52 protein-coding genes and 1 pseudogene (1 of these 53 running past the window's edge) are annotated in these 55244 nt (G+C 74.0%); 26 read left to right on the top strand and 27 right to left on the bottom strand.

Translation table 11 applies throughout. The annotated features are described in order from the left end of the window. The 5 genes from ACFYVL_RS34210 to ACFYVL_RS34190 form a co-directional block, all read left to right on the top strand. Positions 1-355, top strand: partial view of an ABC transporter permease gene (locus ACFYVL_RS34210; protein WP_389251933.1) — the final stretch only. It extends 593 nt beyond the left edge of the window; 355 of the gene's 948 nt are visible here — the last part of the coding sequence; the start codon falls outside the window, past its left edge; its stop codon occupies positions 353-355. Next, on the top strand, positions 352-1206 hold the full coding sequence (locus ACFYVL_RS34205) for an ABC transporter permease (RefSeq protein ID WP_389251931.1): 855 nt from the start codon (positions 352-354) through the stop codon (positions 1204-1206). The genes ACFYVL_RS34210 and ACFYVL_RS34205 overlap by 4 nt, the downstream gene beginning before the upstream one ends. Positions 1207-1210: 4 nt before the next feature. Further along, complete coding sequence (locus tag ACFYVL_RS34200; RefSeq protein WP_389251929.1) at positions 1211-2266, top strand: ABC transporter ATP-binding protein; 1056 nt, start codon at positions 1211-1213, stop codon at positions 2264-2266. Then, positions 2263-3105, top strand: a complete 843-nt coding sequence (locus ACFYVL_RS34195) for an ABC transporter ATP-binding protein (RefSeq protein WP_389251927.1) — start codon at positions 2263-2265, stop codon at positions 3103-3105. Before ACFYVL_RS34200 ends, ACFYVL_RS34195 begins: the two co-directional genes overlap by 4 nt. 241 nt (positions 3106-3346) lie before the next feature. After that, the gene (locus ACFYVL_RS34190; protein ID WP_389251925.1) at positions 3347-3643 is read left to right on the top strand and encodes a hypothetical protein; all 297 of its coding nucleotides are present in this window, start codon (positions 3347-3349) and stop codon (positions 3641-3643) included. 91 nt (positions 3644-3734) lie between these two features. Here ACFYVL_RS34190 and ACFYVL_RS34185 read toward each other — a convergent pair whose 3' ends face one another. Then, entirely contained in the window at positions 3735-4166 is a 432-nt protein-coding gene (locus ACFYVL_RS34185) for a hypothetical protein (RefSeq protein WP_389251923.1), read from the bottom strand. Between the two features lie 182 nt (positions 4167-4348). On the opposite strand from ACFYVL_RS34185, the gene ACFYVL_RS34180 reads away from it, so the two are divergent. The 3 genes from ACFYVL_RS34180 (at position 4349) to ACFYVL_RS34170 (ending at position 8055) form a co-directional block, all read left to right on the top strand. Next, on the top strand, positions 4349-5650 hold the full coding sequence (locus ACFYVL_RS34180) for a TetR/AcrR family transcriptional regulator (protein WP_389251921.1): 1302 nt from the start codon (positions 4349-4351) through the stop codon (positions 5648-5650). Next, complete coding sequence (locus tag ACFYVL_RS34175) at positions 5647-6279, top strand: transcriptional regulator (protein WP_389251919.1); 633 nt, start codon at positions 5647-5649, stop codon at positions 6277-6279. Before ACFYVL_RS34180 ends, ACFYVL_RS34175 begins: the two co-directional genes overlap by 4 nt. A 114-nt stretch (positions 6280-6393) precedes the next feature. Continuing rightward, positions 6394-8055 (top strand): pyruvate, phosphate dikinase, encoded by a 1662-nt coding sequence (locus ACFYVL_RS34170; RefSeq protein WP_389251917.1) that lies wholly within the window; start codon positions 6394-6396, stop codon positions 8053-8055. Positions 8056-8153: 98 nt separating this feature from the next. On the opposite strand, the gene ACFYVL_RS34165 is transcribed toward ACFYVL_RS34170, so the two are convergent. Next, on the bottom strand, positions 8154-9074 hold the full coding sequence (locus tag ACFYVL_RS34165) for an ornithine cyclodeaminase family protein (RefSeq protein ID WP_389251914.1): 921 nt from the start codon (positions 9072-9074) through the stop codon (positions 8154-8156). A 140-nt stretch (positions 9075-9214) separates the two neighbouring features. On the opposite strand from ACFYVL_RS34165, the gene ACFYVL_RS34160 reads away from it, so the two are divergent. The 3 genes from ACFYVL_RS34160 (at position 9215) to ACFYVL_RS34150 (ending at position 13025) form a co-directional block, all read left to right on the top strand. Next, entirely contained in the window at positions 9215-9913 is a 699-nt protein-coding gene (locus tag ACFYVL_RS34160; RefSeq protein ID WP_389251912.1) for a GntR family transcriptional regulator, read from the top strand. 256 nt (positions 9914-10169) lie between these two features. Further along, a complete protein-coding gene (locus tag ACFYVL_RS34155; protein WP_389251910.1) occupies positions 10170-11198 on the top strand; it encodes a proline racemase family protein in 1029 nt (342 codons plus the stop codon). A 117-nt stretch (positions 11199-11315) separates the two neighbouring features. Further along, positions 11316-13025, top strand: a complete 1710-nt coding sequence (locus ACFYVL_RS34150; protein WP_389251908.1) for a GAF domain-containing sensor histidine kinase — start codon at positions 11316-11318, stop codon at positions 13023-13025. 32 nt (positions 13026-13057) lie between these two features. Here ACFYVL_RS34150 and ACFYVL_RS34145 read toward each other — a convergent pair whose 3' ends face one another. From ACFYVL_RS34145 to ACFYVL_RS34070, 16 genes are all read right to left on the bottom strand, one after another. Then, positions 13058-13747: a response regulator gene (locus ACFYVL_RS34145; protein WP_389251906.1), complete on the bottom strand. Its 690-nt coding sequence runs from the start codon at positions 13745-13747 to the stop codon at positions 13058-13060. A gap of 125 nt (positions 13748-13872) precedes the next feature. Continuing rightward, entirely contained in the window at positions 13873-14925 is a 1053-nt protein-coding gene (hypE, locus tag ACFYVL_RS34140; protein ID WP_389251904.1) for a hydrogenase expression/formation protein HypE, read from the bottom strand. Further along, positions 14922-16028: a hydrogenase formation protein HypD gene (gene hypD, locus ACFYVL_RS34135; RefSeq protein ID WP_389251902.1), complete on the bottom strand. Its 1107-nt coding sequence runs from the start codon at positions 16026-16028 to the stop codon at positions 14922-14924. The genes hypE and hypD overlap by 4 nt, the downstream gene beginning before the upstream one ends. Then, a complete protein-coding gene (locus ACFYVL_RS34130; protein WP_389251899.1) occupies positions 16025-16738 on the bottom strand; it encodes a CBS domain-containing protein in 714 nt (237 codons plus the stop codon). Before ACFYVL_RS34130 ends, hypD begins: the two co-directional genes overlap by 4 nt. Then, positions 16714-18159, bottom strand: a complete 1446-nt coding sequence (locus ACFYVL_RS34125; RefSeq protein ID WP_389251897.1) for a Ni/Fe hydrogenase subunit alpha — start codon at positions 18157-18159, stop codon at positions 16714-16716. The genes ACFYVL_RS34130 and ACFYVL_RS34125 overlap by 25 nt, the downstream gene beginning before the upstream one ends. Beyond that, positions 18156-18959, bottom strand: a complete 804-nt coding sequence (locus ACFYVL_RS34120; RefSeq protein ID WP_389251895.1) for an oxidoreductase — start codon at positions 18957-18959, stop codon at positions 18156-18158. Before ACFYVL_RS34120 ends, ACFYVL_RS34125 begins: the two co-directional genes overlap by 4 nt. 30 nt (positions 18960-18989) lie before the next feature. Next, positions 18990-19796 (bottom strand): FAD/NAD(P)-binding protein, encoded by an 807-nt coding sequence (locus tag ACFYVL_RS34115; RefSeq protein ID WP_389251893.1) that lies wholly within the window; start codon positions 19794-19796, stop codon positions 18990-18992. Then, complete coding sequence (locus ACFYVL_RS34110) at positions 19793-20257, bottom strand: Crp/Fnr family transcriptional regulator (protein WP_389251891.1); 465 nt, start codon at positions 20255-20257, stop codon at positions 19793-19795. The genes ACFYVL_RS34115 and ACFYVL_RS34110 overlap by 4 nt, the downstream gene beginning before the upstream one ends. Next, positions 20254-21486 carry a 4Fe-4S dicluster domain-containing protein gene (locus tag ACFYVL_RS34105; RefSeq protein WP_389251889.1) on the bottom strand — a complete coding sequence of 411 codons (1233 nt, stop codon included), beginning with the start codon at positions 21484-21486 and terminating at the stop codon, positions 20254-20256. Before ACFYVL_RS34105 ends, ACFYVL_RS34110 begins: the two co-directional genes overlap by 4 nt. A 310-nt stretch (positions 21487-21796) precedes the next feature. Next, entirely contained in the window at positions 21797-22393 is a 597-nt protein-coding gene (locus ACFYVL_RS34100; protein WP_389251886.1) for a hypothetical protein, read from the bottom strand. Beyond that, positions 22390-22917 (bottom strand): flavodoxin domain-containing protein, encoded by a 528-nt coding sequence (locus ACFYVL_RS34095; protein ID WP_389251884.1) that lies wholly within the window; start codon positions 22915-22917, stop codon positions 22390-22392. Before ACFYVL_RS34095 ends, ACFYVL_RS34100 begins: the two co-directional genes overlap by 4 nt. A 16-nt stretch (positions 22918-22933) precedes the next feature. Continuing rightward, a complete protein-coding gene (locus ACFYVL_RS34090) occupies positions 22934-23665 on the bottom strand; it encodes a CBS domain-containing protein (protein WP_389251882.1) in 732 nt (243 codons plus the stop codon). Between the two features lie 186 nt (positions 23666-23851). Beyond that, positions 23852-26542: a GNAT family N-acetyltransferase gene (locus tag ACFYVL_RS34085; RefSeq protein ID WP_389251880.1), complete on the bottom strand. Its 2691-nt coding sequence runs from the start codon at positions 26540-26542 to the stop codon at positions 23852-23854. Then, positions 26539-26910, bottom strand: coding sequence for a HypC/HybG/HupF family hydrogenase formation chaperone (locus ACFYVL_RS34080; RefSeq protein WP_389251878.1), 372 nt, complete (start codon positions 26908-26910; stop codon positions 26539-26541). Before ACFYVL_RS34080 ends, ACFYVL_RS34085 begins: the two co-directional genes overlap by 4 nt. 5 nt (positions 26911-26915) lie before the next feature. Next, entirely contained in the window at positions 26916-29639 is a 2724-nt protein-coding gene (gene hypF, locus ACFYVL_RS34075) for a carbamoyltransferase HypF (protein WP_389251875.1), read from the bottom strand. Beyond that, entirely contained in the window at positions 29636-30271 is a 636-nt protein-coding gene (locus ACFYVL_RS34070; RefSeq protein WP_389251873.1) for a hydrogenase maturation protease, read from the bottom strand. Before ACFYVL_RS34070 ends, hypF begins: the two co-directional genes overlap by 4 nt. A 172-nt stretch (positions 30272-30443) precedes the next feature. On the opposite strand from ACFYVL_RS34070, the gene ACFYVL_RS34065 reads away from it, so the two are divergent. The 4 genes from ACFYVL_RS34065 (at position 30444) to ACFYVL_RS34050 (ending at position 33964) form a co-directional block, all read left to right on the top strand. Beyond that, positions 30444-31322, top strand: a complete 879-nt coding sequence (locus ACFYVL_RS34065) for a universal stress protein (protein WP_389251871.1) — start codon at positions 30444-30446, stop codon at positions 31320-31322. A gap of 100 nt (positions 31323-31422) precedes the next feature. After that, complete coding sequence (locus ACFYVL_RS34060) at positions 31423-32430, top strand: universal stress protein (RefSeq protein ID WP_389251869.1); 1008 nt, start codon at positions 31423-31425, stop codon at positions 32428-32430. 101 nt (positions 32431-32531) lie between these two features. Next, positions 32532-33377 carry a polyphosphate kinase 2 gene (ppk2, locus tag ACFYVL_RS34055; protein ID WP_389251867.1) on the top strand — a complete coding sequence of 282 codons (846 nt, stop codon included), beginning with the start codon at positions 32532-32534 and terminating at the stop codon, positions 33375-33377. Positions 33378-33523: 146 nt separating this feature from the next. Then, positions 33524-33964 carry a hypothetical protein gene (locus ACFYVL_RS34050; RefSeq protein ID WP_389251865.1) on the top strand — a complete coding sequence of 147 codons (441 nt, stop codon included), beginning with the start codon at positions 33524-33526 and terminating at the stop codon, positions 33962-33964. Positions 33965-33991: 27 nt separating this feature from the next. Here the strand turns inward: ACFYVL_RS34050 and ACFYVL_RS34045 are convergent, their stop codons facing one another. After that, positions 33992-34801, bottom strand: coding sequence for a DUF2637 domain-containing protein (locus ACFYVL_RS34045; RefSeq protein ID WP_389251863.1), 810 nt, complete (start codon positions 34799-34801; stop codon positions 33992-33994). A 436-nt stretch (positions 34802-35237) separates the two neighbouring features. After that, a complete protein-coding gene (locus tag ACFYVL_RS34040) occupies positions 35238-35714 on the bottom strand; it encodes an RDD family protein (protein ID WP_389251861.1) in 477 nt (158 codons plus the stop codon). 522 nt (positions 35715-36236) lie between these two features. Between ACFYVL_RS34040 and ACFYVL_RS34035 the strand changes: the two genes are divergently transcribed. Together ACFYVL_RS34035 and ACFYVL_RS34030 are read left to right on the top strand one after the other, a co-directional pair. Further along, positions 36237-37202 (top strand): choice-of-anchor P family protein, encoded by a 966-nt coding sequence (locus tag ACFYVL_RS34035; RefSeq protein ID WP_389251860.1) that lies wholly within the window; start codon positions 36237-36239, stop codon positions 37200-37202. 221 nt (positions 37203-37423) lie between these two features. Then, the gene (locus ACFYVL_RS34030; RefSeq protein WP_389251858.1) at positions 37424-38275 is read left to right on the top strand and encodes a GAF domain-containing protein; all 852 of its coding nucleotides are present in this window, start codon (positions 37424-37426) and stop codon (positions 38273-38275) included. Between the two features lie 127 nt (positions 38276-38402). On the opposite strand, the gene ACFYVL_RS34025 is transcribed toward ACFYVL_RS34030, so the two are convergent. Continuing rightward, complete coding sequence (locus ACFYVL_RS34025; RefSeq protein ID WP_389251856.1) at positions 38403-38690, bottom strand: hypothetical protein; 288 nt, start codon at positions 38688-38690, stop codon at positions 38403-38405. A 319-nt stretch (positions 38691-39009) separates the two neighbouring features. Here ACFYVL_RS34025 and ACFYVL_RS34020 point away from each other — a divergent pair, with 319 nt between their 5' ends. Then, on the top strand, positions 39010-41772 hold the full coding sequence (locus tag ACFYVL_RS34020) for a glycosyl hydrolase (protein WP_389251854.1): 2763 nt from the start codon (positions 39010-39012) through the stop codon (positions 41770-41772). Positions 41773-41830: 58 nt separating this feature from the next. Here the strand turns inward: ACFYVL_RS34020 and ACFYVL_RS34015 are convergent, their stop codons facing one another. Continuing rightward, entirely contained in the window at positions 41831-42871 is a 1041-nt protein-coding gene (locus ACFYVL_RS34015) for a LacI family DNA-binding transcriptional regulator (RefSeq protein ID WP_389251852.1), read from the bottom strand. Between the two features lie 198 nt (positions 42872-43069). Continuing rightward, positions 43070-43315 carry a WhiB family transcriptional regulator gene (locus tag ACFYVL_RS34010; RefSeq protein ID WP_389251850.1) on the bottom strand — a complete coding sequence of 82 codons (246 nt, stop codon included), beginning with the start codon at positions 43313-43315 and terminating at the stop codon, positions 43070-43072. A gap of 323 nt (positions 43316-43638) precedes the next feature. On the opposite strand from ACFYVL_RS34010, the gene ACFYVL_RS34005 reads away from it, so the two are divergent. After that, on the top strand, positions 43639-45183 hold the full coding sequence (locus ACFYVL_RS34005) for a glycosyl hydrolase family 18 protein (RefSeq protein WP_389251848.1): 1545 nt from the start codon (positions 43639-43641) through the stop codon (positions 45181-45183). Between the two features lie 131 nt (positions 45184-45314). Here the strand turns inward: ACFYVL_RS34005 and ACFYVL_RS34000 are convergent, their stop codons facing one another. Further along, positions 45315-46250 (bottom strand): LysR family transcriptional regulator, encoded by a 936-nt coding sequence (locus ACFYVL_RS34000; protein ID WP_389251846.1) that lies wholly within the window; start codon positions 46248-46250, stop codon positions 45315-45317. A gap of 114 nt (positions 46251-46364) precedes the next feature. Between ACFYVL_RS34000 and ACFYVL_RS33995 the strand changes: the two genes are divergently transcribed. Beyond that, the gene (locus ACFYVL_RS33995; protein ID WP_389251844.1) at positions 46365-47282 is read left to right on the top strand and encodes an NAD(P)H-binding protein; all 918 of its coding nucleotides are present in this window, start codon (positions 46365-46367) and stop codon (positions 47280-47282) included. 175 nt (positions 47283-47457) lie between these two features. Further along, positions 47458-47805, top strand: a pseudogene (locus ACFYVL_RS33990) (darcynin family protein); the annotation flags it as partial. 18 nt (positions 47806-47823) lie between these two features. Here ACFYVL_RS33990 and ACFYVL_RS33985 read toward each other — a convergent pair. Further along, complete coding sequence (locus ACFYVL_RS33985) at positions 47824-48984, bottom strand: FAD-dependent oxidoreductase (protein ID WP_389251842.1); 1161 nt, start codon at positions 48982-48984, stop codon at positions 47824-47826. 332 nt (positions 48985-49316) lie between these two features. Further along, positions 49317-50210 (bottom strand): NADP-dependent oxidoreductase, encoded by an 894-nt coding sequence (locus ACFYVL_RS33980; protein WP_389251840.1) that lies wholly within the window; start codon positions 50208-50210, stop codon positions 49317-49319. Positions 50211-50279: 69 nt separating this feature from the next. On the opposite strand from ACFYVL_RS33980, the gene ACFYVL_RS33975 reads away from it, so the two are divergent. From ACFYVL_RS33975 to ACFYVL_RS33960, 4 genes are all read left to right on the top strand, one after another. Further along, positions 50280-50879: a TetR/AcrR family transcriptional regulator gene (locus tag ACFYVL_RS33975; RefSeq protein WP_389251838.1), complete on the top strand. Its 600-nt coding sequence runs from the start codon at positions 50280-50282 to the stop codon at positions 50877-50879. Between the two features lie 260 nt (positions 50880-51139). Next, positions 51140-51877 (top strand): hypothetical protein, encoded by a 738-nt coding sequence (locus tag ACFYVL_RS33970; RefSeq protein ID WP_389251836.1) that lies wholly within the window; start codon positions 51140-51142, stop codon positions 51875-51877. Positions 51878-51942: 65 nt separating this feature from the next. Then, positions 51943-52656, top strand: a complete 714-nt coding sequence (locus ACFYVL_RS33965; protein WP_389251834.1) for a hypothetical protein — start codon at positions 51943-51945, stop codon at positions 52654-52656. 379 nt (positions 52657-53035) lie between these two features. Further along, complete coding sequence (locus ACFYVL_RS33960; RefSeq protein WP_389251832.1) at positions 53036-53905, top strand: dimethylarginine dimethylaminohydrolase family protein; 870 nt, start codon at positions 53036-53038, stop codon at positions 53903-53905. Positions 53906-53985: 80 nt separating this feature from the next. On the opposite strand, the gene ACFYVL_RS33955 is transcribed toward ACFYVL_RS33960, so the two are convergent. Beyond that, positions 53986-54603: a CAP family protein gene (locus ACFYVL_RS33955; RefSeq protein WP_389251830.1), complete on the bottom strand. Its 618-nt coding sequence runs from the start codon at positions 54601-54603 to the stop codon at positions 53986-53988. 259 nt (positions 54604-54862) lie between these two features. On the opposite strand from ACFYVL_RS33955, the gene ACFYVL_RS33950 reads away from it, so the two are divergent. Continuing rightward, complete coding sequence (locus ACFYVL_RS33950; protein WP_389251828.1) at positions 54863-55099, top strand: hypothetical protein; 237 nt, start codon at positions 54863-54865, stop codon at positions 55097-55099. The last annotated feature ends 145 nt before the right edge of the window (positions 55100-55244 follow it).

Below are 55244 nucleotides of genomic sequence, written 5' to 3'. Positions count from 1 at the left end.
GACCCGGCAGGCCATGGCGGACGCGGGCGCCGCCGACCACGTGGAGGCGGCCCGCGCCTCCGGCATCCCCGAACGCAGCATCGTGGTGCGCCACGTCCTGCGCAACGCGCTGGGGCCGATCGTCACCATGTGCGGACTGGTCATGGCGGGGATGCTCGCCGGCACCGTCGTCGTGGAGACGGCCTTCGGGATCAGCGGCGTCGGCTCGCTGCTCGTCGGCGCGATCAACACCCACGACTTCCCCGTCGCCCAGGCCGTGCTCCTGCTGATGGTCACCGGCTACATCGTGGTCACGACGCTCGTCGACCTGCTCCACCCGCTGCTCGACCCGCGCGTGAAGGAGGCCGCCGCATGAGCGTGAGCGCCCCGGCCCTCGCCCCGAGCCGCCCCGGCTCCTCCTCGCGCAGGCCGCCGAGCGTCATGATCGCCGGGGCCCTGCTCGCCCTGGTGGTGCTCGCCGCCGTGCTGGCCCCGCTGATCGCCCCGTACGCCCCCGACGACATCGACCTCTCGGCGTCACTCGTCGGCACCGGCGGCGAGCACCTCCTCGGCACCGACTCCTCGGGCCAGGACCTGCTCTCCCGGGTGCTGTACGGGGCCCGCACCAGTCTGATCGCGCCGGTCCTGCTGCTCGCCATCGCCGCCCTCCTCGGGGTCGCGCTCGGTACCCTCGCCGCCTGGCGGGGCGGCTGGGCCGACACCGTGGTCTCCCGGCTCACCGACGTCATGTACGCCTTCCCCGGGCTGCTGTTCACCGTTCTGATCATCGCGGTCTTCGGTGCCGGGATGACGACGTCGGTGCTCGCGCTCGGCCTCGCGTACACGCCGACGGTCGCCAAGTACACGCGCTCGGTGGCGCTCGCCGAACGCCGCAAGCCCTATGTCGACGCGTACCGCGTCCAGGGCATGGGCGGGGTGCGGATCTGCGCCCGGCACCTCGTGCCGAACCTGGGCCGCTCGGTCCTCGGCTATCTGGTCGTGCTGTTCGGCGAGGCCCTGATGTCGCTGGCCACGCTCTCCTACCTGGGTTTCGGCGCCCAGCCGCCCAGTTCGGACTGGGGACTGATGGTGCAGGAGGGCCAGGCGGCCGTCGTGCAGGGCGCGCTGCTGCCTGCCATGGTGCCCGGTGTCGCCATCGCACTCGTCGTGGTGTCCTTCAACGTCGTCGGGGTCTGGGCCGCCGACCGACTCGACAGCGGGAGGTAGCCGCATGCTCCTCGACATCGACAACCTCACCCTCGAACTGCCCGGCACCGCCCGCCCCGTGCTCACCGACGTCACCCTGCGGGTGGCGGCCGGCGAGGTGGTCGGCCTGGTCGGCGAGTCCGGTTCCGGCAAGTCGACGACGGCCAGGGCGGCGCTGCGCACCCTGCCCCCGGGCACCGCCGTCTCTGGGTCGGTACGCGTCGACGGCACCGACGTGCTCGCCCTGGGCGGCGAGGACCTGCGCGCCCACCGGGCCCGCACCGTCGCCATGGTCCACCAGGACCCGCGCGCCGCACTCAACCCGGTGCGCCGCATCGGCGACTTCCTCGTCGAACGGCTCGCGGGCACCGGCTCCGGCAGAACCGACAGGAGGGCGGCCCGCGCCCGCGCCGTCGAACTCCTCGCCGCCGTCGGCCTGTCCGACCCCGAGCAGCGGGTGCGCCAGCGCCCGCACGAACTGTCCGGCGGCATGCTCCAGCGCGTCGTCATCGCGGGCGCGCTGGCCGCCGAACCGCGGCTGCTGCTCGCCGACGAGGCGACCAGCGCCCTGGACGTCACCACGCAGGCGGAGATCCTCGCGCTGCTGCGCACCCTGCGGACCGAACGGAGCCTCGGGCTGCTGTTCATCACGCACGACCTGCATCTGGCCGCCGCCTACTGCGACCGCGTGTACGTCATGTACGCGGGCCGGGTCGTCGAGGAGCAGCCCGCCGCGGCCCTCTTCGAGAGGCCCAGGCACCCGTACACCCGCGGGCTGCTCGACTGTTCGCCGACGCTGGGCGAGACGGGGCGGGAGATCCGCCCGATCCCGGGACGCCCGCCGTCGCTGGCCGACGCCTTCGGCGGCTGCGAGTTCGCCGACCGCTGCCCGGACGCCGAACCGGAGTGCGCCACCTGGCGGCCGGAACCGGTGCCGCTGCCGGGCGGCGGCACCGCGGCCTGCCGCCGGCTGCCGGTCCTGACGGGCGTGGGCGCGCGGGCAGCCACCGCCGCGAAAAGCACGGAGAGCACGGAGAGCACGGAGCACGCCGACAGCACGGAGAAGGGGACGCCCCGATGACCGATCCGACCGCCGGATCCGCGCCGCTGCTGGCCGTGGCGGGCCTGCGCAAGACGTACCGGCTGCCCGGCCGTGCCCCGCTCACCGCCGCCGACGCCGTCTCCTTCACCGTGCCGGCCGGCGGTTCGCTGGGGATCGTCGGCGAGTCGGGCTCGGGCAAGACGACGGTGGCCCGGATGCTCGTGGGGCTCGTACGTCCCGACGCGGGCACCGTGTCCGTCGAGGGCCGCGCCCGTGCCCCGCGCACACCGCGCGGCCGGACCGCGCGACTGGCCAGGGCGCGGGAGATCCAGATGGTGTTCCAGGACCCGTACGTCTCGCTGGATCCCCGGCTCACCGCCCGCCGTTGCCTGACGACGGCCCTGCGGCTGCACGGACGGCCGGAGAGTCTGGCGGACGGACTGCTCGACCGGGTGGGGCTCGGTGCCCGCGAGGCACAGGCGCTGCCGCAGGGTCTCTCCGGCGGCCAGCGCCAACGGCTGGCCATCGCGCGGGCGCTGGCCGTCGACCCCAGGGTGCTGGTGCTGGACGAGGCCGTGGCCGCGCTGGACGTCTCGATCCAGGCGCAGATCCTCACCCTGCTCGGCGAGATCCGCCGGGACACCGGGGTGGCCCTGGTGTTCGTCAGCCACGATCTGGCGGTCGTCCAGCACATCACCGACGAGGTGCTGGTGATGCGCCGGGGCACCGTGGTGGAGCAGGGGCCCACGGCAGAAGTGCTGGCCGACCCGCGCGACCCGTACACCCGGCTGCTGCTGGCCTCGGTGCCGCGGGCGGGCTGGGACCCGGCGGACGCGGTCACGGCGCGGGCGGCGATGACGTCCCCGGGCGCCGCCTGAGCCGCGTACGGAGTCGGAGGGGAGGCCGGGGCGGAAGTCCGGAGTACCGGAGTACTGGAGTACCGGACTTGCCGGGCGACAGGACGGAGCGGGCGGTGTCCGGCGCGATGCCGGGACGCCGCCCGCCCCCTTCAATTCGGGTGCGTGCCGTGCCGCGGAGCGCCGTCGCGGAGGCGCGCGCACGGATTTGCGGAACGTACTTCACCGACACGTGGGGCCGTACGGCGTCGTTGGACTTGGTATGCCGCCAGAAGAAACGTTCCCCCGCCCTGCTCTGCCGCCCGTCTGGACCCGCGTACCGCTGCCGCCACGTGCCGCCGACAGCGGTACGCCGATCTACGACGCCCTCGCCCGCAGCTGGCGGGAACAGGGCCGCGAGCTGCCCCGCCCCACCGGCGGCATCACCGCCCGGGGCTACCCCGAACTGCCGCACCCCCGGGCCGGCGTCCGCCCCCAGGCCCCCATCTGGCGCACGGACACCGACGTCCACGAGAGCGGCTGGGGCACCGGCCCGGGGACCGGCGAACCCTTCGCCTGACCACCGGCCCCACCCACCGGCCAGTGGTGCCGGAGGCGGCAAGTAGTGCCGGAGGCGCCAGTAGTGCTGGTGGTTCCGGTGGTGTCGGAGGTCAGGACGAGGGCTTGGCGGTGCAGACCGCGGGGAGGCCCGGGGCGGACGACTTGCCCGTGGCGAGCACCTTCCTGCCGTCGAGCAGAATGCGGCAGGTGGCTCGCTCGCCCTTCTCCGGCGTGACGGTGACCCTGGCCTCCCTGCCGTCGAGGACGACCGTCTCCTTGGACCACGCCGTACCCACCGCGGCGACGTCGTGCTCCTTCACGGAACGGTCCTGCCCCGGGTATCGCCCCTCGGTGTCCTGGTACTTCACGGCCAACGGCTTGTCCCCGGGGGAGCCCGCCTCGTATGTGACGGCCCAGTTCCTGCCGAACAGATTCACCTTGTCGCCGACGGCGATCTTCGCCGCCACCACGATCACCACGAGCCCGACGACGACGCCGATCGTCTTGCCGACCGCTCCGAAACACCCACCTGTACAACTCATGGGAAAAGCACATCACGCGAATATCGGCTGACATGTCGCCTTTAGGTACCGTCCGGCCTACCTCTCAGGTCGCACACGCCCCGAGGCGCCCTCGCAGCGACCGGACGGCCGCTTTTCAGATGTTCCCGTCACTCGGATGTTGTGGGTATCCTCCTCGGGACGGGAACAGGAAGAGGTGCAGCATGGTCCGGCTGTCCAGGGCGCAGCAGCAGGAGCACACCCGCGCGGCCGTGCTCGCCGCCGCGCGTGCGGAGTTCGCCGAGCGCGGGTACGCCGCCACGAAGGTCGACCGGATCGCCGAGCGGGCCGAACTGACCCGTGGCGCGGTGTACTCGAACTTCCCGAGCAAGCGCGCTCTCTATCTGGCCGTGCTGGTCGACCTGGTCGAGCACGGCGCCACGGACGGGGCACCGGCCACGGTTCCGGCCGCCGCACCCGACACTCCCCCGGCCCTTGCCTCTCCCGCGTCCCTGGGCGAGTCGCTCGGCGCGTTCGCCCGCGCCTGGCTGGAGCGGCTGCCGCTCACCGGCGAGGAGCCCGCACTCGGTCAGGTACAGCTGCGGTCTCTCACCGAACTGCTCGACGACGAAGCGTTCCGGGCCGCCTTCGGCCAGGTGACCCGGCTGGAGGCGCTGCTGCTTGCGCTCGCCCTGGAGGCGCGGGAGGCGGCCGGGGCTCCGGCCGGGCCGGGTGCCGGGACGGGGACCGTACGGCAGGTGCGGCGGGCGGAGCTGGTGCTGCGGCTGCTGGACGGGCCCGGCGCCTCGGTCGATCCGGCGCTCGCGTTCGGCGATCCCTTCGACGTCGTCCAGGCCTGCGCGCATCTGGGCGGCCTCCCCCTCGCCGACACGTGGGCCCCGCCGCACCTGCCGTACGTCGCCCCGGCGCGGGTGTGCCGGGATCCGTGGGCGCCACCGGGGGAAGTGCGGGACCTGATCACCGGCCGGCCGGTCGACTGCGCGCAGGACGGTGTGTTCGTGCTGCTCGGCAGCCGCCGGCTGGCCGCCGCCGAGGAGGCCGTCCGCGCCGCGCGGCCGGGTGACCGGGTGACCGTGGCTCTGGCGACGGCGGACCCGGCCGAGACCGGTCGTCTCGTACGGCTGAGGATCGAGGACTTCACCCGCTGTCTGCGAGGCGTTTTCGCGCCGGAGGCGGGGCCGTCGTTCCGCCTCGTCCTCGACGAGCACGGTCTGCTGGCGTCCGCACTCGGCGTTCCGGACGCCGACGACTCCACCGAGCACGCGGTGCGCGTCCGGGACGGCGTGGTCGTCGCCCGTGCGCACGGCCGGGGAGCAGGACACGCGGCGGGGACGGCGGGCGGCCCCGGCCCGGACACTTCCCGGACCGCACCCCCGGGCACCTCCCGGACCGCTGCGGGCACCTCGCGGACCACCCCGGACGCCTCCCGGACCGCCCCGGGCACCTCCCGGACCGCAGCCGCCCCCCGGACCGCTGCGGACACCTCCCGTGGAGCCGCGTCGTGAACCCCGGTGCCACGGCCCGTCCGACCGGCACCGATCTCCTGGTGCTGCACGCCCTTCGCTGCGCGGGGTTCTCGGGGATTCCCGCGCTCGCGGGGGTGACCGGGCTCGCCGAGTCCGACGTGGAGTCGGAGCTGATCGACCTCGCCGTGGCGGGGCTCGTCACCCACACCCCGGGCGACTTCGGCGGCTGGGGTCTCACGGAGGCAGGCCGGGCCGCCGACGCCGAGCGGATCGCCGCCGAGCTGGACACGGCCGGTGCGCGGGCCGGTACGGGCGCGGCGTTCGAGCGGTTCCTCGTGCTCAACCCCGAACTGCTCGACCTCTGCACGGCCTGGCAACTGCGCGCCGCCGACGGCGCCATGACGATGAACGACCACAGCGACCCCGACTACGACGCACGGGTCCTGCACCGGTTCGCGGACTTCCACCGGCGTGCCGAGCCCGTCCTCGCGGAACTGGCCGCGCTGTTGCTCAGGTTCCACCGCTACCCGGTGCGGCTGGCCGACGCGCTCGGTCGCGCGCGGGCGGGCGAGCGGGAGTACGTGGCGGAGAACACCTCCTCGTACCACTCCGTCTGGTTCCAGCTGCACGAGGACCTGCTGACCACGCTCGGCATTCCGCGCCACTGAATAGCGGTGCACGCGAGCAGCGACGCGGAAGTCCAAGGACGTCCGCGGGCCGCTGCGAAATCGGCGGAAGCACGGCACCACCGACCCGCTGCCCGTCCGACCCGAGGTGACGACATGACGACGTGGATCCACCCGCTGTCGGCGGAGCTCCGCGAGCCCGCGGAGGTGATCGGGGGCAAGGCGCACGGCCTCGTCGTGCTCCGGCGCCTCGGCCTGCCCGTCCCGCCCGGGTTCGTCATCAGTACGCGGGCCTGCCGCGCCTTCCTCCGCGACGGGCGGTTCCCGGACGGGCTCGGCCCTCAACTGGCCGCCGCCGTAAGCGATCTGGAGTCCGCCACGGGGCGCAGGCTCGGCGGAGCGGAGCGGCCCCTCGCGGTGTCCGTCCGCTCCGGCGCGGGCACCTCGATGCCCGGCATGATGAGCACCGTCCTCAACCTGGGGCTCACCGCCGGGGCGACCGTCGCGCTGGCCGGGGAAACCGGCGATCCGCGCTTCGCGCTCGACTCCCGGCTGCGGTTCCTGGCCGGTTTCGCCTCGGACGTCCTGGGCGCCGGGCGGACCGCCCTGGCAGCCGTCGACCGGGTGCTCGCCGGGCCGGACGCCGGTACGCGGGCGCTCGCCGGGGCGATCGAGGACACCGAGCGGATCATCGTGGAGCGCGGCGGCGGCCCCGTGCCCGAGGACGCGGGGCGGCAGTTGGAACTCGCGGTCGCCGCCGTGTTCTCGTCGTGGCACACCCCGCGCGCACGGACCTACCGCGCCCTGCACGGCATCGCGGACGACCTCGGCACCGCCGTGACCGTCCAGGCGATGGTGTACGGGAACCTGGACGGGCGCAGTGGTACGGGTGTGGCGTTCAGCCGGGACCCGAACACCGGTGAGCACGTTCCGTTCGGTGAGGTGGTGTTCGGGCGGCAGGGCGAGGACGTCGTATCGGGCCGGTGCTCGGCCGGTCCCCTGTCCGGGCCCGGTGGACTCGCCGAGCGTGAACCGGCCGTGTGGGGGCGGCTGTTGGCGGCCCTGGACCGGCTGGAGGAGCACTACCGCGACGGGTGCCACGTGGAGTTCACCTTCGAGCGGGGCGAGTTGTGGATCCTCCAGGTGCGTCCCGGTGGGTACACGGGGCGCGCGGCGGTGCGGGTCGCGGTCGACCTCGTCGGCGCGGGGGTGATCGGCCGCGACGAGGCGGTCCTGCGGGTGCTCCCCCGGGAAGTCCCGCACCTGCGCGCGCCACGGATCGCGGTGGACGGCACGGTGGACGTCCTCACCCGCGGGACGGGGGCCAGTCCCGGTGTCGCGGTCGGCAGGGTGGCGACCACGGCCGACGGGGCGGTGCGGCTGGCGGCGCGCGGGCCGGTCGTGCTGCTGCGCCCGGAGACGTCGCCGCTCGACATGCACGGGCTGGCCGCCGCCGCGGGGGTGGTCACCGCCCGCGGCGGGTCGACCAGCCACGCGGCCGTCGTGGCGCGGGCGATGGGCAAACCGGCCGTGGTGGGTGCCGCGCGGCTCGTCGTCGAGGACGGCGTCCACGTCCGGGTGGGACCGCGCACGCTGCCGGAGGGCGCTCTCGTGGCCGTCGACGGTACGGGCGGCGAGGTCGTCGTCGGTGACCCGCCCCTCGCCCCGGCGACCGCCGATCCGCGGTGGGAACGGCTGCTCGGCTGGGCGGACGAGATCGCGGGCGGCGCGGCGGGTGGCGACGACGTACCACACCTGGAGGACGACGTACGACGCCTGGAGGCGGCGCGGAGCGTACTGCTCCGGCGCCGGAGCTGAGACCTCCCCGCGTCCGTACGCCCGGGGTACGACGACGTGTGCGGCCGGGCCGACCGCCCCTTCGGCGGTGCCCGTCGGCAGCCGCTGCCGCCGCCTCCTCAGGGCAGGAACTTGTCGGCCAGCAGCCGGGCGACGGTCCAGTCCTGCATGGCCACGCCGACCGTCTTGAAGACGGTGCGCCCGGCGCGGGGCGCCTCGGGGGCGGTGAGGGCGGTGCCGAGTTCCGTGAGGTCGTCCTCGGTGAGGGCGCCGGATTCCAGGGCGTGCAGGATCTCGCCGGCTTCCGCGAGGATCGCCGCGCGCTCGTCGATGACCACGGTGGCGGAGGCGAGGAGTTCGTCGGGCAGTTCGCGCATGGTGGGCCGGAACGCGCCGATCGCGTTGACGTGGACCTCGGCGGGGAGGGCCCGCGCGGGGAAGAGCGGGCTGGTCGCCGGGGTGGCGCAGCAGACGATCTCGGCGTCGGCGACCGCGGCCCCGGGGTCGGTGGCGGTGCGGATACGGGTTCCGGTGAGTTCGGGGGCCAGGGTGGCGGCGAGGGCTTCGGCGCGGCGGGGGTCGCTGTCCACCACGGTCAGTTCGCGCAGCGGGCGCACGGTGTGCACGGCGCGGACCTGGTCGGGGGCCTGTCCGCCCGCGCCGATGAGCGTCAGCCGGCCTGCGTCGGCGGGAGCGAGGAGGTCGGTGGCGACGCCGACGGCGGCGCCGGTGCGCAGGGTGGTGACGGTCGCCGCGTCGGCGACGAGGGTGTCGGCGCGGCCGGTCTCGGTCCACACCACGGTGCCGGAGATGGCGGGCACCCGGTCGAAGTTCACGCTCAGCGTCTTGACGATGGCCGAGGCGGTGGCCCGGTGGTGGGCGTTCATCACCAGGAAGTGCCCGTCGCGCATGGCGGTGCGGGTGGGCATCTCGAACTGCCCGGCCGCCAGGTCGACGAATCCGCCGCGCACGGCGTCGATCGCCTCGCGCATGGAGACGGCTTCGCGGATCTCGTGGGGGGCGAGGGTGACGGTTTGCATGGCGACTCCGCTTCGTGGGTGGGTTCGCTGGGCGGGCCTCTCCGGGCCGGGCGGGACACCCGGTGAAGCCGGTGAGGTATTACACCTTACGACGGGATCCGACCGGTCGAGGACCGCCGTTTCCGTGTTATGTATGGAACGTGACCGCTTCCCGCCCCTCTTCCCGCCAGTCCGCCGCGCCCTCCGTCCGCCTGCGGCCGGTGAGTCTGCGCGAACAGGCCCGCGACGAGCTGCGCGCCCGGATCGTGCTCGGGCAGATCGAGCCGGGCGAGGTACGCAGCGTGATCGCCGTGGCCGAGGAGCTCGGGGTGTCCATCACGCCCGTGCGCGAGGCGGTGATGGACCTGGCCAATCAGGGGATGGTCGAGGTCATCCGCAACCGGGGCTTCCGCGTGCCGGTGCTGACCGAACACGACCTGGACGAGATCTACCGCATCCGTGCGCTGCTGGAGGCCCCGGCGATGGCGGATGTCGTCCGCGTGCTGGACGGGGCCCCGGTGCCGGAGTTCCGCCGGCTCGCCGAGGAGATCACCGAGGCCGCGCGGGCGGGCGATCTGGCGACGTTCCTGGACAAGGACCGGCAGCTCCACCTCGGGCTGCTGGACCTGCTGTCCAACGGCCGGCTGACGGCGATGGTCGCCCAGTTGCGCGACCAGGCCCGGATGCGGGGGCTGCGGCAGCTCGCGGCCCGGGGCGAGCTGACCCGGTCCGGCGAGGAGCACCTCGCACTGGTGGACGCCATCGAGGCGGGCGAGGCCGAGCGGGCGGTGGAGCTGATGCACGCCCACCTCGCACACAGCCGGGGCAGCTGGGCCGGACGCCCCGAGTCCGCTTCCTGACCGGCCCCCTCTCCCGCACCGTCGGCGCCAAAGCCGGGCCCCGCTCAACGGAGTGCCACTGACACGGGCGTGCGCCCCGGCATGCCGACGCACCCTCAACCGCACTCTTCCGCCTGCCCGTTGACGTGTGCTGGGTAAGGTATTACACCTGACAGCCGGACGTACGGGTCCGACCGCACGGGGGGCCGCGGGGCCGATGCGCGCCGCACCGCCGCCGTGCGCGGGGACCGAACCCACGGGAAGGGCAAGGACGCTCATGGCCGGGCAGCAGAATCCGACGATCGGCACCGTCGACTACCACACGGGCGGCGAGCCCTTCCGCATCGTCGGCGAGCCCCCGGTCGCCATCGAGGGGGCCACCGTCGCCGAGCGGCGCGTCTTCGCCCTCACCGACCCGGACGTCGGCCACCTGCGCAGGCTGCTGTGCTCCGAGCCCCGCGGGCACGCCGACATGTACGGCGGGTTCCTCACCCCGCCCGACGACCCGGGCGCCCACTTCGGGGTGCTGTTCTGGCACAAGGACGGCTTCTCCACCGCCTGCGGCCACGGCTCCATCGCGCTCGCGGTCTGGGCCGTGCGGTCCGGGCGGGTGCCGCTGGACCCCTCGGGCAGCACCGCCGTGGTCATCGACGTCCCCTCGGGGCGGGTCACCCTCCACGTGCGTACCGACGGCGACCGGATCACCGGGGTCGACTTCGTCAACGTGCCCAGCTACCGCCTCGCCGAGAAGGTGGCCCTGGCCACCTCGCGGGGCGACGTCGTGGTCGACGTCGCCTACGGCGGCGCCCTCTACGCCCACCTCGACGCCTCGGCCGTCGGTCTGGCCGTCACGCCCGAGCACTACACCGACCTGATCGCGATCGGGCGGGAGGTGAAGTGGGCGCTGAACGACACCCCGTACGCCCGTCACCCCGTCGACGACCGCCTCAGCGGCATCTACGGCACCGTCCTCTACGACGACCTCGGCACCGACCCCGCGGGCAATCCCCACCAGCGCAACGTGACCGTCTTCGCGGACGGCCAGGTCGACCGCTCGCCGTGCGGCTCGGGCACCTGCTCGCGGGTCGCCGTCCTCGCGGCGACCGGCGCGCTCCGGCCGGGGCAGACCCTGGTCCACGACTCGATCGTGGGCAGCCGGTTCACCGCCCGTGTGCTGGCGGAGCTGACCGCCGACGGGTACCCGGCCGTCGTCCCGCAGGTCACCGGGACCGCGTACCGCACCGGCGAGCACCGTTTCGAACTGGACCCCGACGACGGTCTCGGCACGGGCTTCGTCCTGCGCTAGGGGTCCTGCGCCCGGGTGTGCCGCACGTGTCGTGTTCGGGGGCCTGCCGACGGCTCGGGCCCCCGATACGGTGGTGCCGGGAACACGTCTTGTCTTCGCGGATCGGATGGAGGGCCCATGGGTGGGGGCCGGCACGACGATTCCGGAAGTGGCCTCGGCCGGTTCCGGCTGGACGAGCTGCTGGACGAACTGCAGGTGCGCATCCAAACGGTGCGCGGCACCCGGGACCGGTTGCACAGCCTGCTGGAGGCGGTGCTCTCGGTGGGGCGGGAGCTGGATCTGCCGCAGGTGCTGCACGGCATCGTCGAGGCGTCGGTGGTGCTGGTGGACGCCGAGTACGGGGCGCTGGGTGTGATCGGGCAGGGGCAGCGGCTGTCCCAGTTCCTGCCGGTGGGGGTGAGCCAGGAGGGGCACGCGCGGATCGGTGATCTCCCCTCCGGGCACGGGCTGTTGGGCGAGCTGATCCGGCATCCGCAGGCGCTGCGGCTGGACGAGCTGTCGGAGCACCCTGCCTCCTCCGGATTCCCACCGAACCATCCGCCGATGCATTCGTTCCTGGGGGTGCCGATCCGGGTGGGCACGGAGGTCTTCGGGAACCTGTACCTGACGGAGAAACGCGGCGGCGCGGGGTTCGACGCGGAGGACGAGGCGGTCCTGACCACGCTCGCGGTGGCCGCCGGGGTGGCCATCGAGAACGCCAGGACGTACGAGGAGGCCAGGCTGCGGGAGCGGTGGCTGGAGGCGAGCGCCGAGTTCACCGCGGGGCTGCTGTCCGGGATGCCGGAGACCCGGGTGCTGGAGGTGATGGTCGAGCGGGCCCGGCAGATCACGTCCGCGGACCTGGGTGTGGTCGATCTGGTGGAGGGCACGGAGGGGCTGCGGGGCGTGCTGGCCCACGGGGAGGGCGCGGCGGCGCACCGCGGGCTGTCGGTGCCGCGCGAGGGCACGCTCGCGGGGGCGGCCCTGCGGGCGGCCGGCCTGGTGACGTCCACGGCCGTGGGGGACGACCCCCGGGTGACGTTCGCCCCCGAGCGGTGGAAGGGGTTCGGGCCCGCGGTGGCGGTGCCGATCGGTGAACGCGGCGTCCTGGTGCTGGCCCGCGCCGCGGGCAGGCCGGCCTTCGGCACGGCGGAGACCGCGCCGCTGCCGGGTTTCGCCGGGCAGGCCGCGCTGGCGCTGGAGCTGGCGGACCGGCGGCGGGACGCGGAGCAGGTGAGCCTGCTGGAGGACCGGGACCGGATCGCCCGCGATCTGCACGACCTGGCGATCCAGCGGCTGTTCGCGACCGGGATGACGCTCCAGAGCACGCTGCGTTTCGTACAGCATCCCGAGGCGAACGAGCGGCTGGTGCGGGCGGTGGACGACCTCGACGAGACCATCAAGATCATCAGGTCGACCGTCTTCGGGCTGCGGGCCCACGACTCGGCGGTGCCCGGCAGCGGGTTGCGGATCAGTGCGGTGCGCACGGTGGAGGAGGCGGTGCCCGCGCTCGGCTTCACGCCGTCGCTGCGGATGGAGGGGCTGCTGGACACGGACGTACCGCGTGCGGTGGCCGAGGAGGTGGTGGCGGTGCTGGGCGAGGCGCTGTCCAACGTGGCCCGGCACGCGTCCGCTTCACGCACGGACGTCTCCCTGGTGGTGGGCGGGAGCGGTCTGACGGTCACCGTGGTGGACGACGGGGTGGGCCTGCGGGAGGGGACCCGGCGCAGCGGTCTGCGCAATCTCGCCGAGCGGGCGGAGCGGCTCGGCGGAAACCTGGTGCTGGCGGGCGGGGCTGCGGGCGGCACCCGGCTGGAGTGGCAGGTGCCGATCCCGCCGCAGCGGTGACGGGCGCCGCGGCGCCGCAGCCCTGCCCTCCGTCAACTCCCTTTTTCCTCCGGCTTGTTGAACCTCGCGGCGAGCACCGCGGCCTGGATGCGGCGTTCGACCCCGAGCTTCGACAGCATGCGGGAGATGTGGTTCTTGACGGTCTTCTCGGACAGGTAGAGCTGTTTGCCGATCTGCCGGTTGGTGAGCCCCTCGCCGATGAGGACGAGGATCTCCCGCTCGCGGGTGCTCAGCGCGGCCAGCCGCGAGTCCTCCGCCCCGGTCTCCTGCGCGGGGCCGCGCAGACTGCTCATCAGCCGGGCGGTGGTGGCCGGGTCCAGCATCGACTGCCCGGAGGCCACCGTACGGACGGCTTCGACGAGGTCGGAGCCCTTGATCTGCTTCAGGACGTAGCCCGCGGCGCCCGCCATGATGGCGTCCAGCAGGGCGTCGTCGTCGTCGAACGAGGTGAGCATCAGACAGGCCAGCCCCGGTGTCCGCGACAGCATCTCGCGGCAGACGGTGATGCCGTCGCCGTCCGGCAGTCTGACGTCCAGGATCGCCACGTCGGGGCGCAGGGCGGGGCCCCGGACGAGGGCCTGTCCCCCGGTGCCCGCCTCGCCGACCACCCGCATGTCGGGTTCGGCGTCCAGGAGGTCGCGCACCCCGCGGCGGACCACCTCGTGGTCGTCGAGCAGGAAGATCCGGATCGGCTGCTGCGGCGGTGCCGTCGGCGTGGTCATGGCTGCCCCTCGGGTTGGTGCGCTCCTTGCGATCGTGCCGTGCGGGAGGTGCGGTGCGCCAGGGCCGGTCGGCCCTGTTGGGTGTGCCCGCACACCGGCACTTCTTCCGGACGGTTCGTCAGCTCTCAGCAGATGCGCGGAAGTTGTTCGCCCAGCGGCAGGTCGACGATCCGCCGGGCGCCCACCAGGGTGCGCACCACTACCCGGCCGGCCGGTCCGGCCGCCGCGCTGCCGATCCGTACCGCCCCCTCCCCCTCGGGGTGGGCGCGCAGGGCGCCGAGGGCGTCGTCGGCGTGCTCGGGGGCGACGAAGGCGACCAGGCAGCCCTCGTTCGCGACGATCAGGGGGTCGAGTCCGAGCAGGTCGCAGGCGGCGGCCACGGCCGGCGGCACGGGCAGGGCGGCTTCGTCGATCTCCACCAGGAGGGCCGAGTCGCGGGCCAGTTCGTTGAGGGCGGTGGCGAGGCCGCCCCGGGTGGGGTCGCGCAGCGCGTGCACGGCGCTGCCGTACGGGGCCAGGGCGTGCACGAGGCGGTGCAGGGGGCGGCTGTCGGAGGCGATGTCGGTGTCGAAGCCGAGGCCCTCGCGGGTGGAGAGCACGGCGGTGCCGTGCAGGCCGATCGGCCCGGAGAGCAGTACGGCGTCGCCCGGCCGTGCTCCGGCGGCGGACGGGCTCAGCCCGGCGATCCGGCGGCCGATGCCGGTGGTGTTGAGGAAGAGCCGGTCGGCGGCGCCCCGGCCGACCACTTTGGTGTCGCCGGTGACGACGGGGACGCCCGCCCCGCGTGCGGCCCGGCCCGCCGAGTCGAGGACGGCCCGCAGTTCGGCCAGCGGCAGCCCCTCCTCGGCGATCACCGCCAGGGTGAGCGCCAGGGGTGCCGCGCCGCGCATGGCGAGGTCGTTGACGGTGCCGTGGACGGCGAGCGAGCCGATGTCGCCGCCGGGGAAGAAGAGCGGGCTGACCACGAACGAGTCGGTGGAGACGACGAGTTCACCGTCTCCGGGCAGGAGGGCGGCGTCCTCCAGCGGCCCGGCGGGCGGGCCGCCGAGTGCGGGCAGGACCGTCGTGTCCAGGAGTTCGGCGGTGAGCCGGCCGCCCGCGCCGTGGCCGAGCTGGACGAGTTCGCGCCCCTGGTGCGGGAGGGGGCAGCCGGGTGCCCGCGGGGTGTCGGTGTTCACGGGGCGCAGCTCCCGTTCCCGGTGCGGCCCGCGGCGTAGTAGGCGGCGCAGGTGCCCTCGGCGGACACCATGGGGGCGCCGAGGGGGGTGCGCGGGGTGCACCGGGTCGCGTAGGCGGTGCAGTCGGTGGGCAGGCGGGCGCCGGTGAGGACGGCGCCGGCGATGCACGCGGGGTCCTCGACCGGGTGGGTGCCGACGACGTCGAAGCGCCGGGCCGCGTCGAAGTGCCGGTAGGCGGGGGCGAGTTCGAGTCCGCTGGCGGGCAGGGTGCCGATGCCGCGCCAGGCGCGGTCGGTGACCCGGAAGACCCGGGCGACGGCGTCCCTGGCGGCGGTGTTCCCGGCCCGGCGCACGGCACGGACGTACTGGTTCTCCACTTCGTGGCGGCCCGACTCCAGTTGGGCGACGGCCATGAGGATGCCCTCCAGCAGGTCGAGGGGTTCGAATCCGGTGACGACGACGGGGACCTCGTACCGGCGGGCGATCGGTTCGTACTCGCGCCAGCCCATCACCGCGCAGACGTGCCCGGCGGCCAGGAACGCCTGGACCTCGCAGTCCGGGTCGTCGAGGAGCGCGGTCATCGCGGGCGGTACCAGGACGTGGCTGACCAGCAGCGAGAAGTTGGCCAGTCCGAGGCGGGCGGCGTGCAGGACGGCCGCCGCGTTGGCGGGCGCGGTGGTCTCGAACCCGACGGCGAGGAAGACCACTTCGCGGTCCGGGTGCAGCCGGGCCAGACGCACCGCGTCCATCGGCGTGTACACCACGCGTACGTCGGCGCCCCGGGCCCGCAGCGCGAGCAGGTCGGTCCGGCTGCCCGGCACCCGCAGCATGTCGCCGAAGCTGGTGAGGATCACCTCCGGGCGGGCGGCGACGGCCATGGCCCGGTCGAGGGTCTCCAGCGGGGTGACGCAGACCGGGCAGCCGGGTCCGTGGATCATGCGGATGCCGGCGGGCAGGAGTTCGTCGATCCCCTGCCGGACCAGGGTGTGGGTCTGGCCGCCGCACACCTCCATGAGGCGCCAGGCCCGGGTGGCGACGCGCTCCAGTTCGGCGAGCAGGTGCCGGGCGAGCAGGGGGTCGCGGTACTCGTCGAGATGCTTCATCGGCGCGGGCCGGCCTGCGGTCCCTCGGGTGCGGTGAGCTCCATCCGTACGTCCACGACGCCCTCCACGGCCTGGGCCAGGCGGGCGGCCACCGGCACCAGGCGGCGGTCGCGGATCGCGCCCCGGACGGTGACCACGCCCTCCTCGACGGACGCGGTGACGTCCTGGCCGGGGAAGAGCGGGGCGAGGGTCCGGTGCACCTCGGCGGCGAGTTCGGTGTCGGAGCGGAGGAAGACCTTCAGCAGGTCGCTGCGGCTGACCACGCCCTGGAGGATGCCGATGCGGTCGATCACCGGGAGCCGTTTGACGCCGCGCCGGGCCATGATGCGGGCCGCCTGGGTGAGCGTGGTGTCGGCGTGCACGGAGACGGCGGGCGAGGTCATCAGGTCGCCCGCCGTGGTGCCCCCGGCCTTGGCGAGTTCGGCGAGGTGCCGCGCCCGGACGGCCTCGATCCGGCCGGTCGGCAGGGGGGCCGCGGGGTGCTGTTCGGACAGCGACAGGTCCGGGCGGTCTTCCCGGTACTCCTCCTTGGGCAGCAGGTCGGCCTCGGAGACGATGCCGATGACCCGGCCCTCGCCCTCCAGGACGGGCAGTGCGCTGACCTTCCACTGGTCCATGAGGGTGACGATCTCCTTGAACGGGGCGTCACGTCCGATGGAGATGACGGTCTGGGTCATCACGTCGCTCACGAGGTGCGGGGAACTGGGCACGGCGGGCCTCCGGGGTCGGTGTCGGCGGGTCGGGGATCGGCGGACGGCGGGTCGAGGGGGTGGGTGCGTGCGACGGTGAGGTCGAGGAAGTGGACCGAGCAGGAGATGCAGGGGTCGTGGTTGCGGATGGCCCGCTCGCACAGCGCGGCCAGTTCCGCGTCGTCCGGCGCTCCGGCGTCCAGGGCGGCCTGGGCGGCGCGCCGCAGGTCGTCCTCGATGGCGCCCTGGTTCTGGGCGGTGGGCGGGACGATCCGGGCGTCGGTGACGGTGCCGTCGGCGTCGAGCGCGTACCGGTGGTAGAGCAGGCCGCGCGGGGCCTCGGTCGCTCCGTGGCCGGTGCCGGCGGCGGGCGGGACGCCGGTGTACGGGCGGGCCGGTGGCTCGTAGGTCTCGATGAGCCGCAGCGCCTCGGTGACGGCGTACACGACCTCGACGGCCCGGACCAGGATCGAGCGGTACGGGTTGCGGCAGGCGGTTCCCTCCCAGGGGTCGCCGAGGCCGGCGGCGCGGGCGGCGTCGCGGGCGGTGCGGGTGAGCCACCGCCCGCTGATCGCGTACCGGGCGAGGGATCCGGTGAGGTGGCGGCGGCCGTCCAGGGTGGAGTACAGGGCGGTCGAGTGCGGGAGGTGTTCCTCGCGGACCCGGTCGAGGAAGGTGTGCAGGGGGAAGGTGTACGTCGTCGGGGGGTACGCGTCCCGGGTGCGCCCGGTGGGGTCCGCGCGCAGCACGGCCGGTGTGCCGCTCTCGATGGCGTACGTCCCGGGGGCGGCCAGCGCGAACAGGTCGGCGTCGGTCGTCGCGTCGGGGAAGTCGAAGGCGGAGACCCACTCGACGGTCTGCCGGGCGTCGTCCAGCGCGTGCCGCAGCCGCTCCCGCAGGGGGTGCAGTTCGCCGGGAGCCGGGGCGCGGTGGAAGCCGCCGAGCCGGACGTTGACGGGGTGCACGGCGCGTCCGCCGAGGAGTTCCAGGATCGCGTTGCCGGCCTGTTTGAGGCGCAGGCCGCGTTCGACGGGGCCCGGGGCGGTGCGGGCGAGTTCGAGGGCTCCGTCGCAGCCGAGGAAGTCGGGGGCGTGCAGCAGGTGGATGTGCAGGGTCTGGCTCTCGATCCACTCCCCGCAGCACAGGAGCCTGCGCAGGGCGGCGATCCGCGGGTCGACGGTGACCCGGCAGGCGTCCTCGACGGCCGCGCAGGCGCTGAGCTGGTAGGCGACGGGGCAGATGCCGCACACCCGGGCGGTGATGTCGGGCGGTTCGGTGTGGGCGCGTCCGCGCAGGAACGCCTCGAAGAAGCGGGGCGGTTCGTAGATCCTGAGCCGGGCCTCGGTGACGGTGCCGCCGTGGACGTCCAGGTGCAGGGCGCCCTCCCCCTCGACGCGGGTGAGCGAGCCGACGTGCAGGACCCGGGAGCCTCGGTGCGTCACGGCCGCCCCTCCTCCTCGCGCACGGTCGGTTCCTCCTCGAAGGCCGCGCAGTTGAAGGTGTGCAGGAGGCGTTGGACGTCGTGGTCGTCCATGCCGTCGCGGTGCAGTACGGGGATGAGCGCGGGCAGGTTGACCGAGAGCGATCCGCGGGAGGGTCCGGGGCGACCGGCCGGGCCGAAGCAGCCGTAGCAGCCCCGCCCGTACGCCGGGCAGAGGGCTCCGCAGCCCGCGTGGGTGACGGGGCCCAGGCAGGGGGTGCCGTGGGCGACGGTCACACAGACGGTGCCGCGCCGCTTGCACTCGAAGCAGACGCTGTGGTCGGGGATGTCGGGCTTGCGGCCGGCCAGGTGGGCGGTGATCACTTCGAGGAGCTGGCGGCGGTCGACGGGGCAGCCGCGCAGTTCGAAGTCGACGTCGACGTGGGCGGCGACGGGGGTGGAGGTGGCGAGGGTGTCGATGTATCCGGGGCTCGCGTAGACGGCCCGGCGGAACTCCTCGACGTCGGCGAAGTTGCGGAGCGCCTGGATGCCGCCGGCCGTCGCGCAGGCCCCGATGGTGACCAGCCGGCGGGAGGCGGCGCGGATGTCCCGTATCCGGGCGGCGTCCGCGCGGGTGGTGACGGAGCCCTCGACGAGGGCCAGGTCGTACGGTCCGGGGCGCACGGCGCTCGTCGCCTCCAGGAAGTGGGCGATCTCCACCTCGCCGGACAGCGCGAGGAGTTCGTCCTCGCAGTCGAGCAGGGTGAGCTGGCAGCCGTCGCAGGAGGCGAGTTTGAACACGGCGAGCGTCGGCCGGCTCATGACGTGCTCTCCGCGCTCGGGTACCGCATGTCACAACTCCCTTGTGTAGAGCAGTGGTTCGGCCTCGGACCAGTCGACGACCGGGCCGTCCCTGCACAGCAGCAGCGGGCCGAGCTGGCAGTGGCCGCAGTGGCCCGTGGCGCAGCGCATATTGCGTTCGAGGGAGACCCGGACGCGGGTCGGGGAGATCCCGAGGTGCACGAGTTCGCGGGCGGTGGCCCTGATCATCGGTTCGGGACCGCAGACGAACGCGCTCGTGCGCCGGGGGTCGAAGCGGGCCCGGGGGATGAGCCTGGTGACGACGCCGATCTGGCCGGTCCAGTGCGCGTCCGGCCGGTCGACGGTGATCCCGGTGTACGCGGTCGGCCAGCGCCGGGTCTCGATCTTCGCCATGAGGTCGGCGGGGGTGCGGGCGCCGACCAGCACGTTGAGGCGGCCGTACGTGCCGGGGGCGGCGACCGCGTCGCGGATCAGCGGGCGCAGCGGGGCGAGCCCGATGCCGCCCGCGACGACCACCAGGTCCCGGCCCGCGGCCCGTTCCAGTTCCCAGCCGGTTCCGTAGGGGCCGCGCAGTCCGACCACCCGGCCCGGCTCGGACTCGTAGAGGCCCTCGGAGACCGCGCCGACGCTGCGCACGGTGTGGGCGAGGCCGCCGGTGGTGGGGATGGCACTGACGGAGAGGGGGATCTCGCCCCGGCCGAACGCCCAGACCATCGCGAAGCGGCCCGGTGTGAACGGCGGCAGCGGCTCCGCGACCGGCTCCACGCGCAGGGTCGCGGTGTCCGGGGTCTCCTCCCAGCGAGCGACGATCCGGTACGGCGCGGGGACGACGGTCATCGCCGTGTCCCGTCCCCGCTGCCGTAGGGCGCGTACAGGTCGAGCAGCCGGGTGCGGGCCGACTGGAGGCGGTGTGCGAGGACCCGGCCGACCCACTGGCCGACCTCGGTGCCGAACGCGGGGTCCTCGTGGCACATGATCCGCACGGTCGCCGCGTCGAACTCGTAGGTGCGTACGGGGCTCTGGGCCTCGGCACCGAGCTGCCAGACGTACGGGCTGAACAGCCAGGACCAGCCGACGAGTTCCCCGTGCCCGAGGGTTTCGATCACGGGGGCGCGGCGTCCGGGGACGTGCATGTCCAGGGCGACCGAGCCGGTGCGGACGATCCAGAAGCGGTCGGCGTGGCCGCCCTCCTCGAAGAGCCGGGTGCCCGAGGAGAACGCGGTCTCGCGGGCGAGGCGCATCAGCCGTCGGCGGTGCTCGGCGGGCAGTGCGCTCAGCGTGGTGACGACGGGAATCATCGTTCCGCTCCTTCCTTTCCTTGCTGCCCTTCGTGCCCTTCGTGCCCTTCGTGCTTTTCCGGCCCTGCCGGTTCGGCCTTCCGGTCCTCCGCCGTCCCGGGCGCGGCGGCGCTCTCCGCCCGGAGGGCCGCGACCTCCTCGGTGAGGTCGATGCCGACGGGGCACCAGACGATGCAGCGCCCGCAGCCCACACATCCGGTGCTGTCGAACTGGTCGTGCCAGGTGCCGAGTTTGTGGGTGAGCCACTGCCGGTAGCGGCTGCGTCCGGAGGAGCGGACGGGGCCGCCGTGCAGATGGGAGAAGTCGAGGTCGAAGCAGGAGTCCCAGCGCTGCCAGCGTTCGCTGTGGTCGCCGTTCAGGTCGGTGACCTCCTCGGTGGTGGTGCAGAAGCAGGTGGGGCAGACCATGGTGCAGTTGCCGCAGGTCAGGCAGCGGGCGGCGACGTCGTTCCAGCGGTCGGCCGTCAGGCTCTCCCCCATCAGCCGCCGCAGGTCCACCGGCGGCATGGCCCGGCCCATGGCCCCGGCCGCTTCGCTCACGGCGGTGGTCGCGGCGCTGCGGGTGGTGTCGTCGGCCTCGTGGTGCGCGACCCTGTCCAGGAGCGCGGCCCCGGCGGCGCTGCCCGCCCGGACGAGGAAGCGGTGGCCTGCCGCGTCGACGACCTCGGTCAGCGCGAGGTCGAACCCGCTGTCGGTGCCGGGGCCGCCGCCCATGGACACGCAGAAGCAGGTCGCGCCCGGGGTGGTGCACTCGGCGGCGATCAGCAGCGCCCCCTGGCGGCGTGCCCCGTAACCGGTGTCCCGGAAGTGACCGCCGGTCAGGACGCGGTCTTGGAGGGCGATGGCCCGCAGATCGCAGGGGCGCACCCCGAGGAAGGCGTACGACGGCGCTTCCTCGGCCGGTGCGTGCACGGTGAACCCGCCGTCCGGGGTGCGGTCGGCGCTCCACAGCCGCTCGCGCTGGGGGTGCAGGAAGTTCTTCCAGGACTGGGGCCCGGCGGAGTGCGCGAACGCCGCCCCGTCGTCCCGGCGGCGCAGCCGGTAGCGCCCCGCTTCCAGCTCCACGCCCCACCCGTACGGGAGTTGGGCGGCCGATTCCAGCGGTGCGAGGACGATCGCCCCGTCGCGGACGGTGGGGCCGACGACGGTACGGCCGTCCGCCAGCAGTGCGGCGACGAGGGCGTGCAGCCCGTCCTTGTCGATTACCGCGGTGGCCGGGGGCGTGGTCATCGCTGCCCTCCTCGGGCGGGTGGGGTGACATGGCCGTGGTCGTCCGGGTGCCGCGGCGCTGGGGGTCGGGGTCGTGGCCCGGCGTCCTGTTCACGTTCCAGGTTCGGTGGGCGGGGCGGGGTGCGGGCAGGGGCCGACCGGCCCCCGTCGGGGGCGCGTTGGTCCCCGCCGGGGGCGCTCCGTTCCTCGTCGGGGCTCCTTGTCGGGTCCTCGTCGGGTCCTTGCAGGGGGCTCCTCGTCGGGTCCTCGTCACGGCTCCTTGTCGGGGCGACGCTCTGCCACCGACGGAGCCGGACAAGCCCCCCTCTGTTCAGGCCCGCCCGCTCCACCGCGGTTCGGTCCTGGCCCAGTCCCGCTCCCACTCCGCCAGCCGCCGCCGGTGCGCCGAGGCGCGCACCGCGCACCAGAGCCCCGCGGCCGTCAGCCAGCCCCCGATCGCCGTCACCGAGCCGACGGCCACGGCCGCGGTGCCCAGTTCGACGCCGCTCGGCGGGCCGGTGACCGCCCGCTCGGCCGCGTCGAGCCAGACGTCCGTCCGGCTGCCGACGGGCGTGTCGGTCCTCGTCCGCACCACGGCGACGCGCTGCGCGCCGTCGGGTCCCCTCCACCGCACGGTGACCGGGTGCCGGGTCTGGCCCGACCCGTAGGCGGCGGTCGGGGCGGGGTCGCTGCGGACGACGGTGGCCCGTACGACGTGCAGGGCGGCGCGCTGCCGCGCGGCCTCCGTCGCGGCGGCGTCGTACGTGGCCGCCCCGCACAGCGCGCCGGCCAGTGGCACCCAGAGGAACACCACCGTCAGCAGCACCAGCCGGGCCCACGCCTCGACGGTGTCGCAGGGGCGGCGCAGCGGGTTGCGCCGCCACCGCCACCCCGTGCGCCGGTCCCCGGGCCGGGTCGGCGCGCTCATGGTCCGGAGTCCTCCCGGACCACCCCGTGCAGGCGGTGCAGCTCGGCTGCGATGTCCCGGGCCCAGGCCGTGATCGCGTCGAAGTCGCGGAAGTCGCCGCCCTTCCCGGAGTTCACGATCATCCGGGCCATCCGGCCCTTGGCCTCGCTGGTGAGCCGGCCCCCGAAGGTGACGTGGCCCCGCGCGTCGACCCGCTGGCGGATGCGGCGCGCGGCGCGTACCGGCGGAATGTCCCGTTCGCTCGCGCCGGAGTCGAGCGGGCCGCTGCTGAACAGCCACACCGGGCGGGCGGCGAGCGCTTTGCGCTGCCGGTTCGCGAACCGGCGGGCGTCCGTGAGCCAGCGTCCGGCGTACAGCGCGCTGCCGAGCACGACGGCGTCGTATCCCCGTACGTCACCGGCCTGGGCCGCCGCGCGCAGGTCGGCCGCGCAGCCCTCCTTGTCCAGGGTCCGGGCGACGGTGCGGGCGATCTCCTCCGTGGAACCGTTCTTCGTCGCGTAGGCGACGAGCACCTTGATCGTCATGGTGGGCCGTCCCTTCTCAGAGTTTGCGCAGCCAGTCGTCGGCCACGCCCCGCAGTGCCTGTTCGGTGGGCCGCAGGTGGGAGTCGTCCGTGCGGTAGGTGAGCTTGTCGACGACGGCGACCACCCCGTCGATCTCGCGGGTCATGTGCACGGCGATCGGGATCTCGCTGAGCCGCTCCAGCTGGCCCTCCAGGGTCACGACTCCGTCGGCGACGTGGACGTGCACGGACGGGCCGGGCAGCCAGAGGGTGCGCACCAGCACCTCCTCGATCACTTCGCCGCGGATCGCGGCGTCGGGCCGCAGGAAGACCTGGAGCAGGTCCCGGCGGGTGACGATGCCGACGAGGCGGTCCTCGTCGTCGACCACGGGGAGGCGCTCGACGGAGTGCCGGACCATGGTGCGGGCCCCTTCGGCGATGGTGACCTCGGCGTGCACGCACACGGGCGGTGCGGACATCAGTTCCCGTGCGGTACGGGCCACCGCCTTGTGCTCCGCGGCGCGCCCGGCGCGGGTGAGGCGGGGCAGATGGACGCGGCGCGTCGGCCGGTGCGGGGCGGCTGCCTCCGCCTCGTGGGCCAGCAGGTCGGTCTCCGAAACGACGCCGACGACGTGGTCGTCCGCGTCGACGACGGGCAGCCCGCTGACGCGGTGTTCGGCCAGCAGCCGGGCCACTTCCTTGAACGGGGTGCCGAGCCGGGCGGTGACGACGTCGGTGGTCATCACGGACCCGATCTTGCTGTGCTTCATGGCGTTCTCCTCCGGTGTCTCTCGCGGCGGGCCCGGTCTCCCGGCGTACCGGCTCCCGTCCTCACGGGCCGCCTCTCGTCGCACGGACCGGCTCCCTCCGGACGGGCCCGGTCCCGTCGCACGGCGTCGGCGGTGCCGTGCGACGGGCCGCGGGCGGCGCGGGCCGCCGCCCGGGTCGTGGGCCGTTCAGCGCAGCCTGCGCAGATACGGGTCGCGAACGGGGCGCGGCAGCAGCCGGATCCGGGCGTCCAGCGCGGTGACGCCGTCCGGACGCGCCAGTACCGGGTTGAGGTCGACCTCGGCGAGCTGCGGGAGGTCGCAGGCCATCGCGGACAGCCGGGCCAGCAGCTGTTCGAGCCCCGGCAGGTCCACGGGTCCCGCGCCCTCCGCGCCGAACAGCAGGGCGGCGCACCGCGGTTCGGTGATCAGGTCGTGCACGTCGGCGTCGGTGAGCGGGGCCAGCCGGGCGGCCCGGTCGGCCAGCACCTCGGTGGCACTGCCGCCGAGCCCGAAGAGGACCAGCGGGCCGAACACCTCGTCCTGGACGACACCGGCGAGGAGTTCGGTGCCGCGCGGGGCGAGCGGCTGGACCACCACGCCCGTCAGCAGCCCTTCGAAGCGGGTCTCCAGGTCCCGGTAGGCGGACCGCACCTGCTTGTCGCCCCGCAGGTCGAGGAGTACGGCGTGCTGGGTGCTCTTGTGCAGCAGGCCCGGCCAGTGCGCCTTGAGCACCACCCGGCCGTCGGCGCCGCGCAGCCGCTCCGCGGCCAGCACCGCCTCGTCCTCGGACTCCGCCCACGCCCAGGGGAGTTGCGCGATGCCGTAGCAGTCCAGCAGGCCCGCGCAGGCGGTCGGCTCCAGCCAGCCGCCCTCGGGGTGCGCGGCCAGCCACGCCTCGGCCGCCGCGTGGGCGCGCGGTGCGTCCACCTCGGTGAGGTCGGGCACCGTGCCGGGCGGCCGGGCCAGCCAGGCGGCGCGCCGGGCGGCGTGGGCGAGGGCGCGGGCGGCGGCCCGTGCGTCGGCGAAGGAGGGTACGGCTCCCCCGTCGGCGCACGGCAGCAGGGTGACCGGCAGGTCCTGGCCCAGCCGGACCGCGGCGACGGTGCGGGAGCGGCGGCCCGGGGCGCGGGTGAGGGCCCGGGACAGGTCGTCGCCAGTGGCGGCGGCGACCGCGGTGGGCACCAGGACGACCAGGACGGCGCCGGTGCCGGGGCACTCCACGAGGCGGTCGACGCAGGCGCGCAGCTGCCGCTCGGTGACCGAGGCGGTGGTGTCCACCGGGTTGACGGCGGTGGCGTCCGGGGGCAGCCCGGCGAGCAGCCGCTCCGCGGTGGCCGGGGTGAACGGGTTCACCCGCAGGCCCTCCTCGGCGCAGGCGTCGGCGGCCAGGACCCCCGCCCCGCCGGCGTTGGTGACGATCGCGACGTGGTCCCCGGCGGGCAGCGGCTGGGAGTGCAGGAGGGCGGTGGCCTCCAGGAGTTCCCCCACCGAGCGGGTGGCGGTGATGCCCGCCTGGGTGAACAGCGCCTGCCGGGTGACGGTCCGGGTGGCCGCCGCAGCGGTGTGCGAGGCGGCGGCCCGGCGGCCGGTCTCGGTGCGGCCCGCGTCGACGGTGAGTACGGGGACGCGCCGGGTGACCCGGCGCGCGGTGCGGGAGAAGGCCCGCGGGTTGCCGAACGACTCCAGGTGCAGCAGGGCGAGGTCGGTGCGGCCGTCGGACTCCCACCACTGGAGCATGTCGTTGCCGCTGACGTCGTACTTGTCGCCCAGCGAGACGAAGCTGGAGGTTCCCGGGCCGAGCCGGGCGAGGCCGCTCAGCAGGGCGATCCCGACGCCGCCGGACTGCACGGCGACGCCCACGGTGCCGTGCCCGGGGTGCCGGGCGGCGAAGGTGGCGTCCATGGAAACGCCCCGGTCGGTGTTGGCGACGCCCAGGCAGTTCGGGCCCACCAGCCGCATCCCGTAGGTGCGGCAGACGGCGAGCAGGTCCGTGGCCCGGTCCGTGGCGACCCCGGCGGTGACCACCACCAGTGCCCGCACCCCGGTCTTGCCGCACTCCTCGGCGACGTGCACCACCTGGGCCGCCGGAACCGCCAGGACGGCCAGGTCGGGGACGCGCGGCAGCGAACTGACGGAGGGGAAGGCGGGCACCCCGAGCAGGGAGGAGACGTACGGGTTGACGGCGAAGAGCCACCGGGGGAAGCCGCCGGTGCGCAGGTTGCGCAGGATCGCCCGGCCCACCGAACCGGGTTTGCGGCCGGCGCCGACCACGGCGATCGTGTGCGGGCGCAGCAGCGGTTCCAGACTGGCGACATCGGCTCCGCGCCCGCGGGCCTCCACCGCGGACAGATAGGTGTCGTCCTCGTCGAGGCGGATGGTGCAGTGCAGTTCGGGTCCGTCGAGACGGCGGGCGACGGCGAGCCCGAGGTCGGCGAAGACTTCGCGCACTTCGCGGTTCTCGGCGAGCGTGACGGCGTGGAAGACGGTGATCCGGTCGGCCCGCGCGGCGGAGACGAGGTGCTCCAGCAGGAGGGTGCCGATGCCCCGGTGGTGCTCGCCCTCGGCGACCGCGAGGGAGATCTCGGCGGCGCCGGGTTCGCCGGTGTACTCGTACTCCGCGAGCCCCACGGCCCTGCCCCGGACCTCGGCCAGCAGCGCCAGGTGTCCGGCGCGGGCCGGTGTCGCGGCCCGCTCCGCGGCCTGCTCGGCGGACCTGCGGCTCGCGGCGAAGAACCTGAGCCGCAGGTGTTCGGGGCTCATCTCCTCGTACAGCAGGCGCAGTTGGGGCAGGTCCTCGGGGCGGACCGGCCGGATGCACAGGGTCGTACCGTCCGAGAGCAGGGCATGGGCCGGGGTGCTGAGCCGCTGCGACGTCATCGGGGGCCTCCGGTGGACGGGTCGGTGCTGGGAGCGTCCGGCGGGCGCGGGTGCGGTGACAGGGGCTGTACGGGGGCCTGCCGGTGGGCCGAACGGCCCTCGTCCGCCGGGCCGGGCAGGGGTTCGCCCAGTTCGGCCTCGACCGCTCCGGCCATCGCGCGCAGCACCGCCAGCGTGCGGGCGGCCTCGGTCTCGTCGATCTCCGTGATGGCGAACCCGACGTGCACCACGACGTACGTGCCGACCCGGGCGTCCGGGGTGTACGCCAGGCACACCGGCCTGCGTATGCCGCCGAAGTCGACGGTGGCCATGCGCAGTCCGCTCTCGTCGTGGATCTCCCGCACCCGGCCGGGGATGCCCAGGCACATGCCGCTCACTCCTTCGCGAGGCGGGCGGCGGCCACCGCCGCCTGCCCGTAGCTGATGCCGCCGTCCCCGACCGGGACGCTCCGTGCGACCAGCACCCGCAGTCCCTGGGCACGCAGCAGGCGGCGGGTCTCGGCGAGCAGCCGGCGGTTGGCGAAGCAGCCGCCCGCCAGGCACACGGTGCGCGGTGCGCCCGCCGCGACGACGCGGGCGACCATGTCGGCGGTGGCCCCGGCGACGGCCAGGTGGAAGGCGGCGGCGAGCCGGGGCACGGCTTCTCCGGCGTGCTGCCGCTCCAGGAGGTCGGTGAGGGTCGGGGCGGGGTCGTACACCCACAGCCCGCGTTCGCGCACCAGCCGGTGGGCGAGCGGTTCGGCCCGTGCGCCGTCGGAGGCGTTCTCCAGGGCTGCGGCGGCCTCGCCCTCGTAGCCGACGGTGTCGGCGAGGCCGAGCAGGCTCGCCACCGCGTCGAAGAGCCGTCCCGCGCTGGACGCCCGCGGGGAGTTGAGGCCCCGCTCGGCGAGGGTGCGCACGACGGCGACCTCGCGGGGGTCGAACCGGGCGGTGAAGGAGCGCACCAGCCAGGAGTACGGGCGCGGCGCTCCCAGTACCTCCGGCGCGAAGAGGTAGCCGAGGGCCATCCGCCAGGGGTGGCGTACCGCGGCCTCGCCGCCGGGCAGCGGTGCGGTGGCGAACCGGCCCGCCCGTCGGCAGCCGGTCAGGTCGCCGACCAGGATCTCGCCGCCCCACAGGGTGCCGTCGTCGCCGAGCCCGAGACCGTCGTAGGCGACGCCGGTGAACGGGCCGCGCAGCCCGTGCTCGGCTGCGCACGCGGCCAGATGGGCGTGGTGGTGCTGGACGGGCACCCGGGGCAGCCGTTGGGCGTGCGCCCACTGGGTGGAGAGGTAGCCGGGGTGCAGGTCGTGGGCGACGGCGGCGGGCACGAATCCGGTCAGCCGGCTGAGGTGCGCGTAGCTCCGGGCGAACGCGTCCAGGGTCGCCGCGTCCGCGAGATCGCCTCCCTGGGGGGAGAGTTGGGCGCAGTTTCCGGTGGCGAGGGCGAAGGTGTGCTTGAGCTGGGCACCGGCGGCCACCACCGCCGTACGGGCGGCAACCGGCAGCGGTACGGCGACGGGGGCCAGGCCGCGTGCCCTGCGCAGGGTGGACGGGCGGCGGCCGGAGAGCTGGACCACCGAGTCGTCGTACCGTGCGCGGATGGGCCGGTCGTGGACGAGGAAGCCGTCGGCGACGGACCCCAGCACACGGCGGGCCTCCTCGTCGTCGACGACGATCGGGCCGCCCGCGAGGTTGCCGCTGGTGACGACCAGAGGCCCGGCCAGTGCGCGCAGGAGCAGGTGGTGCAGACCGGTGGTCGGCAGGAACAGCCCGATGCGGCGGGTACCGGGGTGGACCCCGGCCGCGACTGCCGTGCGGCGGGCGGGCAGCAGCACGACGGGGCGCACCGGCGACTCCAGGGCGGCCCGCCCGGTGGCCGGGACCCGGGCCAGTTCCCGGGCCGCGGCGATGTCGGCGACCATGACCGCGAAGGGCTTGACGGGCCGCTGCTTGCGCTCCCGGAGAGCGGCGACGGCGACGGCGTCGGTGGCATCACAGACGAGCTGATACCCCCCGAGCCCCTTCACGGCCACGATCCCCCCACCCCGAACCGCCTCAACGGCAGCCCGAAGGGCAGACTCACCGCGCAACACGGTTCGGCTGGAGAGGCGTTGAGCGTCGCGCGGCCCCGAGGACAGGTGTGCTGGGCGGGGGGTGCGCTCGGGGCCTGGGGGGTGCGCGGGGCCGGTGGCGCGTTCGGGGTCGGGGCTGGGGACGTGCTTGGGGGTTGGGGCGAGCCCGGGACTGGGGGCGTGCTCGGGGACGGCGGCACGCTCGGGGCCGGGGACGTGCCCCTGGCCAGCGGCTCGCCCAGGATCGGCGGCGCGCTCGGGGACGGGGACGCACCCGGGGCCGGGGGCGTGCCCAGTTGAGGCATCCCGCGACGACAGCAGATCCCCTTCGGCCAGAATGCCCCGCTCGGACCGGACGTCACGCAACGGCTCGGGGTCCCGCTCGGGGTACGTCCCCCGGTCCGGTCCGAGGGCCCGCTGCGGGTGCGGCGCGTGCCAGGCCAACTGCGGGCCGCAGTCCGGGCAGGCGAGTGACTCGGCGTGGAAGCGTCGGTCCGCTGGGTCCGCGTACTCGGCGGCGCAGCGCGGGCACAGCGGGAAGCGGCGCATGGTCGTACGCACGCGGTCGTACGGCATGTCCTCGACCACGGTGGCGCGCGGCCCGCAGTCGGTGCAGCTGATGAACGGGTAGCGGTGGCGGCGGTCCCGGGGGTCCAGGAGTTCGCGCAGGCACGCTTCGCAGGTCGCGACGTCGGGCGGGATCTCCCGGGGCCCCGCCGACCCCGGGTGCCCCACGCTGCTGCCCCGGACGGTGAACCCCGTTCCCGGCCTGGCGAGTTGACCACGCTCCACGGTCTCCGCCGCCGTCCGCCGCACCCGCCGTACGCGGGCCAGTGCCGGTGCGTCCGTGCGCAGGGACACCAGGAAGTCCTCGACGGCCGAGGTGTCGCCGGCGACCACTCCCTCCACGTGTCCGCCGGTGTTGGCGGCCCAGCCGTCGAGCCCGAGACCGGTGGCGAGCCGGTGCACGAAGGGCCGGTAGCCCACGCCCTGCACGGTGCCGAACACCTCGAAGCGGACGACCGTGGGCAGCGCCCCCGTCATGGCCGACCGCCTGCACCGCGCCCCGGCGGGACTGGGCGCGGTGGGACGGCGCGCGGCGGGACCGGGCGCTGCGGGGCTGGGCGCTGCGGGTGTTCGCGGGCCTCGACCTCGTGCTCGATCCTCCGGGCGACGGTCACGGCCGCCGAGGCGACGGCTGGCGACAGGCCGGGGCCGTGGCCGGTGTCCCCGCCCTCCACCGCGTACACCACCAGCCGGGACGGCAACCGGCCCAGGATGCGGGCGAGTTCCACCGCCTCACCGAGCCCGAGGCCGTGCGAACTGGTACCGGAGGGGCGGTCGGGAGTCACCGCGTCGAGTTCCAGCCGGTGCACCCGTCCGGGAACGGCGGGGTGGGCGTGCGCGGCGTCCACCACGAACGCGAGGTCCGCCCCCTCCCACAACCCGATGAGCCGGGCCGGTTCACCGTCGCAGACGGCGAAGTCCGGTTCCGCTGGGGTGGTGCGGCCCGCGAAGGCCGCGTCCTCGTCGGCGACGCCGCCCGCGAAGTCCGGGCCCGCTCCGCGCTTCGCGTAGCGGGTCCGGAGCCGGGCGATTACCGCCGGGCCCACTCCGTCGTCCCTGCGGAACTCGTTCCCGACGCCGATCACGGCGATGCGCGGCCGTGCGCTCATCGAGGCCCTCCCCCTCTGCGGTGTCCCCACACCCTGCGGGCCGCGCCGAGGGCGGGGCAGGGGCCGAACGACCCCTGGTGGGGCCGGTTGTCCCCTCCCCGTGCGGGAATCGCGCGTGGAACCGTCCGCAGCAGCGCCTCCGCCGAGGAGCGCGCCGGAAGGTGGTGTCACGGTGAACCGACAGCTGCTCGTGGGCGTGGACGGCTCGGAGCCGAGCCTGGCCGCCCTGGACTGGGCCGTCGACGAGGCGGCGGTGCGCGGCGCCCCGCTGTGTGTCGTGCACGCCTGCCGCTGGGAGCGCTACGCGTCCCTGGAGCCGTCGTTCGACGTCAGCCGCTCCGCCCTCCAGGTGTACGCGGACAACGTCGCCGCCACCGCCGTGGAACGCGCGGTGCGCAGGCGGCCCGGGGTACGGGTGACGAGCACGGTGCCGACCGACGACCCGGTACAGGCCCTCGTCCGGCTCGGCGAGGAGGCGGACGTGGTCGTGACCGGCAGCCGGGGTCACGGCGAGCTGGCGGAACTGCTGCTCGGGTCGGTGAGCCTGGCGGTGGCCGCACGGGCCGTGACCCCGGTGGTCGTCGTACGCGGCGGTGCCGGGCCGGAGAGGGAGATGCCGTCCGCGCGCACGGTCGCGGTCGGCATGGACACGCCGGAGGACGCGGCGCCGGTCCTGGAGTTCGCCTTCCGCGAGGCGCTGCTGCACCGGGCCGCGGTACTCCTCGTCCACGCGTGGCGCTGTCCCGCCCACGAGGTGCCCGAGTACCCGAGGACCGCGCCGGACGGCCACCGGCAGCGGGCGGACGAGGACGTCACGGCTGCGCTGAAGGCGGCGGTGACGGCCCGTCCGGAGTTCGCCGACGTCACGGTCCGGCGCGAAGTCGTCGAAGGGCCCGCACGGTCGGTGCTGCTGGGCGCGGCCCGTACGGCCGATCTGCTGGTGATCGGCGCCCGGCGGCGCAAGGGGCACCTCGGTATGCAGCTCGGGCCCGTCAACCACGGCGTGCTGCACCACGCCGCCTGCCCGGTGGCCGTCGTTCCGCACGACTGAGTACGGGGCCGACGGCCGGCGCCCCGCACCGGCCCGGTCCCGGACGCACCCGCTTCCGCTTCCGCCAGCCCGCCCGCCCGCCACCCCGGAGGTGAGTTCCATGCCCGACGGACAGCCCGTTCCCCAAGCTCAGCCCAACCCCGCCGGACAACCCGACCCCGCCGCACAACCCGACCCGGCCACACAACCCGACCCCGCCGCGCGGAAACCTCCCGTCGCACAGGTCGCCCCGAACGCACGTGCCGCCCCGGACGAACAGAGCATTCCGGATGTCCGGACCGTCACGGCCGGCATCGACGGTTCGCCGGAGAGCCTGGACGCCGCCGACTGGGCGGCCCGTGAGGCGCTGCTGCGCCGGCTGTCCCTGCACCTGGTGCACGTCGAGCCCCCGCCCAGGCCGAACGGCAGCGCCGTACTGCGCAACAGCGCACTCGTCGATCACGCCGCCCTGCATCTGTCGTACGCCCATCCCGCGCTCGGCATCATCGAGGAGCAGCTCACCGGGGACCCGGTGGAAACGCTCGCCGGGACGGCGGAGTCGTCGGAGCTCCTCGTCGTCGGCTCGCGCGGGAACAGCGCCCTGACCGGGCTCATGGTCGGGTCGGTGGCCCTGGCCGTCGCCGCCGTCGCCGCCTGCCCGGTCGCTCTCGTACGGGCCGGGGAGCAGCCCGAGGACGAACGGGAGGGTGCGGCCGACGCGCCGTTCCGGCCCGTCCTCCTCGGCCTCGACATCGGCCGGCCCTGCGACGAGTTGCTGGAGTACGCGTTCGGGGCGGCGGCGGCCCGCCGCACGGCGCTGCACGTGGTGCACACCTGGACCCTGTCCGCGCCGCCCCGGCTGCCCGCCCGGGGCGTGCCGGACCAGGGCGAGGAGAAGCTGCGCAGGCTCGCGGCCGTACTCACGCCCTGGCAGCACAAGTTCCCCGGTACGGAGGTCGTGCCGAGGGTGGTGCACGGCCGGGCCGGGCACCACCTGCTGAAGGCCTCGGCGGGCGCGGGGCTGCTGGTGATCGGCCGCTCCGCCGAGGCCGGACCGCGTCTCGGGGCCACCGCGCACTCGGTGATCCACCATGTGCCGCGCCCGGTGGTGGTCGTACCGCACGCGTGAGACGGCCGCCGCAAGTCCCGGGGCCACGGGACGTACAAAGGGAATCCGTGCACGACGGCCACCCGTGCACGACGGCCGAGGGCGACTGTGAGGGAGTCACGATGCCGGCCGACAAGCACGGCGAGCACGACACCGGCAGAAGGAAGAGGGAGACGTCCGAGGTGCCGCGGGGTGTCTACGAGGCCGAGCTCTACCGCCTCCAGACGCAGCTCGTGGTCCTCCAGGAGTGGACGCGCGGCACGGGCGCCCGGCTGGTGGTCGTGTTCGAGGGCCGCGACGCGGCGGGCAAGGGCGGCACCGTGAAACGGGTCGCCGAGCACCTCAATCCGCGCGCCGCACGCGTCGTCGCCCTGCCCGCGCCCACGGAACGCGAGCGCGGGCAGTGGTACTTCCAGCGCTACATCGCGCATCTGCCCGCGCGCGGGGAGATCGTCCTGTTCGACCGCAGCTGGTACAACCGGGCCGGGGTGGAGCACGTGATGGGCTTCTGCACCCCGCAGGAGCACCAGTTGTTCCTGCGTCAGTGCCCGGCCTTCGAACGCATGCTGGTCGAGGACGGCATCCTGCTGCGCAAGTACTGGTTCTCGGTGAGCGATCCCGTGCAGGAGGAACGCTTCCGCCGACGGCTGGCGGACCCGACCCGGCGGTGGAAGCTCTCCTCCATGGACATGGAGTCGATCAGCAGGTGGGAGGCGTATTCGCGGGCGAAGGACGAGATGTTCGTGCACACGGACATCGTTGAGGCGCCCTGGTACGTCGTCGCGAGCGACGACAAGCGCGCGGCCCGCCTCAACATGATCGCCCACCTGCTGTCCACGGTCCCCTACGACGCCGTGTCGGCCCCCGCGCTGCGGCTGCCGAGGCGCCCGCCCGGCACCGGGTACCAGAGGCCGCCGCGGGATCTGCAGCACCACGTCCCCGACCACGCGCGCTCACTGCGGAGTTGAGCCCCGCGGACCCCGCACGGACCTCGGGGGCCACCCGCGGCGCCGCGCCGCGCGACACGCACACCGGGCACCAGGAACCGGACCATTCGGGCATGAGATGCGTAACCTCGCACAATCGCCAGCAGCGGAATCGGAGGTACGGATCCATGACCAAGCGACCGATCCTGGGAATCGTGGCCGCGGCGGGACTCGCGGCGGGAGCCCTGGCGCCCGGCGCGAACGCCGCTCAGCTGCCCCCGCCGGCACAGGACGCCCAGCACGCCGCCGCTGTCGCCCCGACCATCTCACCGGCGGCACCGTACAAGCACACCACCAGCAGCACGGGCGCGTACTGCCGGACCGGCAACCTGTGCCTCCATGTGTGGGACCCGACGAAGAAGCTCTGGAAGACCTTCTTCCTCTACAAGTGCCGGACCTATTCCCTGGCGCACTGGAAGAAGAAGGGCACCTACCACAACCACCAGACCGGTGGCCGTGCGACCGCGGAGTTCTACGACCACCACGGCCAGACACTGAAGTCGGTGCCGGTCAGCACCGGCGGCCACTTCAACTGGACCCCCGTGTGGAAGGTCCGCAACTGCACCTGACCGCAACCGCCGCCGCTTCGGGACTCCTTACCCCCTGGGGTTCCGCGGCGCGTGCGCACCCCGCCGGGTCCAGCGCTTGTTGGGCACCTGACCGATCAGCTCCCAGAAGCACACCAGTGCGGTGACCGGCGGAATCCCGAACATCACGAAGGCCATCAGCGAGTGCGAGGAGTGGCCGACGCACAGGGCCACCGCCACCGCCGACGCCGTGAGGAGCACCGCCCAGGAGCGGAGCGCGCGCCGGTGCTGCATGGTGGCCCGCGCGATGGAGAGTGCCGCGAGGAACCACGGTCCGTACACCGCCAGCGGCCACCACAGCGCCACCGCGTCGGGCAGCATGCCCTCGGCGACGGCGCGGAGCTGCCCGTAGGTGTAGGCGATCGACCACAGCAGCAGGCACGCCGCGCAGACGCAGATCGCGACGATGAGGATCTTGGCCTGGGCGACGCCACGGCCGGCCAGGAAGCCGGGCCGCCGTCGCGGCCGGCGGCGGTCGACCCTCACGTGCGGCCCGTCCGGGGTGTCGGAAGGGGACTGCTGACGCGGCGCCGGGGACTGTTCGTACGGCGACGTGGTCCGCGGGTGCGGCGACGTGGGCTGCGGAGCCGGAGCAACGGGCCGCCGGCTTCCCGGGGACGGCCGGCCCGGTGCCGCTGTCGTCATCGCGGCCAGTTCCTCGTCCGGGTCCCAGCCGTCCAGCACCACGGTGCGCGGCGCGCTCTCCCAGGTCTGCTGCGCCGGAATGGGCACGCTGTCGTACGGGCCCAGCGGCTCCTCCCCCGCCCGCGGCACATAGGGCTGCGTGGAGAAGTAGCCGTCGTGGTCGAACCTGTCCATAGGAAGTCTCTCCGTGCGCTCCGTCAGAAAATTTCGTGGAGAGCACGAGACCCGTACGGCGATGGACCTGCGGCGATGCCGCCGGATCCCCCGTAAACCCCCGCCGGAAATCCCACCCCGAAGCCGCCGGTCGTGTTCGGAGACCCGCCGTGCGGACCCGCGAGGGCACGGGGCCGACGACGCGACCCGTCCGCAGTCGACACACGGTCGCCGACTGCGGACGGGAGGATCGTTTCTTCAAGTTGTTCTTGCTCTGTCACACCCACCTAACGAGCACCGCGCGAGAAGTGATGTACTGCATTCGGGGGATGCGGCGGCCCGAAAGGGTTACCCGCGACGCCGATAAGAACGATTGCCCGACAAGCACGGGATCCCACGGCCGACGGGGCGCCCCGGAGGCCGGCCGGAGCCGTCACCCGAGTCGGCAGCCACCCGGCTACCGGTCGCGGATCACCACGGTCCCGGCAGCCAGGTCGCCGAGCCGCTGGCGCCGGGGCGTCACCAGCATCGCGACCAGCCCGACCAGTCCGGCGCACATGCCGTCGACCACCAGCAGGACGGCACGCAGGAAGCTGCCCCCGTACGTGAGCGGCCGGCCGTCCAGCCGCACCACGCGCAGCCCGAACAGCGACATCCCCCAGGTCCGGCCGGTCCGGGCGGGCCGGACCACCCAGTACCAGACGTAGACCAGCAGGGAGAGCAGCCCCCAGACGGCGAAGAGCACCAGCGCCCAGGCCGGACGGAGGGTGGCGCCGTCCTCGTCGGTGGGCAGCAGCAGGAACAGCGCCAGTGGCGGCAGCAGGAGCAGCGCGCTCAGGACCCCGTCCACGTACCACTGGAGTCCTCGCCGCACCACGACGCGGGTGCGCTCGTCGTCGGTGTGCGGTTCGCGGGTGAACGCGGTCGTGCTCATGGCACCTCTTCGTCCTCGTCGGGGAGCGGTCCTGCCACAGCCACCCTAGGGGCAATTTGCACCTTTAACACGAAATGGCACCTGCGGGGTCGGTGCCGGCAAACCCGCGCGAAGGCATCCATCACCCGGCCCTGGCCAGCCGGAATGCCTTCGGAATATGCGGATGACAGGGCCCGGGGAACGCACGGTCGAATACGGGTCCCGCACCGCGCAACACAGTTGATCACTGCGGCACTTGGCCACAACGGCATGCCGTCCATGGGTGACAGGTGTGCGAACGGCGGGAGCGCGCAGCGGACATACACCCGCCGTCGCGAGTCGGCACCCGCTCCCGCCCGCTCCTCGGCCACTCGACGGAATCGGCCCGCGAATAACTTGCCTGGCATTACGGCGCAGTTGCCCCGGGGGTAGTAGTTGCCGAGATCGGGCGCCCTGCCCGATATGCGGGTGTTTGCCGCTAGTTCAGGGCGGAGCGCACATGGCTCCGCCCGGCAACTTCCCGCAGTACCAGGAAGGAAGACGATGGCCTCAGTCAAGATGGGCATGGCGGGTCGCACCGCCGTAGGCGCCGCGATTGCCGCGACCTTGGTCGCGGTGTCGACGGGCACGGCCAACGCCGCCTCGGCCGCTCCCGTTTGGGGTGCGAGCTCGGCGTACGGACTGACAGCCACGCTCGGCCCGGTCAGCATCGGGAAGGCGGCCCTCTCCGCCTATCCGTCCGGCCCGGCCCAAAGCTCGGTCGCCGAACTGACCGTCGGCAACATCGGCAAGGTGACCGGGGTCGCCAGTTCCTCGTCGGGCAACGCCGCCAAGGGGACGACCACTTCGACGGCGAGGATCGCGAGCGCCGCCCTCGACCTCACCGCCGCCCAGCTCGCCACCCAGGTGGTGACCGCGAAGTGCGACGCACGGCCGGGCGCCGCACCCACCGGGACCGTCTCGCTCGTGGGCGCGAGCGTGAAGACTCCCGGCCCGCTGCCCGACCTCGCGCTGCCCGCCGCCCCCGCGCCGAACACCAAAGTGACCCTGCCCGCCGGGCTGGGCCAGGCCGTGCTGAACGAGCAGATCAGGAACCGGGACGGCTCCCTGACGGTCAACGCGCTGCGCCTGACCCTGGCACCGGTGGCGGTCAAGGGTTCGCTGACCGTCGCCTCGGCCACCTGCAAGGCCGGTACCGCGCAGGCTCCCGCCCCCGCGCCCGCCGCCGGCTCGATCACCGGCACCGCGGTCGACGACACGGGCATGCGGGTCGAGGGCGTCGTCCACCAGCTGAAGAGCGCGAAACCGGACGCCCCCACCTGCACCACCAACCGGCTCGGCCGGTGCACCCTGGCGAAGCTGTCGCCCGGTGTGTACCGCCTGTGCGTGATCGGAGTACGGGACGGCCACAGCATGCCGGCCCGGCCGTGCACGGGGCCGGTGAGGATCAACGGCAACCACGTGAACATCACGTTCCGGATCCCGCCGGAGCACGGCAAGGGTCACTGACCCGAAGGCGCCCACCGGCCCGGGGCCCGTCGGACCGTCTGCGCGAGTTGAGGCGTGCGGACGGGGCGGCGGCCCCGGGCCGGTGGGGTGCTGTGCGCACGCCGCCACGGCCGGGCCGCGCGGAGTGACACGCGTCCATTCCTGACCGAAATGATGCTGTCGCGGACCGTCCTGACGAAGTGCCCGAAATATGAGCGGCTTTGGCGTTAGCGTGACTGCTCATGGTCGAGGAGTGCGGGCTCAGGGGCGGATCCGAGCGCGAGTACGCCCGGTGGAACCTGACCTCGGGAACTCTGTGGGTGGGGCGGACCGGCGTCGCCGGAGTGGACGCCCAGGTCACCATCCGGGTGGCCGGTGAGCTGGACGTCGCCTCGGTGCCGGTGCTGGCCCGTGAGCTGCACCGGGCCGTGGACCGACCGGCCGGCCGCACCGTACTGGACCTGAGCCGGGTGACGTTCTGCGGGACCGAGGGGGTCGGCCTGCTGATCGACGCCCGGGTACGGGCCATGGCCGCGGGCGGTGACCTGACGGTGGCGCGGGCCCACAGCGCGGTGCTCCGTCCGCTCCAACTGTGCGGGGAGACGGGCGGCCTGAGGATCGCCGAGGAGGTGACGAGCGCGCCGCTGTCGGCGCACGAGCGTCGGCTGCGGCTGTCCTCGGTGTCGGCGGCACTGTCCGCGGCGTTCGGGATCACCGGGGCGCCGATGGGCAACGCCCAGTTGTACGAACCCGACGACGGGGTGCTGCGCATCGTGTCCCAACGGGGCTTCCACCACCCGTTCCTGAGCTTCTTCGAGTCCGTCGCCGACCGCGAGAGCGCCTGCGGAGCAGCCGCGCAGGACCGCAGCCCGGTGCTCGTCGACGAGGTGGCGGCCTCTCCGCTCTTCCTCGGCAACCCGGCGCTGGAGGTGCTGGAGGAGGCGGGGGTCGGCTCGGTGGTCTCGGTGCCGATCACCGCCCCGGACGGCACTCTGATCGGCGTGGTGTCCGTGCACCGCCCGCAGGCACGGAGCTGGACGGCCGAGGAGCGCCGCGCACTGACGGCGCTGGCGCGGGCCGCCCAGCACCGTTGAGGGGCGGAGCGGCGGGGGCCGTGCCGCACCGCGCGCCACGTCGGACGGCGAAGTGCGGCACGGCCCCGGGGCTTCGGGCCGGGAACGGCGTTCCGTGGCGCCGGAGTGCCCCGGTCCCCCGCGGTGGCTACTGCACGGCACCTTCCGGCAGGCAGACGTAGCCCGGACCCCACATGTTGGGCTCGACCCGGTCGGGCGGCAGGCAGCCGGTCCAGGCCTTGGCGTACTCCGGGTTGGTCAGGATGAGCTGCTGCTCCTCCGGGTCCGCCATCAGGAAACGTACGTAGGACTCGTCCGACATCACCACGGTGCCGGGCTTGGGGCAGTGGACGGCCGCGAGGGCCGGTGAGGCCACCGAGACGGCGCCGGCCGCGGCCAGCAGCAGCGCGGCGAGGGTGATTCGGGTGCGGGACATGGAGCCTCCGGAGAACGCCTGTGAAGGTGAAGAGCTGAACAAGAACGCATCCTGCAACGCTTCCGCGCCTTGGAAAGTCGCACGACACCCGTTTCGCCCAGTGCGGTCATATGTGCGGTACCCGCGCGGGGCCTGCCGACGGGAACACGCAGGTCGTCGGCAGGGCGGGGACATCCGGCGGCCGGAGCGCGCCCCGCTTCCCAACTCCCCTTCCTGCGCGGTCTCTTGACACCCAGGTTTCATGAGTTCTACGTTCCTCAGCACTTGAGAGCGCTCTCAACCACTGCTCTCCCCCTCCCCCACGATCGAGGTGCTGCTCATGCAACCCTCCCTCTCCAGATGCGCGGCGGTCACCCTGCTGGCCCTCGCCCTCAGCGCCGCAGGACCTGCCCCGGCCTTCGCCGCCACCGTCCCCGCCGGTGCGGGCAGTTACAGCGACGCCCGCCCGGCCGGCACCTCCGGCCCCACCACCAACACCGGACGTGCCGTCACTCCGAAGCTGACCGCGGCGGCCAAGGACCGGCCGGTGCCCACCAACGACTGGTGGTCCTCGCTCGCGTACCAGCGCTACGACGACAACCCGTACTCCACGCCGATGTACGGCCACCCGCTCACCTACCAGGCCAAGGCGTCCGGTCTGGAGGTCGGCTACCCGACCCAGCCCGCGATCGTCGGCGACGGACGGCAGTACGAGTTCGCCCACAAGGCCGACCTCACCGTGGGCCTCAGTGGCCTCAACTCCCCCGACGCCAAGGCCGACGACTGGTCCGACTGGACGGTCACCCCGTACTGGGCGGACGGCACGCGCACCTTCCGCGCCACCATCGGCCACGGCATGCCGTTCGTGTACGCGAAGGGTTCGGGCGGCGACGCCCGGGTGGTCACCGCGTCGGCGCCCACGGTCTTCGCCGACGACGGCAACGTCCTGGGGATCACCGTCGCCGGGCACCACTACGCCCTCTTCGCCCCGACCGGCAGCGACTGGAACGTCTCCGGTTCCACGATCACCGCCGGGCTCGGCGCGAAGGACTACTTCTCGCTCGCGGTCCTGCCCAGCACCGACGCCCTGGCGACCTACCGGAAGTACGCGTTCAGCTTCGTCACCGGCTCGAAGGTGGGCTGGCAGTCCTCGGGCGGGTCGGTCAAGGCGACGTACACCCTGACCACGGAGGCCAAGGAGGGCAGCGAGCGCGGCACCCTCCAGGCCCTGTACCGCCACCAGTGGCTGCACACCGGCGACCCGCTCACCCCGTACACCTACGTCTCGCCGCGCGGCACGATGAAGGTGCGCGAGTCGGCCTCCTTCACCACCAGTCAGCGCAACAGCGGTGTGCTGCCCGCGCTGCCCGCCTCCGACAGCGTCGACCGGGCCCGGCTCACCGGCTATCTGAACGAGGTCGCCAACGCGGCCGACCCGTTCTCCGGCGCGAGCGACACCTACTGGACCGGCAAGGCGCTCGGCCGTCTCGCCCAGCTCGCCCCCGTGGCCGACCAGATCGGCCAGACGGCGGTGCGGGACAAACTGGTGGGGCTGCTGAAGGGGCGGCTCCAGGAGTGGTTCACGGCCGGCGGGGCGAGCGAGTTCAGCTACGACCGCGACTGGAAGACCCTCACCGGCTATCCCGCCTCCTACGGCAGCGACACCGAGCTGAACGACCATCACTTCCACTACGGCTACTACGTCTACGCGGCGGCCATCGTCGCCCAGTACGACCCCGCCTGGGCGGCCGACTCCGCGTGGGGCGCCATGGTCAAGCAGCTGGTGCGCGACACCGCCAACCCCAGCCGCACCGACACCGCCTACCCGTTCCTGCGCGGCTTCGACGTCTACGCGGGCCACAGCTGGGCCTCCGGGCACCAGGGCTTCGCGGCCGGGAACAACCAGGAGTCCTCGTCCGAGTCGGTCAACCTGAGCGCGGCGCTCGTCCTGTGGGGCTCGGCAACCGGTGACAACTCCCTTCGGGATCTGGGCAGTTACCTGCTGACGACGGAGTCCGAGGCGATCACGCAGTACTGGTTCGACGCCTCCCAGCAGGTGTTCCCGGCGTCCTTCGGCCACGACACGGTCGGCATGGTGTGGGGCAGCGGCGGCGCGTACTCCACCTGGTGGACCGCAAACCCGGAGGAGATCCACGGCATCAACGTGCTCCCGGTGACCGGGGGTTCCCTGCATCTGGCCCGTGAACAGGCGGCCATCAAGCGCAACATCGCCGAGATGGAGCGGGAGAACGGCGGCCCGGCCGTCGAATGGCGCGATCTGCTCTGGGAGTTCGAGTCACTGGCCGATCCGGCCTCGGCGTACGCCAAGTGGAACGCCTCGGGCGGCAACTACACCCCGGAGCAGGGCGAGTCGAAGGCACACACCTACCACTGGCTGCGCACCCTCGACGCCGTCGGCGCCCCCGACATGTCGGTCAGCGGCGACCTCCCCACCTCCGCCGTCTTCAGCAAGAACGGCACCCGCACCTACACCGCCCACAACCACGGCACGACCGCCCGGACGGTCACCTTCTCCGACGGCCGCACGCTGTCCGTGCCGCCCCGCTCGACGGCCACGGCCACCGGGCCCGGCACGGGCGGCCCCGAGGAGCCGGGGCCGTCAACCGGCAACACCTTCCGGCTGAAGTCCGGCGGTGTGCTCACCACGGTCCAGAGCGACGCGCCGGGCACCGACACCCTCGCCTCGGCGGACGGCGTGAACCGGGACGGCACCCCGTACCGGCCGACCTCGTACCAGGTCGCGAAGGTGACGGGCAAGCTGACCGCAGGGGCGGCCACCGCGTTCCGGTTGCGGGTGGACGCGGGAACGTCGGTCGGGCTCGCCCCGCAGGTGAGGGTCAGTTACGACCTGACGGGGGACGGCACCTTCGACCGTACGGAGACCTTCCGCTACTTCGCGACCGACCCCGTCCAGGGGTGGGAGGAGTACACGCAGGCGACAGGCGTCCGCTCCACCACCGGCACCGCGGGCGACCTCGTAGGCGGCACGGTGCGGCTGGAGATCTGGAACGCGCTCGGCAACGCCACCTCCCAGGTGCAGACCGGCACCGCGGGTGCGGTGCTGACCATTCCGTACGGCTGAGAGACGCCCGGGGGCCCGCTGCTGCGGGCCCCCGGCGCGGTGCGCCGGGTCCCTGCCGTCAGGCGGAGGCCCTGCGCACCAGCACCGTCGGTGTGACCACGGACTCGGGCGCCCCGCCGTCCGCGCCGCCCCGGGCCAGCGCCCGCAGCAGCAGCCGGGCCATCGTCCGGCCCTGGCCCTCGACGTCCTGGTTCACCGTGGTCAGCGGAGGCACCGTCGCCTCGGCCACCGGGACCGTGTCGTCGAACCCGACGACCGCGATCCGCCCCGGCACCTCGATGCCCCGCTCCCGCAGCACCCGCAGCGCGCCCGAGGCCATCAGGTCGTTGGCGGCGAACACCGCGTCCGGCCCCGGCCCGCGCTCCAGCAGCCGGGCCATCGCGCGCGCCCCGCTCTCCGGTGTGAAGTCGCCCCGCTCCAGGAGGTCCGGGTCGGCGGCGGGCAGGACGTCCCGGTAGCCGAGGAGGCGGTCCACCGCGGACGTCTGGTCGGCCGGCCCGGAGATGTGCGCGATCCGCGTCCGCCCCAGGGCCAGCAGGTGCCGTACGGCGGTCTGCGCACCGCCCCGGTTGTCCGCGTCCACGAACAGCACCGGCTGTCCGGGCGGCCGGGCGGGGGTGTGCGGACGGCCGCCGTAGACGGCGGGGATGCCGGCCCTGCGGGTGATCTCGGGCAGCGGGTCGTCCGTGTGCAGCGAGAACGCGAGGACCCCGTCCACGTGCCCGCCCGACAGGTACCGGGCGATCCGCTCGGCGTCCTCGGGCCCGTCCATCAGCAGGAGCACCAACTGGTAGTCCCGGGCGGTGAGTTCCCTGCTGATGCCGCGGATCTGCCGGGAGAAGAAGGGGTCGGAGAAGATCCGGGTCTCCGGCTCGGCGATGACGACGGCCACCGCGCCGGTCCGGCGGGTCACCAGGGTGCGGGCCGCGTGGTTGGGCACGTACCCGAGTTCCTCGACCGCCCGGCGGACCTTGTCCGCCATCGGACCGCGCACGCCCGCCCCGCCGTTGACGACCCGGGACACCGTCGCGCGCGAGACCCCCGCGCGCGCCGCGACCGCTTCCAGGGTGGGCCGGGGGCCGGGGATACCGTCGGGCACTGCGGGCCCTCCTCGTCGACGCGGGACGTTTCCCGCGGTGCGGGTGGGTGTGGTCGCCTCCGTGAGCACGTCACGGGGCCGCACCCAGCCTAATGCGGCCGGATCGGCGGCACTTCGGGTTCCGGCGGAGTCCGGCGGGCTCGCGGGCCGGCCGGGCTCAGGGGCGCCGCGTCCGGCGGGCTCGATGGCAGGCCGGACTCAGGGGCGCTGCGTCCGGCGGCGGCGCCGGATGGCCGCGCGCTCCTGCTCGCTCGTGCCGCCCCACACGCCGGCCGGCCGCCCGATCTCCAGGGCCCACCGCAGGCATTGGCGGCGCACCCGGCACCGGCCGCACACCTCCTTGGCGCGCTGTGTCTGTACGGCGCCGGGGCCCAGGCCGCTCACCGGGAAGAACAGCTCGGGGTCCACCTCCGTGCATGCCGCGTCCTGCCTCCACCTCTCCATGACCGCCCTCTTGTTCCCGCGTTCCCAACTGCCTCTGCCAGGGGCCGAGTGACCAGCGGGGCGGATCGCAAACCGGGCCGGCACACGCTGCGGGCGGTGCGGTGCCGGGCCGGCGGGCAGCCGGTCATGGGCAGGCAAAACCGGGTCGAGTGGTCCAGTCCACCCGCCGTTCAACCCCGCAGCGAGCGGGCGTCCTTCGCGAAAATTGGTCTAGTCCGGGATTGGTCCAGGCCATTGACGCGCTCATGACGGCGGGGCTATTCCCTTCTCACTGCCGCCGCACCACAGGGAGACGGCAGTCGTCCCCCACTCCTTGGACTGACATGAGAAGCATGCGCCCCGTCCGCGCCCTCCTCACCGCCGCCGCCCTCACGCTCGCCGCAGCCGGCCTCACCGCCACCGCACCGGCCGCCGCGGCCGGCACCGGTGCCACCGCCCAGGCCGCCGCCACTCCGCTGCCCGCCCGCGTGTTCGCCCCGTACTTCGAGTCCTGGACCGGCGAGAGCCCGGCCGCGCTGTCCGCCCAGTCCGGTGCCAAGCACCTGACCATGGCGTTCATCCAGACCGCTACGGCCGGGTCCTGCACCCCGTACTGGAACGGCAACAGCTCGACGCCGATCGCCGCGTCCTCCTTCGGCAACGACATCAAGGCCATCCAGGCGGCCGGCGGCGACGTCATCCCCTCCTTCGGCGGGTACACCGCGGACACCACCGGCACCGAGATCGCCGACAGCTGCACCGACGTCAACCAGATCGCGGCGGTGTACGAGAAGGTCATCACCACCTACGACGTCCCCCGCCTCGACATGGACATCGAGGTCGACTCCCTCGACAACGCGGCCGGCATCGACAGACGCAACAAGGCCATCAAGATCGTCCAGGACTGGGCCGCCGCGAACGGGCGCAAGGTCGAGTTCTCGTACACGCTCCCCACCACGACCAAGGGCCTCGCGGCGAGCGGACTCGCCGTCCTGAAGAACGCGGTGACCAACGGCGCCCGAGTCGACGTCGCGAACCTCATGACGTTCGACTACTACGACAACGCCGCGCACGACATGGCCAAGGACACCGAGACCGCAGCGCAGGGCCTGTACAACCAGCTCGCCAAGCTCTACCCCGCCAAGACCCCCGCCCAGCTCTGGGGAATGATCGGCGTCACCGAGATGCCGGGCGTCGACGACTTCGGACCGGCCGAGACCTTCACCCTGGCCAACGCCACCCAGGTCTACAACTGGGCCGTCGCCAAGGGCATCAACACCCTCTCCTTCTGGGCGCTGCAACGCGACAACGGCGGCTGCCCCGGCGGCCCCGCCGCCGACAACTGCTCCGGAATCCCGCAGAACACCTGGGACTTCACCCGCATCTTCGCGCCCTTCACCAGCGGATCGACCGCCCCCACCGACGACTTCTCGGTGACCGCGACGCCCGCCAACGGGTTGGTGGCGGCCGGCGGTTCGACCACCTCGACGGTGAAGACCCAGGTGACTGCCGGCCAGGCCAAGACGGTGAACCTGAGCGTCAGCGGCGCCCCCTCGGGGGTCACCGCCACCCTCAGCCCCGCCTCGGTGACCGCGGGCGGGTCCTCGACGCTGACCGTGAACACCACCGCGGCCACCGTCTCGGGCACCTACACCCTGAACATCACCGGCGCGAGCCCGTCGGCGCTGCACTCCACGCCGTACGTCCTGACCGTCACCGGGGGTGTCCCCCAGTGCACGGCCGCCCCGTGGGCGAAGGCGACCGTCTACACCGGCGGCCAGCAGGTCTCGCACAAGGGCCACAACTGGAAGGCCAAGTGGTGGACCACCGGCGAGGAGCCCGGCACCACGGGCGAGTGGGGCGTGTGGCAGGACCTCGGCGCCTGCTGAGCGGCTCCCCGGCGCACGGGCTGAGCAACGCCTCCCCCGCCCACGGGCTCAGCAACGCCTCCCCGCCGTACGAACGCACCAACGCCTCCCCGGCGCCCGAGCGACTCAACGCCCCGTCCCGGTAGGGCAGTTCATTCGCGAGCCGGTCCGAGCACCCGGCGCACCGCACCGCGCAGCCAGTGATGGGCTCCGTCCGCGGTGTGCCGGGGGTGCCAGGCCATGCCGATCGTCACCGGTGGCAGCTGCAACGGAATCTCCAGCAGGCGCAGTCCCAGCCCGTGCGCCGCGTCGGTGAGCGGCGAAGGCGGCTCTCCGGGCAGCGCGGTCGGCACCAGACAGACCACGTCACCGGCCGCCGCCAGTGCCATCGCCGCCAGATGTCCGGGCAGGACGGCACTGACCCGACGGCTGAGTCCCCGCTCGGCCAGGGCCTCGTCCAAGGGTCCCGCGAAGCGTCCCCGGCGGCTGACCACCACGTGCTCGGCCGCGGCCAGTCCCGCCGCGGTCAGGGGGCCTTCGGCGAGCGGGTGCCCGGCCCTGACCCCGGCCGCCATCCGCAGGGTGACCAGCTCCTCCACCCGGGTCTCCGGGTCGACGTGGTCGATGGCCCCGATCTCCAGCTCGATCCGCCCCTCGCGCAGCGCCGGGCCCGCCTCCCACTCCTCGGCCAGCACCCGCAGCGAGACGCCGGGGGCCTGGCGGCGGGCCAGTGCGAGCAGGCCGGGCGCCAGCGCGGCGCCGACCAGGTCCGCGGCCTGGACGGTGAACGTGCGCCGCAGCGCGGCGGGGTCGATGCCGCTGCTCGGGGTGAGCAGCGACTCCAGCCGGCGCACCACCGCCGCGGCCTCGTCCCGCAGTTCCTCGGCGCGGGGCGTGGGAACCATCGCCTGTCCCGCCCGCACCAGCAGCGGGTCCTGGAGCACCCGGCGCAGCCGGGCCAGGGTGCGGCTCATCGCCGCGGGCGAGGTGCGCAGACGCGCGGCGGCGCGGGTGACGCTCTGCTCGGCCAGCAGGGCGTCCAGGGCGACCGCCAGATTCGCGTCGAGGTTCGGAGAAGAGCTGCTCACCGGCACAATTCCGTTTCTGGCAATGATTGGTTGCTGAAGTTCCCATTGTGGCAATGCCGGTCGGCTCCGCACGATGAGGAGGCGTACTGATCCAAGAGAGACCGCGAGGTTTTCATGATCGTCATTACTGCCCCCACCGGGAACATCGGCAGCCGGCTGCTGTCGCTGCTGGTCGAGGACGCGCCCGCGCACGGAGAGGAGGTGCGGGTGGTGGTCCGTGATCCGGCCCGGCTGCCCGAGTCCGTGCGCGGGCGGGTCGAGGTGGTGACCGGCTCGCACGGCGACGCCGCTACCGTCGAGCGCGCGTTCGCCGGGGCCGACGCGGTGTTCTGGCTGGTTCCGCCGGACGCGCGGCGCACTCCCGAGGAGGCGTACAGCGGCTTCTCCCGCCCGGCCGTGCGGGCGTTCGCCGCCCACGGCGTCGGCCGTGTCGTCGGCGTCTCGGCGCTCGGCCGCGGCACCCCGCAGGCCGGCCGGGCGGGGCTGGTCACCGCCTCCCTCGCCATGGACGACCTGATCGCGGGCTCCGGCGTCGCCTACCGGGCCCTGGCCAACCCGTCCTTCTTCGAGAACCTGCTGGAGGAGGCCGACTCGATCCGCGAGCACGGTGTCTTCACCGACACCGCGGACCCGGACCGCAAGGCCCCCATGGCGGCCGTCGCCGACATCGCCGCCACCGCGGCGGACCTGCTGCTGGACCGTTCCTGGACCGGTGTCGGCAGCGTGCCGGTGCTCGGCCCGCAGGACCTGTCGCCGAACGACCTGGCCCGCATCATGACCGAGGAACTGGGCCGCCCCGTCCGCTACGTACGCCAACCGCTCGACGAACTGCGGTCGGCCATGCTCGGCCACGGCCTCCACGCGGAGTTCGTGGAGGCCATGGTCGACATGAAGCGCGCCAAGGACGAGGGCCTGGACTCGGGTGTGGAGCGCTCGCCGGGGTCGCGGCCGGCCACCGGTTTCGCGCAGTGGTGCGCGCAGACCCTCGGGCCCGCCGTCCGCACCGCACCGGAGGCAGCCGATGCCCGCTGACCGCACAGGACCGGCACCCACCGGCCGCGCCGAGCCGCCCCACTCCGAGCACACCGGTCCGCTGCCCGCGCACCGGACCGGGTCGGCCCAGGCCGAAGCCGAGGCCCAAGCCCAGGCCCGGGACCAAGCCCAAGCCCAAGCCCAGGCCCAGGCCCAGGCCCAAACCCACCGCACGGAACCACCGGTGACCGCGTTCATGCTGGTCAAGACCACGCCCGAGTGGCTGGCGCTGACCGTCGCCGAGCGCGTCGAGGCCTTCACCACCCAGGTCGTCCCGGTGATCGAGGCCCGCACCCGCGGCGTCCGCTCGCGCTTCTACGACACGGAGTTCTACTCGGCGCGGGTCACCGACGTCTGGGTCTGGGAGGCGGACGACCACGAGGCCTACCGGCTGCTGATCGACGCACTGCGCGAAACCCCCTTCTGGGACCGCTACTTCGACGTCGTGGACCTGCTGGTGGGCACCGAGAACGGCTACGCCCGTACGTACGGGCTGGAGCCGGTGGCCACTCTCGCCACGTGACGGTGCCGGGCGGACGGCTCAGTCGGTCCGCCCGGCACCGGTGAAGAAGTCGATCACTTGACGCGACGTCGGGTTGTGGGCGGCAGCCGCTGCCGCCTCGACACCGCGCGGGAACAGCCCTCGCTCGTACGTGGCGAGGGCTTTCTCGATGTCGTCGGGGTGGGCCGCGACGGCCCTGCCGAGTTCGGCGCCGTCGAGCATGGCCACATTGGCGCCCTCGCCGTTGGGGGTCGAGAGGTGCGCGGCGTCGCCGACGAGGGTCACTCCCGGCACCCGCTCCCAGCGGTGCTCCGCCGGGAGCACGTACAGCGGGCGCAGCACCGGAGCGGCCCGGCCGGCCGTGAGGAGCGCGGTCAGTTCCGGCGCCCAGTCCGCGAACTCCGCCGCGATCCGCGCGCCGACCGCGGCGCCGTCGCTGAAGTCCTGCGCCTCGAACCACTCCTGTGGGTGTGTCAGCGTGGCGTAGTTGCGCAGCACCCCGCCCCGCTCCCGGTGCGCCACGAACCACTTGCCGCTGACCGCCGGGTCGAGCGCCACGAGGGTTCCGGCGCCGACCGCCCTCGCCGTGGCCGGATGCCGGAGGTCGGCGTCGTCCAGGACGGTCTCGACGACGGACCGGCCGACGTACCGGGGCACGGTGCGCGAGAGCAACGGCCGCACCCGCGACCACGCACCGTCCGCGCCGACCAGCAGACCGGTGACCTCGGTGCGGCCGTTGGCGAAGCTCACCTGGTACCGGCCGTCCCCGATCCCGCCTCCGCCGCCCCTGTTGTCCCCGCCGCCCCCCAGAGCCCGGACGCCGGTGACCTTGTGCCCCCATCGGACGGTGCCGGCGAGCAGCGACTCCCGCAGCATCCGCCGGAGTTCGCCGCGCTGCACCTCGGGGCTCGTACCGGTGCCGTCGTCGTCCTTCTCGTACAGGACGGTCCCGTCCCGGGAGAGGAGCCGTGTCGCCTGGCGGCCCGGCAGTACCAGGGGACGGAACTCGTCCGTCAAGTCAGCAGCTTCCAGAGCCAGTTGGCCGTTGCGCTCATGGATGTCGAGCATGCCGCCCTGGGCGCGGGCGGTGGGGGACGCCTCCGCCTCGTAGACCGTGGCCGCGATGCCGTGGAGGTGCAGGACCCGGGCCAGTACGAGGCCTCCGAGTCCGGCACCGATGATCGTTACCGGGGTTTGCATGGGTCTCCTTGTGTCCGAGCGGGGCCGGACGGAATCCGGCTCCTGCGGGCTCTTTCACGGGACGTCGGCGGCCCGGCCGGACGGTGGGCCGCCCGGACCGCGCACAGGGGGAGCGGGCGGACCGGGCGGGGGGGGGGGGGGGGGCGGGGGGGGGGGGCCCCGCCCCCCCCCCCGCGGCCGCCCCCCCCCGGGCCCGCCCCCCCCCCCCCCCCCCGCCCGCCGGGGGGCGCCCGCGGGGGGGGTGGTGGGGGGGCTGGGGGGCGGGGGGGGGGGGGCCCCAGGCGCCCCCCCCCCGCCGCCCCCCGGGCCCCCCCGCCCCCCCCCCGCCCGGGTCAGACGACGATCACCCGGCGCCCGCGCGTGTGACCGGCCCGGCTGTCGATGTGGGCGGACGCGGCCTCGGCGAGCGCGTACGACCGCTCGACCGGGATGTGGAGCCTGCCCCGGGCGAGCAGGTCGGAGGCCTCGGCGAGCGCCCGGGGGACGTCCCCGGTCACACCGGAGAACCGGACGCCGAACTGCGGGGCGGTGAGGTCGGCGATGGTCACGACGCGCCCCGGATCCCCGGTGAGTTCGACGAGTTCGCCCAGTACGCCCGCGCCGGCCAGGTCGAGGGCCGCGTCGACCCGGCCGATCCGCCGCACCCGCTCGGCCCAGCCCTCGCCGTACGTGGTGGCGACGGCTCCCAGGCCGCGCAGATAGTCCTGGTTCGCGGCCCCGGCCGTGCCGATCACCGCGATGCCGCGGTCGCGGGCGATCTGCAGCACCGCCGACCCGACTCCCCCGGACGCCCCGCTGACCAGCAGCGTCTGGCCGGGCCGCACACCGCTCTCGCCCACGATGCGCAGCGCGGTCTCCACCACGGAGGGGTATCCGGCCGCCTCCTCGAAGGACAGCCCCGGGGGCATCGGGGCCCATGCCGCGAGTACGGCGAATTCGGCGTAGGTGTTCGTGCCCCGCCCGAACACCCGGTCGCCGACCGCGACCCCGGTGACGTCCGGGCCGACCTCGTCGACCACGCCCGAGGCGTCCTGCCCGATGCCGCTGGGCAGTTCGACCGGCCGGGTCGTACGGAACTGGCCCTCGCGGATCCGCCAGTCCACGGGGTTCACGCCGGCCGCGCGCACGGCGACACGTATGCGGCCCGGTCCCGCGTGGGGCTCCTCGGCCTCGGTGAGGTGCAGGACGTCGGGGCCGCCGTACGCGGCGAAGCTCACTCTCTTCATGCGCCGACCGTAACACTAACGGTTAGTTTTTTGGAACGGATACGGATTCGTATTTGCTAGCTTGAGTCCATGACCGAACCCATCGGACGCCGTGAGCGCAAGAAGGCCGCGACCCGCCAGAAGATCGCCGACGCGGCCCTGCGGCTCTTCCTGGAGCGCGGGTACGACGCGGTGGGCATCCGTGACGTGGCCGCCGAGGCGGACGTGGCCGTCACCACGCTGTTCTCGCACTTCGCCTCGAAGGAGGCCCTGATCTTCGAGCAGGACCAGGACTTCGAGCACCGCCTCGTCCGGGCGGTCGAGGGCCGCGCACCGCACGAACCCCTCGTCCCCGCACTGCGGCACGAGGTCCGGGCCCTGGTGCGGCACTGCACGGGGGACGACGCCGCTCCGGTCCGGCAGATGATCGACGAGTCGCCCGCCCTGCGGCGGTACGAGGACTCGATGATGCTGCGTCACACGGATTCGCTGGCCACGGCCATCGCCGCCGCTCCCGGCCCGCCCCTGACCCCGACGACCTGCCGGACGATCGCCCGGTTCGTGATCGACTCCTATGCGCTGGCCCGCGAGGAACCGGAGCCGCTGGCCGCGGTGGACGAGATCTTCCGCATGATCGAGGCGGCCTGGGACGCCGCCCAACGCGTACCCGACACGGCCACGCCCGCCTAGAGCGCAGGCACGGGGCGTCGGCCCGGACCGGGTCCCTCCGGTCGGCCGTGAACGCGCATCGCAGGAGACGCCGGCACGCCTCCCGGATGCGCCGCAACCGCCGCGTGTACGTCAAGAGCCGCGGGACTGGCTGGCGCGAGAGGGCCGGGAGATGCGCGGATTGTCGTATGTGCGGCCTTCGCCGAAGCGGGATGCTGGTGGGGGGTCCGGTGCGGACGGCCGGTATCGGGTACGGGTGATCGGTGTTCGGGGGTGGCGGCATGTGGCTGCACGGTGAGCAGGGGATGGCGTTGCTGGTCGAGGACGACCAGGAAGTGACGCTCAGCGGTGACGACCCGCAGGCGGGAACCGTGCTGCTGCGGCCCGTCACGACGGCGGCACTGCTCGCCGCGTGCGGGTTCACCGAAGGGCCGGGCGCCGTACGGCTGTCGGACCCGGCGGCGTTCGAGCCGGTGCAGCGGGACGAACGGTGGGTGCGGGTCGACGAGTTGGACCAGGACGGCCGGATCGGCGGACACACCCCGCTCTTCCTGCGCCAAGTGCTGGCCTCGCTGGACCCGCGGCAGCCGGTGCCGCCGACGGTGACGTGGCGGCAGGACGACTCCCCCTCGTGCCGGTGCGGGTGCGGGCGTCACGCGGCCGGGGCGGCGGACATCGCGGAAGCACAGGTCCCGGCCGCTGCGGTGCGTACGGAGGTGACGGTGGAGGTGCCGCGGTTCCTGCGCGCCGGAACCGCCGTCATCATGCCCAAGGTCGTCCCGGACATCGTGGTCGGTGTCGGCGCGACGCTCACCATCGCCGCGAACGTGCCGCATCTGCTGATCGGGAACCTGCTCTGCTATCGCAGGTCGCGGATCCGCCAGGAGAGCCAGCACCTGTCGGTGGACGCGACGGGCACCGTGCAGGGCAGCATCCCCGAGTACGTGCACCAGGTCGTCGGGGACCGGCTGGAGCTGAACCTGGACCGGCTGCGCGAACTCCCGCGCCTGCCCGTCTGACGAAGTGTTCGGCCGCCCGGCCGGAACTCCCGGCGGCGGCAACGGCGTTACCGAACGAGGACGACATGCCAGACAACATCGGTACCACCTGGGACCTCACCGGCGCCGACGGCTCGGCGGGCAAGGACGGGGACGCGGGGGCGGACATGCCCGAGTCGGCCAACGGCCGGGAGGCGGACTGCGGATGGTTCGTCATGCCGGACGGCCGGCCCACGGACGGGCAGGCCGGACTCCCCGGCGGGGACGGCCGCCACGGCGAGCCGGGAGGTCCGGGCAAACCGGGCCGGACGCTGGTGCTGACCATCTCCACCTTCGAGGGCGGTGTCGCCTTCGACGGCCGCGGCGGGAACGGCGGACGTGGCGGCAGCGGAGGCCACGGCGGTACGGGCGGCAAGGGTGGCAAGGGCGGCGACGGCAGCGGCTGCGAGGACGCGGCCCGCGGCGGCCGGGGCGGGAACGGCGGCGACGGCGGGAACGGCGGACGCGGCGGTGACGGCGGGAACGGTGGCCTGATCATCGTCTACTACAAGAACTACAACCTCGCCGTGACCACCGCCGCATGGCAGCACGGCGGCGGCGGCCCCCGCGGCGAGGGCGGCGAGCGCGGCCGGCCCGGCCAGGGCGGCAGCGGAGGCAGCAGCGGCGGTACGAACTGGCTGGGCTCCGCACACAACAACGGGGACAACGGCGACAACGGGACGATCGGCAACCGCGGCGCGGACGGAACCCCCGGGCGCGACGGCACCGACGGCGTGTTCAAGCTGCTGCCCATGACCTGACCGCGCGGCACCGGAGGGGCCGGGACGTCCGCGCCCGGCGAGCCCCGCGACGATCACCGAGGCCGTCCGCCGTGCCGTGCGCTCCGGCGCACGGAATTGCTTATGGTGACCCTTGAATCCGCGATTCGCGGTGCGACCGCATTGCACCCCGCTCTGCTCGCCGCATTGTCCGCCGCGCGAATTCCGCCGCCACCGGCCGGCCGACGCGCAAAGGGCCGGCGCAGCAAGGAGGAAAGGGAAAGCCATGCAGGGCAGTCAGGTACACGTGGCCCGGGAATGGGATCGGCTGGACGAAGTGGTTGTCGGGATCACCGCGGATTTCCGGTTTCCCGAGCAGCCGGAAAAGCTTCAGGAATCCCTCAGGTTCGCACCCGCCGCAATGCGCGAACGCATGCCGCAACTGGCCGGAAAACTCTGGTCGGACGGCGACCCGGAGGGGTTCGCGCGCTGTGCCGAGCAAATGGACGCGCTGGCCGCATTCCTCGAAGCGCGCGGAATCACCGTGCACCGCCCCCGGCAGCTGAGCGACACCGAGCGGGCGGTGCACAGCGAGCTGTCGTCCTTCACCTTGCAGCAGTTCGTGCGCGACCCGATCCTCGTCATCGGCGACCACGTCGTCGAATCCGCCATGCGTGCGCCCTACCGGGTCAAGGAGCGCTACGGCCTGCGCCCGCTGATCGGCGACCTGGTGGCCCGCGGCGCCCGGCACGTGGCGGTGCCGCCGGGCCTCCCCGTTCCGCACCAGGACATCGCCCGCGCCCCCGGCCCCTTCCTCGAAGGGGGCGACGTCCTGCTCTTCGGCTCCGACATCCTGGTGGGCGTCGGCGAGGGCGGTTTCGCCTCGGACCTCGCGGGGGCCCGGTGGCTGGGACGGTACCTCGAACGGTCCCACCGGGTGCACCCCGTCCGGCTGCACCCCCGGGTGCTCCACCTCGACGACGGTCTGTCGGCGGTGCGCGAGGGGCTCGCCGTCGTCGCCCGCGAACAGTTCGTCGACGGCATCCCGCCGCTCCTGGCCGACTGGGACCTGATCGAGGTCTCCCTCGACGACGCGCTGGAGCTGCTCGGTGCGAACATGCTGGTGCTCGGCCCGGGAGAGGTGGTCGTCGACAGCCGGATGACCGGGCTCGCCGAGGAACTCACCCGGCACGGGGTCACCGTCCACACCCGGGACTACGACGCCGTGACGCCCTTCGCCGGCGGTTTCCGCTGCTCCCACCACCCGGTCCGGCGCGTCCCTGCCCCCTGACCGGGGGCCTGCCCGGCAACCGGGCCACGGCGGGGCGGCACGTCGGTCCGCCCCGCCCCGCCCGCCGCTTCTCCCGTGCCCTACCCCTCGCCGACCGGCGCGCCCACGTTCTCCCGGAAGCCGCCGACGACGTTGCCCGGCGGACCGTAGCTGCAGATGATGTACGTCTGGTACGACTCCGCGCCGACCGGACGTCCCGCCGCACGACCGCAGCCCAGCGTGCTGCTGGACTTCCACACGAGCTGGGTGAAGCTGCCGGTCCGGGGCGAGAAGCCGGGCTTGTTCCAGTCGTAGCCGCCGGAGAACCGGGTCTTGTACCAGTACCGGACTGCCTCCTCGCAGGAGCGCGGCATTTCCTCGTAGGAGGGCGCCCAGTAGCGGTTCTCCCCGAAGTCCTCGGACCCCGGCGGCAGGTCGAGCCCGTCCCTGGTGGAGGCGAGCTGCGCGCGGCGCACGGCGTGCGCGACGGCCGCCCGGTCCAGGACCAGCGGCCGGGCACCGTGCCGGGCGCGGTAGGAGTTGTGCACCGCGAGGCACTCGTCGTTGAACGCCGCGTCCGTGGTGTCGGGCAGCGGAGGGCGCTCCTGCGCCGCCCCGGCGGTACGTGACACCTGCGACGCCTGTACGGGCTGCACGGCGGCGGCCACGGCGAGCACCGCCGCCGCGCCCGCAAGAACGCCCGTGGTGAGCCGACCCATGTGATCTCCTCGTAGCTGTGCCCTCTGCGGCCGTACGGCCACCCGGCCGACCTAACCAAAGAGCCCGGCCGCACCCGTGCCGCCGCCCGCCGCGCCTCACACGTTCACCCGTTCGCCCCACCCGGCACCCCGGAAGCCCGGCACGTGTTCGACCGGAGCCGGGCGGTGGCCACGGGCGGCCCGTCGGCGCGCACCGGCCCGTGCCGGGCAGTGGGGTGAACGTGCATGTCCCCGTGGCGGGAAGGTCGTTGTCCCCGGCATGAAGAAGATCACCACTGCTGCCGTGCTCGCCCTCGCGAGCCTCGCCCTCGCCTCTCCCGCGCACGCCGACGACGACTCCAACTTCGGTCCCGGTGTCAACGCGGCCAACAACTGGAACTTCACCGCCGCCGCCGTGTGCCTCCAGGAACTCGCCGTGGTCCCCGTCGGCGGGGCCTGGGTGGGCGACACGGTCAACCACTGCGTCAACGGAAACGTGCTGAACCACAGTCACTGAGCCCGGCCCACTGCCCTGCCGGGGGGGGGGGGGGGGGGGCGGGGGGGGCCCCCCCCCCCCCCCCCGCCGCCGCGCGGGGGCGGCGCCCCGCGGGGGGGCGGGGGCGGGCCCCCCCCCCGCCCCCCGCCCGGGCGGCCCCGGGCGC

Origin of the sequence: Streptomyces sp. NPDC004111 (genome assembly GCF_042874215.1) — a bacterium.
Lineage (GTDB): Bacteria > Actinomycetota > Actinomycetes > Streptomycetales > Streptomycetaceae > Streptomyces.
Note: the sequence above shows the minus strand (reverse complement) of the source record. Positions and strands in the feature narration are given on the sequence as shown.

What these genes read in the sequence shown, in the direction of transcription:
- ACFYVL_RS34145 (WP_389251906.1), bottom strand. Translation starts at nt 13,747, where the DNA reads ATGACCACGCCGACGGCACCGCCGCAGCAGCCGATCCGGATCTTCCTG.
- ACFYVL_RS33995 (WP_389251844.1), top strand. Translation starts at nt 46,365, where the DNA reads ATGATCGTCATTACTGCCCCCACCGGGAACATCGGCAGCCGGCTGCTG.
- ACFYVL_RS34180 (WP_389251921.1), top strand. Translation starts at nt 4,349, where the DNA reads ATGGTCCGGCTGTCCAGGGCGCAGCAGCAGGAGCACACCCGCGCGGCC.
- ACFYVL_RS34100 (WP_389251886.1), bottom strand. Translation starts at nt 22,393, where the DNA reads ATGAGCGCGCCGACCCGGCCCGGGGACCGGCGCACGGGGTGGCGGTGG.
- ACFYVL_RS33975 (WP_389251838.1), top strand. Translation starts at nt 50,280, where the DNA reads ATGACCGAACCCATCGGACGCCGTGAGCGCAAGAAGGCCGCGACCCGC.
- ACFYVL_RS34050 (WP_389251865.1), top strand. Translation starts at nt 33,524, where the DNA reads ATGACCAAGCGACCGATCCTGGGAATCGTGGCCGCGGCGGGACTCGCG.
- ACFYVL_RS33950 (WP_389251828.1), top strand. Translation starts at nt 54,863, where the DNA reads ATGAAGAAGATCACCACTGCTGCCGTGCTCGCCCTCGCGAGCCTCGCC.
- ACFYVL_RS34020 (WP_389251854.1), top strand. Translation starts at nt 39,010, where the DNA reads ATGCAACCCTCCCTCTCCAGATGCGCGGCGGTCACCCTGCTGGCCCTC.
- ACFYVL_RS34200 (WP_389251929.1), top strand. Translation starts at nt 1,211, where the DNA reads ATGCTCCTCGACATCGACAACCTCACCCTCGAACTGCCCGGCACCGCC.
- ACFYVL_RS34165 (WP_389251914.1), bottom strand. Translation starts at nt 9,074, where the DNA reads ATGCAAACCGTCACCCTCGCCCCCCACGAGATCCGCGAAGCCGTCTCC.
- ACFYVL_RS34080 (WP_389251878.1), bottom strand. Translation starts at nt 26,910, where the DNA reads ATGTGCCTGGGCATCCCCGGCCGGGTGCGGGAGATCCACGACGAGAGC.
- ACFYVL_RS34105 (WP_389251889.1), bottom strand. Translation starts at nt 21,486, where the DNA reads ATGACCACGCCCCCGGCCACCGCGGTAATCGACAAGGACGGGCTGCAC.
- ACFYVL_RS33970 (WP_389251836.1), top strand. Translation starts at nt 51,140, where the DNA reads ATGTGGCTGCACGGTGAGCAGGGGATGGCGTTGCTGGTCGAGGACGAC.
- ACFYVL_RS33960 (WP_389251832.1), top strand. Translation starts at nt 53,036, where the DNA reads ATGCGCGAACGCATGCCGCAACTGGCCGGAAAACTCTGGTCGGACGGC.
- ACFYVL_RS34035 (WP_389251860.1), top strand. Translation starts at nt 36,237, where the DNA reads ATGGCCTCAGTCAAGATGGGCATGGCGGGTCGCACCGCCGTAGGCGCC.
- ACFYVL_RS33980 (WP_389251840.1), bottom strand. Translation starts at nt 50,210, where the DNA reads ATGAAGAGAGTGAGCTTCGCCGCGTACGGCGGCCCCGACGTCCTGCAC.
- ACFYVL_RS34040 (WP_389251861.1), bottom strand. Translation starts at nt 35,714, where the DNA reads ATGAGCACGACCGCGTTCACCCGCGAACCGCACACCGACGACGAGCGC.
- ACFYVL_RS34120 (WP_389251895.1), bottom strand. Translation starts at nt 18,959, where the DNA reads ATGAGCCGGCCGACGCTCGCCGTGTTCAAACTCGCCTCCTGCGACGGC.
- ACFYVL_RS34090 (WP_389251882.1), bottom strand. Translation starts at nt 23,665, where the DNA reads ATGAAGCACAGCAAGATCGGGTCCGTGATGACCACCGACGTCGTCACC.
- ACFYVL_RS34195 (WP_389251927.1), top strand. Translation starts at nt 2,263, where the DNA reads ATGACCGATCCGACCGCCGGATCCGCGCCGCTGCTGGCCGTGGCGGGC.
- hypF (WP_389251875.1), bottom strand. Translation starts at nt 29,639, where the DNA reads ATGACGGGGGCGCTGCCCACGGTCGTCCGCTTCGAGGTGTTCGGCACC.
- ACFYVL_RS34045 (WP_389251863.1), bottom strand. Translation starts at nt 34,801, where the DNA reads ATGGACAGGTTCGACCACGACGGCTACTTCTCCACGCAGCCCTATGTG.
- ppk2 (WP_389251867.1), top strand. Translation starts at nt 32,532, where the DNA reads ATGCCGGCCGACAAGCACGGCGAGCACGACACCGGCAGAAGGAAGAGG.
- ACFYVL_RS34110 (WP_389251891.1), bottom strand. Translation starts at nt 20,257, where the DNA reads ATGATTCCCGTCGTCACCACGCTGAGCGCACTGCCCGCCGAGCACCGC.
- ACFYVL_RS34070 (WP_389251873.1), bottom strand. Translation starts at nt 30,271, where the DNA reads ATGAGCGCACGGCCGCGCATCGCCGTGATCGGCGTCGGGAACGAGTTC.
- ACFYVL_RS34115 (WP_389251893.1), bottom strand. Translation starts at nt 19,796, where the DNA reads ATGACCGTCGTCCCCGCGCCGTACCGGATCGTCGCTCGCTGGGAGGAG.
- ACFYVL_RS34155 (WP_389251910.1), top strand. Translation starts at nt 10,170, where the DNA reads ATGGCCGGGCAGCAGAATCCGACGATCGGCACCGTCGACTACCACACG.
- ACFYVL_RS34190 (WP_389251925.1), top strand. Translation starts at nt 3,347, where the DNA reads ATGCCGCCAGAAGAAACGTTCCCCCGCCCTGCTCTGCCGCCCGTCTGG.
- ACFYVL_RS34170 (WP_389251917.1), top strand. Translation starts at nt 6,394, where the DNA reads ATGACGACGTGGATCCACCCGCTGTCGGCGGAGCTCCGCGAGCCCGCG.
- ACFYVL_RS33965 (WP_389251834.1), top strand. Translation starts at nt 51,943, where the DNA reads ATGCCAGACAACATCGGTACCACCTGGGACCTCACCGGCGCCGACGGC.
- ACFYVL_RS34095 (WP_389251884.1), bottom strand. Translation starts at nt 22,917, where the DNA reads ATGACGATCAAGGTGCTCGTCGCCTACGCGACGAAGAACGGTTCCACG.
- ACFYVL_RS34030 (WP_389251858.1), top strand. Translation starts at nt 37,424, where the DNA reads ATGGTCGAGGAGTGCGGGCTCAGGGGCGGATCCGAGCGCGAGTACGCC.
- ACFYVL_RS33985 (WP_389251842.1), bottom strand. Translation starts at nt 48,984, where the DNA reads ATGCAAACCCCGGTAACGATCATCGGTGCCGGACTCGGAGGCCTCGTA.
- ACFYVL_RS34010 (WP_389251850.1), bottom strand. Translation starts at nt 43,315, where the DNA reads ATGGAGAGGTGGAGGCAGGACGCGGCATGCACGGAGGTGGACCCCGAG.
- ACFYVL_RS34085 (WP_389251880.1), bottom strand. Translation starts at nt 26,542, where the DNA reads ATGACGTCGCAGCGGCTCAGCACCCCGGCCCATGCCCTGCTCTCGGAC.
- ACFYVL_RS34005 (WP_389251848.1), top strand. Translation starts at nt 43,639, where the DNA reads ATGAGAAGCATGCGCCCCGTCCGCGCCCTCCTCACCGCCGCCGCCCTC.
- ACFYVL_RS34150 (WP_389251908.1), top strand. Translation starts at nt 11,316, where the DNA reads ATGGGTGGGGGCCGGCACGACGATTCCGGAAGTGGCCTCGGCCGGTTC.
- ACFYVL_RS34025 (WP_389251856.1), bottom strand. Translation starts at nt 38,690, where the DNA reads ATGTCCCGCACCCGAATCACCCTCGCCGCGCTGCTGCTGGCCGCGGCC.
- ACFYVL_RS33955 (WP_389251830.1), bottom strand. Translation starts at nt 54,603, where the DNA reads ATGGGTCGGCTCACCACGGGCGTTCTTGCGGGCGCGGCGGCGGTGCTC.
- ACFYVL_RS34205 (WP_389251931.1), top strand. Translation starts at nt 352, where the DNA reads ATGAGCGTGAGCGCCCCGGCCCTCGCCCCGAGCCGCCCCGGCTCCTCC.
- ACFYVL_RS34060 (WP_389251869.1), top strand. Translation starts at nt 31,423, where the DNA reads ATGCCCGACGGACAGCCCGTTCCCCAAGCTCAGCCCAACCCCGCCGGA.
- ACFYVL_RS34185 (WP_389251923.1), bottom strand. Translation starts at nt 4,166, where the DNA reads ATGAGTTGTACAGGTGGGTGTTTCGGAGCGGTCGGCAAGACGATCGGC.
- hypD (WP_389251902.1), bottom strand. Translation starts at nt 16,028, where the DNA reads ATGAAGCATCTCGACGAGTACCGCGACCCCCTGCTCGCCCGGCACCTG.